Source organism: Nostoc sp. C057, assembly GCF_013393925.1.
Lineage (GTDB): Bacteria > Cyanobacteriota > Cyanobacteriia > Cyanobacteriales > Nostocaceae > Nostoc > Nostoc muscorum_A.
Map to the genome: position 1 here is coordinate 173,014 of NZ_CP040281.1, position 57,671 is coordinate 230,684.

Below are 57,671 nucleotides of genomic sequence, written 5' to 3' on the forward strand. Positions count from 1 at the left end.
CTGGTTTTTTTGCTTGAGGAAATTCTTCGACTTTAATGACTTTGCCAACATGAATCTCGATTTTTTCAAAATCACTATAGCTAATAAACATTTGCTCAAAAACTCAGCATTAAAATCTTTTTACCTATTTTCTATGTTATTTGCCTGTAAGCTTCACCAGCCCAACACCACCGAAATAAAGCCCTAAAACGGCTCCTGCTAAAAGACTTTGAGTTAGAGGATCAGTCGAAGGTGTAAGCACGGCTCCTAAAACTACTGCTCCCATAATCACGTAACGCCAACCAGAAACCATCCGTTCAGACGAGACAATATTCAAATTACCGAGCAACAATTGGATGATGGGAATTTGAAATGCTAAACCAGTGCTGAATAACAGTAGCAGCACAAATTCAAAATATTTATCTATCGACCAAAGTTGTTCAACTACATCTGCTCCGTAGCTGATGAAAAATTTCAAAGCTGCGGGGATAAGGAGTAAATAAGCAAATGCTAAACCCGCACCAAACAGTACACTCGAACCCAAAACCACAGGCCCCAGTAAACGGCGTTCGCGGCGAGTCAATCCTGGAAGCACAAATTGGATAATTTGGTAAAGAATGAAAGGGCTAGAAAGTACTAAACCAGTGTAGGCTGCAACTTTGAAGGAGACAAAGAAATATTCTCCGGGTGCAAGTTGGAGAAATTTTACTCCTTGCGCTGGAACCTCAAGCAGCTGGACAATCGGCTTAACGGCAAAGAAACAGCCAATAATACCTATCGCTACGGCAATCAGCGAATAGAAAATGCGCTGTCGTAACTCTTCTAGGTGGTCGAAAAGGGACATTTCGACTTCATCGGGCAACTCATTAAGAGGATCTGTGTCTGAATTGCCATATCCTTCTGGATCGATGTTGGGAACGTTTACAGTATCTACGTCTTGTAAAGGCGGCATGAGTCAGCTAGTAGGCAACATTTATAACTGAGTGCTAAGTAATAAGCAAGATTTTTCACTTAGGACTTGGAACTCAGCACTCTTCATTATTTTATCCGGGGAATGCAGCCACCATGATATGTTTTTGAATGCTGTGGGTTTTTTGTCCTGTTTTTTAGGGTTGCATCTGCATAAGTTAGTAGGAAGCCATCTTGTAGGCAATGCCTAACCTAAAAAAGGGTGGAACTGATAATTTAGAAATCACGTCTCTGCGGCTAGTAGTCTGTCCCATTAATTTTGCTAGGTTTGTAGTAAGCACTTTAGTGCTTGAATATTTGGGGACTAAAGTCCTCACTACAAGCGTATTTACCCCTCAAATTTAATGAGACAGACCACTAGTAGCGCTGGGTAAATTCACACAACATCAACATATAATACTCAGTTTTAAAAATCCGGTTCATCAAGGTGGCATCTATACATACATAGCGCAATCGGAAATTTTTAGCTGAGGTTGAGTATGAAACGGACAATTTGCATTGTCATGATGGCATTGCCTGTTTATTTATACAATGTTGGACTAAGTAATAGTCTTAGTAGTGATGTGACAATTGTCAAAAACCAGCCTCCGATAATAGCTGCTCTAATTGCTTACAGTACAAATGCTCCGTCACGCATATTACCTTGGCAAATATCAGCTAGAGATGACCAAACTGAAGATTGTCTTCGGTTTGGTACTTGCAAAGATTGATATTAATTGGGAATTGCCAATTGGGAATGGGAAATTGGGAATTGGGAACTTGTACTGAGCGCAGTCCTTGGCGCAGCCTCTTGTAGAGAAGTATTGGGAATTGGTGATTCGTAGTCCAAATTATAAAAAAAGAAAATTAATGGTTGTAGAACATCAACGTACAGTGGTGGTTACGGGAGCATCAACAGGAATTGGCCAAGCGTGTGCTTTGCTTTTAGATCAGTTGGGCTTCTCTGTTTTTGCTGGCGTGCGTCAAGATATTGATGCTCAAACACTTAAGCAGAAAGGATCACCAAGACTCATTCCAATTTTTTTAGATGTTACTGATGCTGAATCGATCGCATCTGCGGTTGATAAGGTAACAAATGAAGTCGGTGGTACTGGAATTTTAGGTTTAGTAAATAATGCCGGAATTGCTATCCCTGGGCCTTTAGAATTATTAGCGATCGCAGAATTTCAACACCAGATGCAGGTTAATGTCACCGGACAATTAGCGGTGACACAAGCATTTCTTGGTCTTTTACGCCAAAGTCGGGGCCGAATTATCAATATGGGTTCCATTGCTGGTAGGAGTCCTACGCCGTTCTTAGGAGCTTACAATGCTTCTAAGTTTGCCTTGGAAGCACTCACTGATGTCATGCGGATGGAATTACGTCCTTGGGGAATCTCGGTTTCAATTATTGAACCTGGTTCCATTGCTACCCCAATTTGGGAAAAGTCCCTAAGTCAATCTGAGGTAGCACAGCATGACTTACCACAATCGGCACAAAATCTCTACGGTCAAGCAATGAATATTGTCCGCAAGAAAATGCAGATTCTCGCATCTAAGGGAATTTCTGCGGATATTGTCGCTCAGACTGTTGTTCATGCGCTTACTGCAAAGCAACCCAAGACGCGCTATCTGGTTGGCTCAGATGCCAAACTCGGAGCGGTGCTAAAGCATATTTTGCCTGATAAGCTACATGACCAGATAATTTTATACTCAATGGGATTGTAGATTAGCGATCGTCAATACTTCAGGGGTAGGGCGTGTTTTCAAACTACTCGTTTAGCCTCCTAATTTTTTAGATCCCCCTAAATCCCCCTTAAAAAGGGGGACTTGAAGAGATTTTTGGCCCCACTGACTTTTATAAGGTGGGTTGGGGGGATCTAAGACTTTGAAAACATGCCCTAGTCACTCTGAATTTAAAAGCTGTCATGAATAAAAGCATGGTTTTCATCAATAAAATTATGCTTTTATTCAATAAAATCGTTCTTGTCATCAACAAAATCGTTCTCGTCATCAATAAAATCGTTCTTGTCATCAACAAAATTCTTCTCGTCATCAATAAAATCGTTATTTTTGTAACTAGAGGCAGAATCTAGTCAAAAATTAACTCTAAATTGAAGTTGTAATTAACCAATGTTTTTGCTAAAAGTCTTATGTTGCAAGGATTGTAGATTATTCTCTCGCAAAAATGATAAAAGTTCTTTAATAATTCAAGCTGATGACCAGTTCAAGAGAGCTACAAGATTGTACTTCACAGTACCTTTTTTTATGTTGGATATTTTTAATATTGATAAGATGAGCTTATTGAATATTAGATAATTTTGCTATTTGTACTTATAGTAGTATTTTTGCTTACTTTAACTAAAATCTCAGCATTACTATGTGCTACATCTAACTTATGTACAAACAATTAACCGAAATTCTGCTAGTTTAGTTAGTAGTTTGATTAAAATAAAGCATAAATTTCCTAAAATCAATATATTTATTCAGTAAATTTTGTCATCCCCATTCTTGAGTGAACTTGATTAGTTATGCTCCTAGATTTAGAAAGATTTTATCAGGCTTGCAATCCGAGCAGACCTCTAATCATAGGAAACGCCAGCGATCGCAGGTACTATATCGATTTTGCTGCGGTGCGGGGTGGCAAAATCATCGAAGCTTTGCAGCGCACGATCGCTAAAATATCGCCCGATGAACCAACTTGTCAGCTATTTACCGGACATCTCGGCTGTGGAAAATCAACGGAGTTGTTGCGCCTCAAAGCTGAATTAGAAGCGCAGCAATTTCATGTAGTTTACTTTGAGTCTACCCATGTCTTAGAAATGGCAGATGTGGATGTGACTGATATTTTGTTGGCGATCGCAGGCCAAGTAAGTGAAAGCCTAGAAGCCATGAAAATTAGGCTCAAACCTGCTTATTTTACCAAGTTGTTTGGTGAAATTGTAGATTTTCTGCAAACACCAATTGACCTGGGGGTAGAAGCAGAGTTGTCTGTGGGAATTGCCAAAATTACAGCCAAAACTAAAGAAAGTCCGCAATTGCGGCGGCGGTTAAGAGATTATTTAGAACCGCGAACAGCAAATATTTTACAGTCAATTAATCAAGAATTGCTAGAACGTGCCATCAGGGAACTAAAAACCAGAGGTAAAAAAGGACTGGTGGTTATTGTTGATAACCTGGATAGAGTTGCAATTCGACCTTTACCATCGGGGCGATCGCTGCCAGAATACTTATTTATTCAGCGTGGTGAACAGTTACGCAAACTAAATTGCCATGTAGTCTACACTATTCCTTTAGCTCTGACTTTCTCCAACGATAGCGCCGAACTTCAACATCGTTTGGGGGGAGGAGTTGCACCAAAAATGTTACCGATGATACCTGTACGTCTGCGCTCTGGAGAGATTTTTCCTCAAGGGCTAGCACTGTTGCGGCAAATGGTACTAGCTAGAGCTTTCCCAGACATTTTACCTAGCAATCGGTTAGGCTTAATTACAGAGGTGTTTGATAGTTTGGAAACCTTAGATCGGTTGTGCTTGATTAGTGGTGGTCATGTCCGCGACTTGCTAGGGTTACTGTTTGACTGTCTGCGAGAACAAGATCCACCTTTTGAGCGGGAGTGTGTTGATTTGGTGATTCAAAGACAGCGAGATTACCGAGCTAACGCTATCGATCCTCATGAGTGGGAATTAATCTTTCAGGTGGTGCAACAGCAGAGAGTTAGAGGTGATATAGAATACCACACTTTATTGCGAAGTTTATTTGTATTTGAATACCGAGATCATCAGGGAGCTTGGTTTGCCGTCAACCCAGTTTTAGCAGAGACGGAAAAATTTAAATCATGGTTGAACGACACCCACAAGCAGATATAAGAGCGGCTAATGAGCGAGCTTTACGCAGTTTGGGGAGAGCAATTGCCCTTTCTAGCGGTCAGTTTTCCCTAGTTTTGGTGTGCTGCAATTATCGAGTTTTGCAAGAACTTATGCTGCAACGACTCGAAGAACTCTCTTCAGGAGTACACCATATTCAAAAAGTAATTCTGCCGCATAATGCTAGAAGTCTTTACACAAGTATTCATTTACAACTGGTAACTGAAGATAATCCGCCATCAGCGTTGATGATTTTGGGTTTGGAGTCAGTAGATGGAATTGACGATTTACTGAGGTCTATCAATCATATTCGTGATGAATTTCGCAAACGCCACCCATTCCCGATGATTATGTGGGTGAATGAAGAAGTGTTGCAAAAGGTAGTCCGTTTAGCACCAGATTTTGCGAGTTGGGCGGCTACACCGATTCGGTTTGAGATGACAACTCAATCATTACGGCAATTTTTGCAACAGGAAACGGACGCTTTATTTGCCACGGTGTTACCAAGCGATGCTGGACAACACCAACCTCCTCAAGTTGCCAAGCATTATTTCACTGTGGAGCAAGTCTGGAAAAATAGCTATGAACTCCACTTTGCTATTGAAGAGTTGCACAATCGTGGGATTACCTTAGAGCCAGAATTACACGCTAGTTTAGAGTTTGTTTTTGGTCTAGATAATTATATTAGCGATCGCATCAGTACAGCTTTAAGCCATTTTCAGCAAAGCTTACAAGTTTGGCAAAAGTTGGAGGAAATAGGGGAGGCAGGGGAGCAGGGGAGCAGGGGAGCAGGGAGGCAGAGGGGCAGGGGGGCAGGGGGAGATGAGAGGGTATTTTCTTCGTCTGCGCCTCCTAGTCGGCCATCGCCGCTACCTCTGCGACAGGGAATCTTGCTGTTTTATATTGGGCTATGTTATTGCCGTTTCGCAGAGCAAAATCAAACAGAAAATCGTCGTCATTGGTACACAGCTAAATCTTATTTTCAGCAATGTTTGAATGTTTTACAGGTGGCTGGACGTTTAGATATAGTTGCTGGGTTTATTAGTCAACTCGCTGAAGTTTTGCAATATCTGCAAGAGTGGGAAGAATTGCAGACTGTTGCTCAAAAGTCTCTGGAGTTGCATCAAACTTATGGTAGTCAAATTCAATTAGCTTGTGACTACGGTTTTCTCGCACAAGTGGCTGTGCAGCAGTCGCGGTGGGTACAGGCGAGTATATTAGCCCATGTATCGCTGCTGAAATTAGGTGAAGCCCAAAAGCATAACGACCCTTATAACTGCTTATTTCCCTTACTGTTAGCGCAAATTTACTATTTAGTGTTAGCGAAAGCACAGAGAAATTTGGTTGAGCTAGTAATCGCTCATGAATACTTAGAAAAAGCAACAAAAGAATTGCCAGCAGCTTTAGAAAGCAGTGCCCATCAATACGATGCCCATCGTTATATTCGCTTATTGCGGACACTGCGATCGCTATACTTTGAAGAAGGGCGCTATCTGGAAGCCTATTACATTCGGCAAAAACGGCGTTCTGTTGAGCAACAGTATGGTTTTCGGGCTTTTATTGGTGCAGGACGCTTGCAACCCCAAAGACAGGCGACAAACCCAGCATTGATGTCACATTCTGGGAGTAGCAGTGTTGCTTTAGAAATTGCGGCTTCTGGTCGGGAGCGTGATATTAATAACTTAATTGGGAGAATTAGCCGCGCCGATCAAAAGCTGACGGTGATTCACGGTCAATCAGGGGTAGGTAAGAGTTCTATTGTCACTGCTGGTTTAGTTCCAGCACTGCAAAATCGAGCTATTGGCGATCAAATAGCCGTGCCTGTAGTATTGCAAGTTTATACCGATTGGGCGCGGGAATTAGAGAAATCTTTAAGTGAAGCGATGTTTAGTGACGCATCCCTTGCCGTCTACGCTGATATTAATCTAGAAGCAACCATTGAAGCGGCGGAGATTTTGCCCTACTCTCCTACACCCATCACCATCGTCAGAATTTTACAACAACTCAAACAAAATGCTGATAACCACCTGATCACAGTTTTAATTTTTGACCAGTTTGAAGAATTTTTCTTTGGTTATAGCGATCGCAAGCAGAAGCAAGAATTTGATAAGTTTATTAGTGATTGTCTGAATATCCCCTTTGTCAAAGTTATCCTTTCCTTGCGAGAAGATTACTTACATCGTTTGTTAGATTTTAAACATCTTTCGGCACTGGAAGCGATTAATAATAATATTCTCGACAAGCATATTCGCTACCAGTTGAATAATTTTTCGCCAGAATATGCTAAAGCAATTATTCAAAAATTGACCGAGCGATCGCAGTTTAATTTAGAACCTGCCTTAATCGATGCCTTAATCGAAGATTTATCCACAGAATTTGGAGAAGTCCGCCCCATTGAATTGCAAGTTGTGGGAGCGCAAATTCAAGATGAACGCATTACTACTCTAGAAGAATATCAGCCATATAGGCCCAACAAACTCATCGAGCGATATCTTAAGGAACTGATTAAAGACTGCGGCCCAGAAAATGAACGAGCCGCGTTACTCGTTTTATATTTATTAACAGATGAAAGTAACAACCGACCATTTAAAACTCGTGCTGAATTAGCGGCGCAGCTAGCAGAATTAGAAGATGCCAGCAAATTAGAGTTAGTATTAGACATTTTAGTAAGCTCCGGTTTGGTAGTACTATTCCCTGATGTACCAGAACGCTATCAACTTATTCACGATTATTTAGTAGACTTGATTCGCTACTTACAACAACAAGAATCGAGTTTACAGGTACAACTAAATCAGTTGCGTCACAAAGTAGAACAAAGTAAAGCTGAAATTGACCGACTTAAGAGCGAACTTAGCCAAAAAACGCAGCGTTCCACATTAATAGATTCTTATCCTCAACAAGGATTAGATTTATTAACAGAATTGCGAGAATTACACAAGCGAGAAGAATTAAGTCAGTTACAAATTGAGCAATTACGAGCTGAACTAAAAGAAAAAGAATTAACAGCAAAACTTGCAGAAAGTCAAAAGAAACAAAGGCTCAGTGAAGCTCAATTAAATCGTTCGTTGAAAATTGCCCTAACTGCTTCCATTCTTGCCATATTAGGATTAAGCGTTTCCATAGTAACAGCAGTAGATAGTGAAATTAAAACCCTTAGTGCATCCAGTGAAGCCCTCTTTGCCTCACAAAAAGGTATTGATTCTTTAAAAGAAGCTTTAAGGGCGGGAAGAAAATTACAACAAATAGTTTGGGTAGATTCCTACACAAGAGAGCAAGTACAGACGGCGCTTTATCAAGCCGTTTCTGGGTTAAGAGAATATAACCGCTTAGAAGGGCATCTATCTGGAGTAAATAATGCTACATTCAGCCCTGACCGTTCTTTAATTGCCTCAGCCAGCGCGGATACTACAATTAAACTTTGGCTTCCCGATGGTAGCTTGTTCAAAACCTTATCTGGGCATGAAGATGTAGTTAATAGCGTCAGTTTCAGCCCCGATGGTCAAATTGTTGCTTCCGCTAGTCAAGACAAAACGGTAAAACTTTGGAGTCGAGAGGGTGTACTACTTGTGACTCTATTAGGGCATCAAGGTGTAGTGAATAGTGCTAGTTTTAGCCCAGATGGACAGATTATTGCTTCTGCAAGTACAGACAAGACAGTAAAACTGTGGAGTCGGGATGGAAAACTGCTCAAAACCTTGCTAGGACATGATGGTGCAGTTTTGAGCGTTGCTTGGTCAACCGATGGACAGACTATTGCTTCTGGGAGTGCTGACAAGACAGTGAAATTGTGGAGTCGGGATGGTAAGCTGCTCAAAACCTTGCAGGGACATGAGGATGCAGTTAAAAGTGTAGCTTGGTCAACCGATGGGAAAGCGATCGCTTCAGCTAGTTTAGACCAGACAATCAAACTGTGGAATCTAGAGGGTAAATTACTGCGAACCCTATCAGGTCATAGTGCTGGAGTTACCAGCGTCAGTTTTAGCCGTGATGGTAATACCATAGCTTCCGCAAGTACCGACGAAACAATCAAACTTTGGAGTTTTGAAGGTGTGCTGCTAGGAACCCTGAAAGGACATAATAATTGGGTTAACAGCGTCAGTTTCAGCCCAGACGGTCGCACCCTAGCTTCTGCAAGTCGGGACAAAACTATTAAACTCTGGCATTGGGATGATGTGTTATTGCGAAAACCCAAAGCCGATAATGATGACTGGATAACTAGCATCAGTTTCAGCCCAGGCGATCGCACCTTAGCAGCAGGGAGCCGAGACAAAACTGTAAAACTATTCAGCCGCGAAGGTAAACTAATCCGCATATTTACAGGGCATCAGGGTCAAGTTTGGGGGGTTAGTTTCAGTCCAGATGGTCAAGCGATCGCTTCGGCTAGTAAAGATCAAACAGTGAAGCTTTGGAGTGTTGACGGTAAACTGCTCAACACCTTGCAAGGTCATAATAGTACCGTCTTGAGTGTAGCTTGGTCGCCTAATAGTCAAGTAATTGCCTCGGCGAGTAAAGATAAAACAGTAAAGCTTTGGAGTCGAGACGGTAAGCTTCTCAACACCTTGGAAGGACATAAAGACGCAGTAAATTGGGTAAGTTTTAGCCCAGATGGTAAATTGCTAGCCTCAGCCAGTGATGATAAAACCGTAAAAATATGGAGTTTAGATGGTAAATTGCTATACACCTTAATTGGTCATAGCCGCCGGGTAAATGGGGTTGCTTGGTCGCCTGATAGTCAAGAAATTGCTTCAGTTAGTATTGATAGCACCGTGAAGATTTGGAACAGAGACGGTCATCTGCTAAATACTCTTGCAGGCGATGGCGATAGTTTTATTAGTGTAAGTTTTAGCCCCGATGGTAAAACTTTGGCAGCTAGCAGTGATGACAAAGTGAGAATTTGGAACCGCGAAGGGACATTACTGATTGCTTTGAAAGGTGATAAGCAAGAGTTAACCAGCGTCAGTTTTAGTAATGACGGTAAGACTTTGGCTGCGGGTAGTGGTAATGGTACAGTGATTTTCCAAGATTTGGCAGATATCCAACTGGAAAAACTACTAACACGGGGTTGCGATTTGCTGCATGATTATTTGCAGACTAATCAGAAGGTGATGAAGAGCGATGGTTTTACCAACACCAGGGGCGATCGCGCCTTGTGTTCTGGTAGGTGATAAAAAAGAATGACGAAAGGCGTTATATATATTAATTATCTATCCAAAAAATCCTAACTCATGCAAAAGATCGTATCCGATCCAAAAATAATGATGGGCAAACCTGTCATTTCAGGAACTCGTATTACAGTTGAATTAATTCTCGAAAAGCTTGCTGCGGGTGAAACATCTGAGCAAATACTAGAAGCGCATCCGCGACTTAGCGATGAAGGAATTAAAGCAGCTTTGGCATTTGCGGCTCAAGCTTTGCGGTATGATGTGGTTTATCCAACGATTGAGAAAGCTTCTTGAAGTTTTTAGGGGACGAAAATTTAGATTGGCAAATCGTTGAACGTCTGCGGTTGGATGGTCACGAAGTTTTGTATGTTGTGGAAATGGAACCAGGAATTCCTGACGATGAAGTTTTGAACTTAGCTAATAATGAAGATGCAATTTTATTGACATCAGATAAAGATTTTAGTGAGTTAGTTTTCCGTTTGCGTAGAATTGCAGCAGGCGTGGTGTTAATTCGGTTATTCGGTTTATCTCCGAATGATAAGTCAGAAATTATTACCAATGCCATTAATAAACACGCAGATGAATTATTAGGAGCTTTTACTGTTATTTCATCTAAAACTATTCGCATTCGTAAAATAACGTGAATTTTACATGCGATCGCAGATGCAATGAAGAGTGCAAGCTATTAAAAGGCTTTAAGGTAAATCCCAAGGGCGATCGCGCCTTGTGTTCTAGTAGGTGATGGAGATTTTTAATGCAGTAGATAATTGGCGCAAGCGATCGCTAACTTCTAAGTTAGACTCTTGCGATCGTAATTCTGGTGGGATCTCTGCCAATAAAAGTGGATTTTCTTGCAACCATTCGTTAAGTGCAACCCCCATCCATGTGCCTTGCTTTTCTCTAAAACTATCAATCAAGCCCTTGAGTTCTTGAATACAGTACGATTCAAAACCTGATGCTTAAAAAATTGCAGCACGCAAATACTCTTCAAAAGCATTAATATCATTTTCGACTTCAAATATTACATCATCTTGGGGAGATTGAAATTCGCTGGAAACATCTATAGTAATTTTTGTGGCAACATTAATAATAGGTGCTACGATTCCTTTTATTCCTAGAATATGTTGTCTTGTCTCAGGATTATAGAGTAATTTATAACCATATTTTGCATATCTTTTGAGGACTTGAAAAGCGGCTTCTTCTCCCGTGTAATAGTTATCGACTATTTCAATATCTACACCAAGGCTCTTAGCAATTTTATCGCGGGCATCGCTATTAAGCGGAGCGCGAATTAATACTTCTGCAACTGGACGAGCAAAACGTAAAAATAGTACGCTTAAGCTATTTTCTAGCTTATACCAATTTAATATGAAGCTGCATATAATAGAGGAAACAAACTCGATAAATTAAAAGAACCATGAGCCGCCCTTTTAAGATTGAAATCGCAGAGAGCGAAGAAGAACTTAAAAAACGTTTACAAACAGCGAATTTAGGAACCCAGAAAGAAAAGCTTATTATGCTGTGGTGGATAAAAAGCGGGCAGGTTAAAGAGCAGCAAGATATTGGAAAACGCTTGGCAAGAGATACTTCAACGGTCACGAGATGGTTGCAGAAGTACAAAACTGATGGGATATCAGGCTTATTAGAAATCAAAAAAGCACCAGGAGCAAAACGGAAAATCGATGATGCTGCGATCGCAGCACTTGAGGAGGAGTTAAAAACAGGAAAAGGCTTTAGTAGCTATGGTGCAATAGTTGAGTGGTTAAAAGAAGAACATGGACAAGATATAGAGTATGCAACGGTTTATGCGTGGGTTCGATATCGATTGGGGGCAAAACTAAAAGTGCCTCGCCCTCAAAGCCATAAGCAGGACGAAAAGTTGGTATCTGAGTTTAAAAAAAACTCGGTATCATACTCAATTGTCTAGAAGAACATTTAGCACCCGGCAAGTGTGTTCGCTACCTGTGCCAGGATGAAACTAGGGTTGGACTCAAAACTCTTACAGGAAAAGTGATTACAGCTTTTGGAGTCAAGCCCACTGTTAAGGTGATATGGCCGAGGGAAAACTTTTGGATTTATGGTGCAATTGAACCATTAACTGGAGACCACTTTCTTTATGAATATCCAAAACTAGATGGCGAGTGTTTTCAACAGTTTTTGGACTGGCTATCTGTGCAATTAGGCTCGGATTATGCAATTTTACAGATTGACCAAGCACCGGCTCATACAAGTTCAAAACTCCGTTGGCCAGAAAATATTATTCCTTTGTTTCAACCACCTTCAGCCCCTGAACTCAATCCCATTGAAAGACTTTGGCAACTCCTCAAAAAACCACTCAAAAATCAACTTTTTTCTTCTTTACAAGCTTTACGCGAGCGCATCCAAGAAATATTCGACCAACTTACTTTTGAGCAGGTAATTTCTGTCTCTTCTTACAACTTTATCCTGGAAGCTTTATTCTATGCAGCTTCATATTAAATTGGTATTAGATAAAAAGTATTCTTCTGATTTATCAATTAATCTTTCTTTTACTTGCTTACTACCCCACAATAATGTTGTCATGTATTCGACTAAATTTAATGCCTCATCTTTCAATTCCATAGCAAGTTGTCGGGCTATGGAAGATAAAAGCTTGCTAATGTCGCCATATAAATCTTCACGCCAAGCGAAGTTAGCTTTCATCCGGTCAAACTGTGGGAATGAATTGGCAGCAAAGATAATAGCTTTTTTTCTAAATGCTTCTTCTTTCAGTTTTTGGATTTCACTGGCAACAATTTGTAGATATCTCTCTTTGAATTTGGCGAGGCTAGTTGCAGAATTTTCGGTTAAATTATCGAGAGAGTTATTTGCAACAGAAGAGTCATAAAACTGTTGGAGATCAGCTTTCTTCTTTTCCCATCTATAATTCCACCATTCGCTAAACAAAACTCGTCTACGGTCTTCTTCAAATCGTTTTGCTTCTTCAGGATTTTCAGGATAGCGTTTGCTAACTAATTTATAAATTTCTTCCGAGGTAATGAAGATTGTATTTATGGAAGCCTCGCATCTCTTTTTTAAGATGAATACACGTTCAGTATTAATATAATTAAATATTTTCTCTTTTATTTCTGGAATTCCAGTACCTTTCTTATTTAAAGTTTCCTCATCAATAATTCCAGTTAATCTTTTTAACTGGGCTTGAATATTGTTTGCGTCACCAATCTCTAGCTTTGTCTGCTCTCCAGCTAATCCATTCAAAACTAAATATGCTCCAGCAGAACCATATATAATACGTTCCTGTGGAAGTTTGGCACGTTTAAGCCAATCTTGAGATGCTTCTTCAATATGAGTTTTAAGTGCTTCTGGAGTAGCTAATGAGTCAATACGACTTAAAAATACAAAAAGTTTATCAGCAACGGTAATATTTTTGTCACCAAGTTCTGTGAATTTGATGATTTCTAGTTCTTTCTCTCTCAGGCTAGTAAAGCGCTGTACTAATATTACTGCATCGCAATCTGACAGCATTTCCTTGGCTTCGTCAACGTGCTTTGCTAAACCTGAATCTAAACCAGGAACATCATAAAATACAATACCTTCAGCTTGGGCAAGTTTGTTAGTATAAAGTCTCGCTTCTAAAACAGCATGAGCATACTTTTCATCTGCTACATACTTTTTGAGCGATTCTCTAATATCGTCTAAACGAGTAAATGGAAAAGTACGATTACCTTCTCTTCTTACTTGCTGCAAAGTAATTTCATTCTCTCGGATAGTTTTGATATCTTCTTGGGCTTTTGCTGTTTCAAGCTCGTTTAATAAATTGATAAATTGTTCTTCTGTTTTCGCTTGTACTTCAAGCTTTTGCTCGGTGTCATTTTCAACTGAATAAATTTGCGTTGTTGTAAATGTACACCTTCCTCCTTTGGCTGGAAGTAAATCGCATTCTAACCAGGCATTAATAAAAGTACTTTTTCCCGCTTTTTCTAAACCGACAACTGCAATGCGAAACTCTCGCTTTTTCAGCCTTTCAAGTTGACGATGCGCTGGTTCTGCTTCTTGTAAGAGTATTGCTTTTAGTTGAGAGGGAACTTCGGCTTGAGGTAAATTAGCTAAATTAACCGCGTATCGCTGTACGTTTAAGGCTTCACTTAAACGAGCCTCATAATAAGAAGATGCTGTTTTCCAATCCATTTGAAGGCTCCTTAAATACGGTTAAATTTTTCTAAGCCCGATAAATCTTCGAGACAAGCTATTTTTCTTACAACACCTTGTCCATGAGAGGGTAGATTTCGCTTTAAAATATATGGAACTTTTTTATCAAGCATTTCTTGCCCATCAGGAATATTAATTCTGATGTAAATTTCACTTCGTTCATGAATAGTTGAAATATTCTCGTCTGTGAATTTCAAAAAGTCCTCTATTAAGTCTGGAACAGCAGATTTGGTACATAAGAAATATCGTGCATTATCTATTAGTTTCTCTATATCAGAAGCTGTAATTAAATGATTTTCTTTTGTATTATTAACTACAAAGACTGGTACAACGAGATGTAAAGCTACAGTCAATTTCTGTAGAGAATTATCTACAGGTTGTGAAATTCTTGCCCTGTCTACTGGCTTTTGTTGCGTTTTTTGTTCTTTTGGGGAGACAACATTATCAATAAGACGGCCTATATTGTCAAGCTGACGACCTATATTTTCAAAAATTCCTGGCATTTATTTTTCCTCTTAATAAGACTAGGTAAAAAACATAAAATTATTAGCATAACTAATAATTTTAAAATAAAGTGAAAGGAGTATCTTAGATAGATTGCAGTGAATTCAGACATTTAGTTAATAAATTTAATATCTAAATTTGTTATTCATAATTCAGAAAATCTTCCAACTTAAAAAATTCTTGTGCAAGGCTTTGAGATTTTTGTTGCATAGGTTGCCAGATATTTTTTTGCATCTCATAATCTATGCTAATCTCTCTGTTTGCAGTATCAAGCCTTTCTTGATATCGATTAATAACTTCTTCCTGAACCTCATCTACATTTTTTTTTAAACAATCAATTTGTTCTAGTAGCCATCGTGAAACTTCTGTTACTATTTGTTTATCTTCTTGCTTAAGCTGAATTTGCCAATTATTAAGTAACTTTTCTGTACTAGGGATTTCTGCATTATTACTAGAACGAGTTTTATATTCAATTTCGTAATATGTTTTTTTAGCAATCCACAATGTATACCAAGTTCTTTTTGTTTTTAAAACTTGTATTTGTTCTTCCCAAGTTCCTGGTGTAATTGCAAATCCAGCTTTAAAGCTTAAATTAAATTTTGGTTTTCTATCAATTTTTATAAGTTTGGAATCAGGAAATTTGATAGCAACATTAGGTGCAATATTATTTGTACCTTTTTCAAGATGAGATAAATGGCATTTGAAAAGCTCAACTACTGCCTGGTACATCCTATCTAATTCTTGATTAACTATTTGCTTCAGTACATCGTCCATAACTATATTTAAGTGAATTGCAAGTTCGTTTAACTCTTCATTTAATTGTTTAAGCCTTTTTTTCTCATCTTCAGTTCTAGCTTCCATTATTTTGCCTGCCTTAGCAATAGAACCTGTGTATCCTAAATTAACTAGTCTCCTTAAACAATTTGCCAACAAATTTACATTTAAAACATTTGCTTTTTTTAAATTGGGAGAATCTAGACTGATTTTTCCAGTATCTAAAGACTTTGCGACTGGTTCTAATATTTGGTTTATTCCTCGGCCTATATCATTTCGCCATCCAAAAAGTGGATATAGTTTTTCTTTTAATTCATTGTATTCCTCAATATCATTAAGGCTTCTTATACTCTTTTCTAAATATAGTACTAGATCATCTTCTGACTCATCTGCTAGAACTTCTTTAATTTTCTTATCTATTTTTTCAAAAGGCTCTCTTAACTTAGTATTGCTGAGTTGTAGAAAACGGTCTAGTTGTAACCGAGTCGATGATATCCTTTCACATTCCTCTTGATATTTTTCTTCTGAACTATTCAAAATCGCACTTGTTGTCTGTAAAGCCCACTCCGTAATAGCATTACCAGCAGCAATATTAAAACGTTCTATAGCTTGGGGAATTACTAACCGTGGAAAATGTTGACTAATATGCTCTCTTAAACATTGCTCAAATTCTTCTGCATAAGACTTTTGCCATAATGCATCAGCAACCCTATTTCGGTCATTTCTAGACCATCTTTCTGTTTTAAATGGAAGGTCTTCTAATATATTCTCATCAATTAATTCTAAAAAATTGTTTCGTGCTTTCTTAGATGCTTCTGCACTATATATTTCATCATTATTTTTTATTTGTAGTGCCAGTAAAGCAGCCCATGTACTCAGTTTTATAACCTGTAATGTGTCGATCTCTTCTGTATACTCTTTTAGCTGTTCGGAGAGTTCGTACTTAATTTTACTTATTGCATCTTCAACAAAACGATTCTCTGTTTCTGGCCAGTTTCTATCTGTTCTAAAAATGTCAATACGATTGAGAATAAACAGCATACGTGCAGGAGAACCACCTAAATCTTTTACCTACTCAACTACTTCTTGCAGCAAGCTTCTAACTTTTTCTTTGTCGGTTTCTGCACTGTTATATGTTACTAAGCACAATGCCTCACGACACTGTTTAATCACATTTGTATTACCTTCATCGCCCACATACGCTAAACCAGGCAAATCCAAAATTCGTACCTTTACACCTCTGGGTAATTCCAGTTTCGATTCTTTGATGAGTCTGAAAGGGTAAGATATGGTCGATTGAGGGCAAGCTAAATTAGCTTGTTTTTCTCTATTATCGATGTAACTTATCATGACATCGTATAAGCGTTCATAAATTCGCTCATCACTAATACCTGTCCATTCTCCACACTCCCATAATGCTCCTGGAGTTTCATGGATTATTAAAGATTTTGTTTCGTTGTATTCTATGGTTACTGCTCCGGCGCTCATTTCGCTGACAGCGACAGGAACAATTTCTGCTCCACATAATAGATTTACTAAAGTGCTTTTACCACTACTGGTAGTTCCCATCAGTGAGAGGTTAGAGTGATTGCACTTTTGTCAAGAGGGTGCGGGAAAAGGCGATAAATCCAGCTTGGAGACTGGTTTTCGCAGGGCTTTAACTACTCCTAAATCTTGATTTTCTTTGGCAGCGAAGTACTGAATTGGGTCATCCGCCTTACCTTTGTCATAGGCGACGCTAAAATGATATAAACCACGAAAAATCATCTCTAAAGAAATGCGGTCAAATGGCAGAGATAATTCGTCTGCAACCGCATCTCCCAAGTCAACCAATACTGCATAAAAGAGCCAAGTTGCCCACACTTGTAACTTCACACCATTAATAGAACCAGTCCATAAATACGAAAGTCCCAATAAACGTTTGACCACATAGAAAGCTTCTTCAATCCTCCATCTTTTCCGATATAAGTCAGCAACAACGTAGGGAGGTAATATTTGCGGGTCTAGGACAGAAGTAATGTAAGAATAGCTAGTTTTACCGACTTTTATTTCAATTAGACGTAAAGTCAGTACTGGTGCGCCACGACGAATAGTACCAAGTTGAATTAATCGGTCTTTAAGCGAATGGTCATAGCTAAAAATCTTTAAGTATTTAATAGATGCTTTAACTTTTAAACGTGTAACAAAATGAACTTCTTGGTTAATAAGTTGTTGCAAAAATTGAAAATGATAAAAACCTCTGTCAAGTAAAATCAGAGTTTTAGCAGGCAGTAAATTTAGTAATGCCGCTTCAAAATTAGTGTCTGATGCTGCGGGATTAGTGTGAAACCAAACTTCGACAGGTAAGCGAGTTACCAAATCAATAATTGTACAAATCTTACCTGCTAGTTGCCCTGCTTTCAAGTCTTCCAGGCTTTTTAACTTCCGAAATAAAGCTTCTAGAGTTGACCCATCAGCAATCCAAATTCGTTCAAAATTACGCAGTGTAAACTTAACACTATCTGGTAGTGGCCGCCTGAGCCGTTGCTGCCAATTAAATTGCAATTGAGGGAGCAGATCTTTAAATACTCGCTCAAATAATTCAGATGGAAATACTAAAAATCTTTCAGAAAGAGATTGTTGGGCAACTTTAGTAACAGGACACCATAATAAACCTTCTCGTGCTAACAGACGATTCAACTCTTGAATGCCAGGAACTTGTCGCCACAACAGTGTTAATACTGCTGCCACCATTAAGGATAAATTCAGAATTCTATCTCGTAATTCTAATTGCTTGTAATATTTTTGTTGAGCAAAAACTGCTGGTGTTAATAAAGCTTCTAAGTGTTGAGAAATCGCCTCATTATCTATAGTAGGAGTATTATGTTTGTGCGCGTGGTCAGAGTTTTGTTTTTGTCGCTTGGGCATAATGGTAGACCAAACTTTTCATTACCTCATTTGATAATTGAATTTACCTAACAATGCTGCCCACTTTTTACGTCGTTACAATACTTTTTCATCTCCTATAAAAGCAGTTAAACATTTTAAAGATAATGATAATCAAATATAGGTGGGGGAGGAGGTGAGCGTCGCTCACCTCCTCCCCCTACCCTCAACACGATTATCATTCTTGTTTAAGATTTTTTGAGTATTTTAACTGATTGACAAAAAACACTTTGTTCTAACCTCTCACGGATGGGTAGTTCCTGTTGTCGCAAGGGTAAGAGTAGGATTTTGAAGTTCATCTACTAAATTATCAATAGCTATCTCTAATTTGTTAGAAAGTTCTTCTAATTCGGCGTGATATGTCTCTGGCAAATGCTCAGATATTTCGGTAGAAAAATTATGCCAATATTTAGAGAGAAGCTGGGCATTTTGTTCTACTTCTTCAAATACTTTGTATAACTTATTGCTCATTTTAAAACCTATTGCTAATTTTTTATAACTACAGAAATTTTACTTTCTGTACACTTCCAATAAATTTCAGTTTTATTTAGTTAATGTGTAGCTAGATTTGAGTATTTTCGCTATTTATTTATAATCGGAAACAAGCTGAATAGCTTACGTAATTTTGCGTAATTAGCTATCAAATTGGTTAAAAATTTTATGGTTGTACGTATATTGATCGCAACACCATTTATTGCTTGCCACTAGTTTAATGCGCGATCGCTCTTATCATTGGAGGTAGCGATCGCTGGCTTAACTCAATAGACTTTTATCCTCACGAATGGATAATCAGTATCTACGAGCTTTTTAATTTTTCCATCAGTTTAACTTCTGGCGGCTCCACATTTTCTATTATTGGAATTTCTGGAGAATTTTCTGACATCACTCAAATTCACACAACACCTTGAGCAGATGGCTTAGTTAATGGTACTTCGTCAATCTCGGCACTAAAAGCTGCTGCTAACTCAGGACTAGCGATCGCAATAGCACTCTCATGCCATTCATGGATAATCGCATCAATCATAACCCATGCCTGACTAGAGAAATCAATCAACCGAAAAGCTTCACTCAGATCCTTGATAATGTTATGCAGTAATCTTTTCCAGCTACTACGGTAAAAATAAAATCCCTATTACCTGCTATTCGTCAAGGTCTTAGGGATTTCTTTGGTTACGGGACTGGTGCGGCTCGAACGCACGACCTGACGCTTAGGAGGCGTCCGCTCTATCCAACTGAGCTACAACCCCAACTATGAAGCATATATAATTATAGCAGTACTTTTACCGAGACTGCCAAACATTATCCCAAGAGCCGCCGCCTACTTCTAAACCACAAAGAAAACTTTCTGCTTTTAGGATTATTTTAGATTTTTTCCCATTTAATTCTCGTAACTCTAAATTTAACTTTCCTTGCATGGTGTCTCGGCAACAGTATCTTAAACCATCCTCTGTGGGCGCACGCAGAGGCGTACCAGCTAAATCTGTGGTTCCTGTCAATTCAATTTCATAATTAGAATTCGTAGCTTTCATTTGCCATCTACCCCAAGGCTGAATTTCCCAGTCTACTTGTGAATTCCAGGGAACGAATTCATAAAACTTGCCTTGATAGTGCAACCCAATCATCGCTACAGATTCCATCCACCACAGCACACCCCGCCGTCCACCGCCAGCTGTTAATGCTAAGTCGGGTTCGCCTTCAAAGCAATTACAATTTAGCCAAAACCATTTTTGCGGAAAAGCACCACCCCAATTTTTCTCTCCATAAGCTGGGGCGTTGGTGAATTCATAGATTTTGCCATTCCAGTCAATCTTCCCACTGGCTAAACCATGAGCCATCAAAATTTGCCATCCGGGTTCAAAAATCTGCGAGAATGAGAGCCAGCCTGCGGTTGATTGCTGAATGCTATTTTTATTACCCCAACCGTATACTGGTTGAATTTCATACTCCCAACGGCAATAATTATTGGTTGCAGGTTCGCGAATTATTCCCTGATTTAAGGTAGCTGTGGCTTGATATCCCTCTTGAACATGATGCTCAAACTCTGCTGGTAAAAGGTATAGAGGAGCAATTTGCAAATCTGTTTTACCCCAATGACCTAAACCCAAAACATCCCGACTCCCCCAAAATTTCTTGACATCAGGAAAAGTACGACATAAATACTCATCATCAGGGCCGAGAACTTGGGCTGCACCGCCACTGTGGGGTTTCCCGCCGATGGGGTCTTCGATGGAGTACATAAAGGCGAATGTTTGCCCAATTTCTGGTAAAGTGACGCGGTAATACCAACCTTCAAAAAAGCGGCGACTACCGCCATCCCAGTGATAACCAGAATGGGGCGTTTGGGTTGATTGGAGGAAATTGAGGGGAATAGTTAACATAGTATATAGTTGCCGATTTTTTCAGTATGCGCGATGTCTAACGACAAGCCGAAACGTCTACGCTTCGATATCAATGATGCTTATGAAATTCTTGGGCTAGAACCCGGTGCGTCTCAAGCACAGGTGAAGCGAACTTACCGTAAACTGGTAAAAATTTGGCATCCCGATCGCTTTTTTGATCCAAAGCAAAAACAGGAAGCTGAGGAAAAAATCAAATTAATTAACGTAGCTTACAACAAGCTCAAATCAGAAAGTCCATCCGAGCCTCCCATTTCAGAAAATCCCTCTTCATCTTCGCCTAAAACTCCCACAAAAATATCTGTCAATCGTTGGGATGCGGAAGCTTTCTATACTTTAGGGGTAGAGAATGCCACGGAAGGAAGATATGAGGATGCGATCGCAGATTTTACCCATGCAATTCGTCTCAATCCTCACTATGTTGACGCATATAAATATCGTGGGCTAGTTTGCTCTCAACTGGGATACGAATATAGAGCCGCTTCAGATTTAAATAAAGCTGCACAAATAGAACAAGGGTTAAAAAATCCCGGTGCTACAAGGAGAGTGCGATCGCCTAGATATGTATCAAAGCCTAGACCTCTGCTAGAAAGATTTTGTCAGGGAATTAAAAAGATATTGCGGCTAAATCGGCGTTGGAGATGAGAAGCGAATATAGTTTAAGACGCTTCAGACGGCGACACCGTATCTTGAGTTAGATATTACTTATACCAGGGAATACTAAGTAGAGTTGGATTTGCTGCTGATTTTCTAGTATGAGCGATCGCTTTGATATAAATCATGTTTACAATATTCTTGGGTTGAAACCAGGTGCATCTGTTGATGAGGTCAAGCAAGCTTACCGTCAGATGGCTAAAACTTGGCATCCAGATTGTTTTTTTGAACCGCAGCAAAAGTTAGAAGCGGAAGAGAAAATTAAAGAAATCAATCAAGCCTATGCAAGGTTAAAGTCTTATCAGCCGGATGAGACAAATCAATCTGCTTCCACTTCTATCAAAATTGATTTCACTCCATCTAATGCTGAAAGTTTCTACAAACTGGGGATGGAGAAAGCTCAAAAAGGAAAATATACTGAAGCAATTGAAGACTTTACCCAAGCGATTCGTCTCAACCCCAACTACTTTGAAGCTTACAAATACCGAGGGCTTGCTTGCTTGAAACTAGGATATGAAAATAGAGCCGAGTCAGATTTTAGAAATTCTATACAACTGGAACTGAAACAGAAAAAAGCAGCACCCAAACCTACATCACCACCACCAAAGCCAGTAACGCCGCCACCACCTAAATCAGAGTCTCAACCTTCACCCTGGAAATGTGTACACACTCTGACTCATCTCAACTGGGTTTCTACAACTGCAATCAGTCCAGATGGGCAAACTTTGGCTAGTGGAAGTAGTGATAATACTATCAAGATTTGGCATCTCGATACAGGGAAATTATTACATACTCTCACTAGTCATACAAAATGTTTGAGATGCCTAGCCTTTAGCCCAGATAGTCAAACTCTGGTTAGTGGCAGTGATGATAGCAGCATAATGATTTGGCAAGTGTTTACAGGTAAATTACTCAAGACGCTCAAAGTACATTCAACCCCAGTTTTTTCAGTAATCATTAGTCCAGATGGTCAAACTATCCTGAGTGGCGGTACAGACAGTACTATCAAGATTTCCCATATAGAGATGGGACAATTACTGCAAGTCCTCAAAGGTCATTCTGGCTTAGTTTACTCCCTTGCTATTTGCCCAAAACAACAAATTTTTGTCAGTGGCAGTGCGGATAATACCATTAAGTTGTGGAATTTGAAGAGTAACAAACTGCTGCAAACTCTCAACGGGCATTCAGGCTGGGTGATGTGTGTCGCCATTAGCCCTGATGGAAAAATTTTAGCTAGTAGCAGTTCTGACCAGACTATCAAGCTATGGAATATCAATACAGGTAAGGTAATTAACACTCTTGCCGGACATCGCAGCTATGTTTGTGCGATCGCTTTTAGTCCCGATGGTCAGTATCTTGCTAGTGGTAGTGCAGATCACAGTGTAAAGCTATGGGATGTTAACACGGGACAAGAACTTTACACTTTGAATAACCATTCGGATTGGGTTAACTCCGTCGCTTTCAGTCCCGATAGCAAAACCCTAGCTAGTGGTAGTCGAGATATGACAATTAAGCTTTGGCGATGCGATATCTAAATACAAATTAAAAATTTAGATGATTTCAGTAATTTACTAGATTTTTATCAATCCATCACCTGACAGTTTAATAACATCCATCTTTGGGATGCTCTTTCTCTAGATTAAGTATTAACTTCCTATAGATAGAGCCACTTGTCCGATCTCAGAGGTTATTCTGGCATTAACCAACAGTTGGGTAATAAATAAAACTCAATATTTATCAGCAACATAGATTTTTAAACTCATTAAAACCTCTTTCTCTTACAACGTTTTAGTTTGTCAATATCATATCGAGGAGTGAAATCAATAGTTATGTCTATTCCCAATGAACGCGAAAGCAAAAACAGTGAAATTAAGCAAGAATCTTACACTGATACTAATGGTAATATTCACACTGACTTGACGCGAACTACAGAAACAGTCAAGAACAGTACACCTAATCCCAACTCTTACACTAACGGTTACGTACAAGGTCGAAATACCGAGCGTAGCTACCAGCAAACCGATTTAGCCGAGCGTGACAATGAAAATGCTAGCCGTGGTTTGCTGTTGGGTATTATTGTTACTTCTGTAGTCAGTTTGATTATAGGTGGGGTATGGTACTTCAACCAACGTAATAACGCTGCGGTTGACACTACTGTGCCGGTCGTGGTTCCTGTACCGAGTAATAGTAGTCCAACTCCTCAACCACAAACGAAGATAATCGAAAGAATTAGAGAAGTACCTGTTCCTGTCCCTGTTCCACAACAGCAGGTTACACCTCAATCTGCACCTCGCCAACCGGATATTAACATTACTATTCCACCCCAACAGTCTGCGGCAGAAAAATCACCTTCTGTAACTCAGCCAGCCCCGAAAGCAACACAAAGTCCGGCGACGAGTCCAACTACTAATACTCCTACTTCGCAGAATGAGGGTGGTACTTCTACTAATACCGCTACTCCAGGTACAAAAGTTGATACCCCTAAAACCACTTCACCTCAAGGAGTAGACCAGTCAAACAGTACATCTAATAATGGTTCTTCTACCACAAATGATGCTACAACAGGCGGTTCTGCTCAATAACGGCTTCTGAACTTATAGCCCACTTGATAATGCTGACATTAACGCCAACATCTAATCAAGTGGGAATATTTTTAAGAAAGATTTCGGAATTGTTGCGATAAATTAATGGTGTTCAAGTTTGGTAAACGTATCTTGTAGCTAAACAAACACGATGCTAGATTAAGAGCAGGGTACAAACAGGTTAAAAGTTAAGAAAAACTTTCAAGTTAGAGCCTGTACCTCCTGCTCTAATGTTCTTGTGATCGCTCTGAAGTTGTGACATCCATTGAATGTGTTTTGGTTTAAGTTCAATGAGTTCTTTTGGAGGTTTGAAAACGCACTGCCAGAAAATGCCTGCCTAGTTAGAATGTTAGGATGTGCAATTCTGAGTATAGCGATCACAAATGCTGTCCACCTTAGTTGAGTTACTTACTTCTGAATTCTCTAATCTTCAAGAAACCGCCCCAAGCTGCTGATATTTATCCATCGTAGCTTCCGGCGGTTTCTGCTTTGAGTGTTATGCATTTTTGTCCTTTGTCATTTGTCCTTTGTTATTTATCTCTTTTTTTAGGAGAGGGTTATTTAGACCAATGACCAATGACCAATGACTAATGACTAACTAACGTAATTACAGTCACTTCTGGCGGACAAAATAAACGTCCTGGTTTATAAGTTCCTAAACCCCGGTTGACATATAGTTGATTTTCTTGCACCTTGTGAAACCCTTGCGCCCACTCCCAATATCGCACGACTTTAGAACAGTCTCCTAGTAAAAATGTTACCCAACACCTTAATTTTTTGGGAATTTTTTTGAGTAGCTTTTTATAATGGAATACTAAAGGCCCAATCCCAGGGATTACGATGTGACCGCCGTGGGTATGACCCGATAGTTGCAAATCTACACGCCATTGTTGCAGTATCTTGGCTGTATCTGGATTATGGGATAAAACGATGCGGGGTGTAACAGAGTCTAGTTGATTCATCACAGGTGCAGGGTAGAATTCCCGTGACCAATAATCAGCTAGTCCTACAAATGGTAATTCTTTTCCTAGTGGATAGGCGATTTCATTCCAAAGCACATGCACCCCAATGCTAGTTAACGCCTGTGTAACTTCTGCTTTTGAATGACTGTAATAGATATCATGATTACCCAGTACAGCGTAGATACCACAGCGACTTTGCAAATGTTTGAGTCTATGCACCAATTGGTGAATTGGTGTCGGATCATCAGTTACATAGTCACCAGTTAATAGAATCAAATCCGGTTCAGCTTCGTTAGTAAGTGCGATCGCTTTTTCTAACATATCTTCCGACAAGCGCAAACCATCGTAGTGAAAATCTGACAACTGCACTAGCGTTGTACCTTGTAAAGATGCTGGAAGTTCCGCAATCTTAACCGTGATTTTATCTACTCTTAAATGTCCCGTAAACAACCAATGCATAAGGCAACCGATACTCCTCATACCAGCGCTTACAGCTTACCAAATATCAAAATGTAACTTGAGAAACTGCAATAATTTATGTCACATACTCAAGATAAAATTAACGAATTGATTTAAATCCTGAGACTAAACTAAGCAGGACTCACTCGAATTTACAGGTACTGATTAGCCAGAATACCTGCTGTGATTTCGTTGTGGAATTTAGAAATTTGGATTACTTACTCACCCTGTAGCGTGATTATAGTAACTTCTGGGCGGCAAAATAAGCGTCCTGGGAGGTAAGTTCCCAAACCACGATTGACATATAGCTGATTTTTTCCCAGCTGATGGAAACCCTGTGCCCATTCCCAATGTCTGACTACAGAAACATTTTCTTGCAACAATGGAAATCGACGCTGCACTTTTTTAGGTATTTTTTTTGCAAGTTTTTCGTAAAAAAACATTGCAGGGCCAATTCCGGGAATCACGATTTGACCACCGTGAGTATGACCAGATAATTGTAAGTCAACTCGCCATGCTTGCAGCATTTCCGCAGTATCTGGGTTGTGGGATAAAACGATGCGTGGAGTGTCGGGATTTAGTTGATTCATCACAGGTGCAGGGTAGAATTCCCGTGACCAATAATCAGCTAGTCCTACCAATGGTAATTCTTTTCCTAGTGGATAGGCTATTTCATTCCAAAGGACGTGGATTCCAATGCTAGTAAAGGCATCGGTAACTTCTGTTTTTGCGTTTTTGTAATGTATATCGTGATTGCCAAGAATAGCATAGATACCACTGTGACTTTGCAGATGTTTGAGTCTAAGTATCAGTTGGTGAATCGGTGCTGGATCGTCAGTTATGTAGTCACCAGTCAATAAAATTAAATCTGGTTTAGCTTCATTAGTAACTGCGATCGCTTTTTCTAGCATCTCTTCCGACAGCCGCAAACCATCGTAGTGAAAATCTGACAACTGCACCAGCTTCTTACCTTGTAATGATGCAGGCAACCCTACAATCTTAACCGTCAATTCTTCTCTACTCAACGGCCCAGATAATAACCAGTGCATAAGACGTTCAATAAACTCTAATCATAGCGCTTACAGCTTAACGAAACATCATCGTTTTGTGTGTAGTGACCAGTGCAACTTATTGAAAATTTCATGAAATCTGTAGATTTGAACGTATTTATACTTATTTAAATCAAAAATCAATTTACTAACCAATTTTTGTCAAAAATACTACTTTTTTTAGATTGTAAGTGCGTAGATTTAGCTCATCGTACCTCTATGGGTAGCTACGCATCTACACACCTAGCCAACCTACTACTGTAAACGCCAAACTTCTTTTAGCTGATGAATTAGCTGTTGCTGCCGCTTGTTGATAACTTCAGGTGTCCATTCTTTTTCCATTAACACTTGTGTCGTTAGCGCAAAATTACAAATGCCTGATTTTGTTGTAAAATACTTCTGCTTTTTCAGGTCAAAGTCATAGTTTTGCGCTTGAGCGTTTTTCGAGGAAGAGAGTAAAACTAAATTTCCCATACGATGGACATATTTATCACGTTCTTCCTGGCTAGGAAATGATTGTACCCACATACTATCAAAAGTTGGATTTTGAGGTAGTACATGCTCAACACTAATATTACAGAAGTTATATGAAGCTTTTCCTTCTGAGAGTGCAGCATCTAAACGTAGTAAAACATAAAGTCGAATTTTTCTAATTAAATAAAGGTCATCATTTAGGATTTTGATAATACGTGCCTGTTCTCATCAGTGAGAGGTTAGAGTGATTGCACTTTTGTCAAGAGGGTGCGGGAAAAGGCGATAAATCCAGCTTGGAGACTGGTTTTCGCAGGGCTTTAACTACTCCTAAATCTTGATTTTCTTTGGCAGCGAAGTACTGAATTGGGTCATCCGCCTTACCTTTGTCATAGGCGACGCTAAAATGATATAAACCACGAAAAATCATCTCTAAAGAAATGCGGTCAAATGGCAGAGATAATTCGTCTGCAACCGCATCTCCCAAGTCAACCAATACTGCATAAAAGAGCCAAGTTGCCCACACTTGTAACTTCACACCATTAATAGAACCAGTCCATAAATACGAAAGTCCCAATAAACGTTTGACCACATAGAAAGCTTCTTCAATCCTCCATCTTTTCCGATATAAGTCAGCAACAACGTAGGGAGGTAATATTTGCGGGTCTAGGACAGAAGTAATGTAAGAATAGCTAGTTTTACCGACTTTTATTTCAATTAGACGTAAAGTCAGTACTGGTGCGCCACGACGAATAGTACCAAGTTGAATTAATCGGTCTTTAAGCGAATGGTCATAGCTAAAAATCTTTAAGTATTTAATAGATGCTTTAACTTTTAAACGTGTAACAAAATGAACTTCTTGGTTAATAAGTTGTTGCAAAAATTGAAAATGATAAAAACCTCTGTCAAGTAAAATCAGAGTTTTAGCAGGCAGTAAATTTAGTAATGCCGCTTCAAAATTAGTGTCTGATGCTGCGGGATTAGTGTGAAACCAAACTTCGACAGGTAAGCGAGTTACCAAATCAATAATTGTACAAATCTTACCTGCTAGTTGCCCTGCTTTCAAGTCTTCCAGGCTTTTTAACTTCCGAAATAAAGCTTCTAGAGTTGACCCATCAGCAATCCAAATTCGTTCAAAATTACGCAGTGTAAACTTAACACTATCTGGTAGTGCCGCCTGAGCCGTTGCTGCCAATTAAATTGCAATTGAGGGAGCAGATCTTTAAATACTCGCTCAAATAATTCAGATGGAAATACTAAAAATCTTTCAGAAAGAGATTGTTGGGCAACTTTAGTAACAGGACACCATAATAAACCTTCTCGTGCTAACAGACGATTCAACTCTTGAATGCCAGGAACTTGTCGCCACAACAGTGTTAATACTGCTGCCACCATTAAGGATAAATTCAGAATTCTATCTCGTAATCCTAATTGCTTGTAATATTTTTGTTGAGCAAAAACTGCTGGTGTTAATAAAGCTTCTAAGTGTTGAGAAATCGCCTCATTATCTATAGTAGGAGTATTATGTTTGTGCGCGTGGTCAGAGTTTTGTTTTTGTCGCTTGGGCATAATGGTAGACCAAACTTTTCATTACCTCATTTGATAATTGAATTTACCTAACAATGCTGCCCACTTTTTACGTCGTTACAATACTTTTTCATCTCCTATAAAAGCAGTTAAACATTTTAAAGATAATGATAATCAAATATAGGTGGGGGAGGAGGTGAGCGTCGCTCACCTCCTCCCCCTACCCTCAACACGATTATCATTCTTGTTTAAGATTTTTTGAGTATTTTAACTGATTGACAAAAAACACTTTGTTCTAACCTCTCACGGATGGCCTGTTCTTCAGGTTTCAGTTGCAGAGGTGAATCAGGTACGTACAAATCTTCTCCAATCTCGATAGCATATAGTAATTTGCCGTAACGTTCTATGCGCTCATTAATATTATTACGTTGAATCATTAGACCTGAAGCTAGGCGATCTAAATCTGTGAAAAACCGTAATAACAATTCAGGATTGCTGTAATTGCGAGAGAGATATAAAATAGCTGGAGGTATCCAGTCAGAATTATCAATCAAGTGTAACCATCTAAACTTTTGATTTACTTCTTCTCCTAAGATATCACTGTGATAGGCTAGATTATTAATTTCATAAAAAGCCTCAGCATAAGGAATTAGTATTTTATCAATTAACTGTTGAGGTGCATTAATTGGTTTAATGTCATTCAGGAATTCCTTAAGGATACTTTCACGTGGTTTGGATTTTACCTGAATCATCCTGATGTGAGAAAATAGGCTCTTAAATATATCTCTTCCCAGCTTTTCTTCTATTTCTTCCCACTTAGCACTGTATTTTTCCTGTTGTTCAAGGGAAATCTTGCCGATAATTTCTGCTTTCAAAATATCAGCATGAGACAAATCCATCCCTCGATTATTGATTACAGAAAATATTCTGTATGCAGAGTCAATATCTGGAGTGGAAACTACTACAAAGAAACATCTTTTAAGGATAAATTGAGTAAGCCGTAGAAGCTGAGTATTGGTAAAGTTTTGTAAGCGTTTTACAAACAATAATGTATTTTCTTTGAAATTTTTACGACTATCTGATAGTTTAGCAATATGTAAATTTTTCAGCTTATCAATACCACCTTCATCCTGAATATATTCCTTGAAAAACTGTGCATCTCGCTCACGCACAGTCAAACGATAAACGTTATCATTAGGATCAAAATCATCTTCTTGATAAAGATATTTTGTTAATATATGTATGTTTTCTTTGGAAACTGATGCCCGTAAAGCAGCCAGCAATACAGTAAGTGTAGTCAAACGCTGTTGACCATCCACAACTTGGGCATCTGGTTTATCTCCTTTGATGAGTACAATATTTCCTAAAAAATACGGGTTTATATCATCAATTTTATTGTCACTATCTCCCAACGCAGTGACCAAATCTTCAAGCAGTTCTCCTGCTTGCTCCGTTGTCCAGGCATAGGGGCGCTGATATAAAGGAATAGTGAAGATAAAATCGTTGCTAAATATTTTAGAGATAGGATAATCATTAGCCTGAAGTTTAACCGCGCTCATATATACCTGCTTTAGTAGTGTTAGTAGATTGCACTTTGACTAAACTTAGTTTTCCCACTAAAAACAGTAATATTTGAATGCATATAATTTTTTTATAGAACCTGGATATATCAAAAAAACAAACAAAATGATGTCAAAGCCTATCTGCATATAGATTTGAGGCTATTTTATAGGTGTTTGTTTTTTGTCTCAGTCCCACTAATCGGGTGACGGGGATTAGTGGCGTAAAAGCATTACGCTAATAGCAGTTTCTCATGGGCGAAACCTGCCTCTTGTGCGGATTGCTTCACCGTAATGCACTGGCTCGCCTGCAAAACAGCATATTTTTTGAATGGCAAGTCTCTAATATGCGATGCTAACAGCGATCGCACACCATTAAAATCCTACAAATTTTGATTGATCAAAAGTTAAAAAATAGCACCAGCCTGTGATTAGGCTAGCGCTATTTTTTTGATTTAATTCACGATAGTTAAATAAATTTGCTAAATTACCTTCAGTTATTGTCAGCAATTATGCTTTTATACCGCGCTGCGATTTGTTAATAAATTCCAGAGGAAAACTGCAACAATTGCACCAAGAACTGCTACTGCAATACCAGGAATGCTGAGAGTCGGTGCTGCTAAACTTAACGTCCCTGTACTGAAAAAGACTCCAAGACTACCACCAACAAAAGCGCCGATGATTCCTAATAAGATTGTTCCTAGAATACCGCCACCTTGATGACCGGGGTAGATAGCTTTAGCGATCGCACCAGCAATTAGACCTAAAACAATCCAAGCAAGAATATTCATTGTTATTAATTCGGTAAAGGTTTTTTTACTCAACGAATACATATTATCAATCTTGCTCTTTTGAATCCATCTACCATCAGAATCAATCATTAATATCCATAAGGAATAGTTTAATCGCAACTACGCTTTATTTCTATATACCGCCCCAACAGGTAGATAATCACTTAAAAAATATCAATTAAAAAAAGCTCCTAATAGGTCTTTAATTAGGAGCCGATCAAACTATTGCTTGGTTATTGCAGTATATGGCTTTTTAATTAGCTCTCTCCTCTACTAGAAGAATTAAGCTGAGTTTTCAAAGACTGTCTCTAAAGTAATGTAAAGGAGCAAAATCAGGCAATTTCTACTACAAGCGTAGTTTTAGCAACTTTATTACCAGCATTCCACACTGGGCATCACCAGGATACCCGTAATATCGCATCTTTTCGGGATGGGGGCTTTAAATATTGGTTAGGACTTACGGATGAGTTACGGAAGACCAAAAGCATAGCGTCGAACAAGTTGGACATTGCCTACCCAAAGGAAAGGGACTGCCTTTTCGTTGTCGCATCTGGCGCGACACAGAGGAATAAGAGTACAAAAATGTAACTAATATTATGAAGTTATATGGAAAAAGTTAGACTCTTTTTTGATACTATTTAAGACCGGACTCTTGAAATATTAATTTACGTATGAGCAAAGGTACCCTGTTTGATAAAGTTTGGGACTTACACACCGTTGGTACACTTCCCTCTGGGCTGACGCAACTATTTATCGGGCTTCACCTAATTCATGAAGTCACCAGTCCCCAGGCCTTTGCTATGTTACGCGAGAGGGGTCTAAAAGTACTGTTTCCAGAGCGGACTGTTGCCACAGTTGATCATATTGTGCCGACAGAAAATCAGGCGCGTCCTTTTGTTGATAGTTTGGCAGAAGAGATGATTCAGGCGCTCGAAAATAACTGCCAAGAAAATAACATAACTTTTTACAACATCGGTTCTGGTAGTCAGGGTATAGTTCATGTCATCGCTCCAGAACTGGGACTGACTCAACCAGGAATGACGATCGCTTGTGGAGATAGCCACACTTCCAGTCATGGGGCATTTGGTGCGATCGCATTTGGTATTGGTACTAGTCAAGTCCGGGATGTTCTCGCTTCCCAAGCCCTCGCCCTCTCAAAACTCAAAGTCCGCAAAATTGAAGTTAACGGCAACCTGAACCCAGGAGTTTACGCCAAAGATGTCATCCTGCATATCATCCGCACCCTTGGCGTTAAAGGTGGTGTGGGCTATGGCTACGAATTTGCAGGTACGACATTTGAACAAATGAATATGGAAGAGAGGATGACTGTCTGCAATATGGCGATCGAAGGCGGTGCTAGATGCGGCTATGTCAATCCCGATCAAGTCACCTACGATTACCTCAAAGGCAGAGATTTTGCACCCAAAGATGCAGATTGGGATAAAGCAGTGGCTTGGTGGGATTCCATCAAGAGCGATGCTGATGCTCAGTACGACGATGTAGTCGTATTCGACGCTGCGGAAATTTCTCCTACCGTCACCTGGGGGATTACTCCCGGTCAAGGTATCGGTGTCAACCAGTTAGTGCCTCAACCAGAAGAACTGCTCGAAGAAGACCGATTTATTGCCGAAGAAGCTTACCGCTATATGGATTTATATCCTGGTCAACCCATCAAGGGCACTAAAATAGATGTCTGCTTTATTGGTAGTTGCACCAACGGCAGAATTAGTGATTTACGGGAAGCGGCGAAAATCGCCAAAGGTCGCCATGTTGCAGAGGGAATCAAAGCCTTTGTTGTCCCCGGTTCTGAAAGGGTGAAACAAGAGGCGGAAACTGAAGGACTGGATAAAATCTTTCAGGAAGCTGGATTTGAATGGCGTGAACCGGGATGTTCTATGTGCCTAGCCATGAACCCCGATAAGCTACAAGGAAGACAAATCAGTGCCTCCTCATCTAATCGCAACTTTAAAGGAAGGCAGGGTTCATCCTCCGGTCGGACATTGTTAATGAGTCCGGCGATGGTTGCTACTGCTGCAATTAAAGGCGAAGTCTCTGATGTGCGCGAGTTGCTGTAATTTTTTGGTCATTTGTCATTAGTCATTGGTCATTTGTAGAAATTAATAGGCTGTCATTGAAATGATAGGTAAATAAAGTTTATGGTGAGTGAAGTTAAAACAGTTTCAGGGCGCGGTATACCTTTAGTGGGAAATGATATAGATACCGATCGCATTATTCCCGCGCGATATTTAAAAGCCGTTACCTTTGATGGGTTAGGCGAAGGTGCGTTTATCGATGACCGGACAGCACTTAAAGGTGAACATCCCTTTGACCAACCGCAATATCAAGGCGCGAATATTTTAATAGTCAACCGTAACTTTGGCTGTGGTTCATCACGGGAACACGCACCCCAAGCGATCGCAAAATGGGGAATCCAAGCTTTAATAGGTGAAAGCTTCGCAGAAATCTTTTTCGGTAACTGTGTGGCAATGGGTATACCTTGTCTGACAGCCGACGCTGCTACTGTTAAACAACTGCAAGAGTTAGTAGCTGCCAATCCTCAAGCCGCCGTGACAGTAAATCTGGAAACTTTGCAAGTGCAAATTGATGATTATACTGCCCCAGTTGCGATCGGTGAAGGTACAAGAAGCACATTTATTTCTGGGACTTGGGATGCTTGCGGTCAGTTGGTGGCGAATGCTAGCCAAGTTCGGACAACAGCTGCAAGATTACCCTACATAGGTTGGGGCAATATAGCCGCAAGTTAGTTTTTTCTCATTCCCTGCTTGTCAGGCAGGGAATGAGAAAATGGCAAAAATTTTATAACCACTCGTTGAAAAAGAATTCAGAAGTCAGAATGGGCTAAACGCCCCGCTACCGCTAACAGGAGTCAGAATCAAGACGCTCGTTCCTCTCTACGAGACGCTACGCGAACGCTACCGCTACTCTATCAGTCGGGGATTCAGACCCGCGACTTTCTTGTTGACCACCAAATTTTCAATTTGGTGGGGTTGCAAAAACGTCGATTATTCAGACACTCGCAGACTCGCTCTAAGTAAAGCCATGCCGTTGGGCGCAGCCTCTCGTTCGCGTTAGCGTCTCTGAAAGAGAAGAGAAGGCTTTACGCTGCGCTATCCGCTTTTTCGTTCAGAATTCATTCTGAATTCTGACTCCTGACTCCTGAATTCTGTTCGATAAAACATCAATATTGGGTGGACATCGCCCACCCAATATTGTTATCCCATTAATTCAGCAGTCTTCTTCTTATCCAACTTGAGAATCAACACACCCAAAGGTGGCAAACACAAATCTAGCGAATAGGGACGACTGTGCAAAGACCAATCATCCGTCCACTTACCGCCTAAGTTGCCCATATTGCTGCCGCCATATTGGCGTGCATCACTATTGAATAACTCAGTATAAAATCCCTTTTGCGGTACACCGATGCGGTAGTGAGAATGGGGTTGCGGTGTAAAATTGCAAACCACGATCGCAAAATCATCAGAATCCTTGTCACGACGGATGAAGGAAACTACACTATGGCGATTATCACTACAGTCAATCCATTCAAACCCAGGTTCAGCAAAATCCTGGGTGTACAAAACAGGCTCAGAACGGTAGAGATGGTTCAATTCCTGGAAAAACGTTTTTAACTGTTGGTGGGCTTCATGCTGCAATAAATGCCACTCCAAATCTGCCCAAGCATTCCACTCACTCCACTGCCCAAACTCCATGCTCATAAACATGGTTTTCTTGCCTGGGTGAGCAAACATATAGCTAAATAAACAACGGATATTAGCTAACTTCTGCCATGTATCCCCCGGCATTTTACCGATGATATTGCTCTTGCCATGCACCACTTCATCGTGGGATAGAGCCAGCATGAAGTTCTCACTGTGGTTGTACCACATACTAAAGGTGATATTGTTTTGGTGGAACTGGCGGAACCAAGGGTCCATGCTGAAGTAATCCAGCATATCGTGCATCCAGCCCATATTCCATTTCAAGTTAAAACCCAGTCCGCCTGTGTATGTGGGCCAAGATACCATTGGCCAGGAAGTAGATTCTTCAGCAATTGAGAGAATACCGGGGAAATAACTAAAGATAATGTGATTGACCTGACGCAGAAAATCTGCTGCTTCTAGATTTTCTCTGCCGCCGTACTGGTTGGGCAACCATTCTCCTGGTTCGCGGCAATAATCGTTATAGAGCATTGAGGCAACAGCATCAACACGAATCCCATCAATGTGATACTTGTCGAACCAGAAGAGGGCATTTGCTGCTAAGAAATTACTGACTTCATGGCGACCGTAGTTGAACACCAAAGTACCCCATCCTTTGTGTTCGCCCTTGCGGGGGTCAGCATGTTCGTACAGGTGGCTACCATCAAAGAAAGCTAAACCATGTCCATCTTTGGGGAAGTGACCGGGAACCCAATCCACAATTACCCCTATATCATTTTGGTGACATTTGTCAACAAAATACATGAAATCTTCGGGGGTGCCAAAACGAGAAGTAGGGGCATAGTACCCAGTTACTTGATAACCCCAAGAACCATCAAAGGGATGCTCCGCAATGGGCAGCATTTCTATATGGGTGTATCCTAATTCTTTGACATAAGGAATCAGTCGGTCAGCTAGTTCGCGGTAGGTAAGGAAACGTGCGCCCGGCTTAAGTTCCGAAACGATAACTACCGGTTCAGTTTCACCATTTGGTAGTTTAGCAGGTTCGGCACTCGAAGCGTGTAACCAAGACCCTAAATGCACTTCATAAACTGAGACGGGCTGGGTAAGGGGGTCAGTGTGCCGCCGCTTTTCCATCCAGCTTTCGTCATCCCAACTGTAAGCATCTAAATCAGTGACAATAGATGCCGTTTTCGGGCGGGGTTCTTGCTGGAAACCGTAGGGATCGGATTTTTCGTAAATGTGTCCTTCAAAATTTTTGATTTCATATTTGTAATGCTCTCCCACACCGATTTCAGGAATAAACAATTCCCAAACCCCGGTTGGCCCTTTACGCATTTGGTGTTTGCGCCCATCCCAGAGGTTAAAATCTCCCAACAATGAAACGTTGCGAGCATTGGGTGCCCAAACTGCAAAATAAACGCCCTTAACGCCGCCTATTTCCGTGGTGTGCGCTCCCAGTTTTTCGTATATTCGGTGATGGTTGCCTTCACTAAACAAATGCAAATCAAAATCTGTCAAGTTGGGAGAACGGAAGGCGTAAGGATCATAAGTAACACGCTCATGTTCCCCTTCTTTAATCCGTAACTGGTAGTTTGCCAGTTCTGCGGTTTCAATAGTGCATTCAAAAAAGTGAGGATGATGCACTGTTTGCATTGGGTATTCTTTCCGTTGTTCAGGAAGAACAACCCATACTGCACTTGCATTTGGTAAGTAGGCCCGCACAGCCCAGACAGTTTTGCCGTCTTGTTCTATGGGATGAGAACCTAGTATTTCAAAGGGATCGTTATGCTGATTCCAAACGATGCTGTTAACCTGTTCAGGGGCGATCGTGGTCATGGACATGAAGCTACCTAAGTGAAATAACGTGATTGACTAAATCTACTTTTTTAATATCTATATATATTCTTTACATTTATTTGCAATTTTGTCGCCACCGTTATCGTACATCAGAATGGGGAATGGGGAATGGGGAATGGGGAATGGGGAATTTATCAAAAATTTAAAAATGGGAAAAACTGAAGTAAGGTTTTACGTAGTCGAAGCAAGAAAATCTGTTCCCGAATTTTGGGATCTAGTTTTGGTGGTGGGGCTTCTTGAAGCTGTGCTTGTAATTGAATGTATTCGGCAGCTGTTAGGAAGCTTCCATCAATTGGCGATCGCGCTTCTATGATAATCTTTGTCCGTAATATTTCTTCTGGTGTATCCTCTGGTGGCGGTAATGCTATGACTACTGATGATGTCCAATAGCTACTTACTACAACAAAAGTTGCACTAATCACAAACAAGCTCAGAAATTTTACTGCCTTTCTCGCTTTAACTCTCCCCATCTCTTGAACTGCATTCACAACGCAGCATGAAAATCTATTTCCCAGTACCAAATTCCCAAAGTTATAAATTTTCCCAATAAAAATCTGGCAATATCAAGAAACATCACTAGGTCTGTCCTAATACAGAATAGACTACAGGGAATGCTCTTGAGCAATTGCCAGCGATCGCAATGAATTCTTTTGTCCTCTCAAAACTCAGGAGTTTAAGCTATTCCAAACACTAAATTGTGGAAGTATTTTGCCCACAAGATGGCTTAGATTTACAGAACTAAACTCTCTTTTACTTGGAATAAGGTTCGGTCAGGCGAGAATTTTCAGGCGGACACTTGGTTGACGAGGTAATCCTCATCACCAGTGTCCTTTTATTGCTGCCCTACTTAGCTGATATTTGAGCAAACTCTAGGCTCTGATACACCAAAAGAAAGATCAAGGTTTCTAGATAAACCTATTAATTCAAGCTATGTGGTGACGAGCGTTGTTACTAAGCTGTTTTGGGCATGATTTCAACTAAAGCTAAAAGCTTAAGATGCCTTATTTAGGAGTAGCAGCAGGTGTAGTCGCAGGTGTAGCAGCAGGTGTAGCAGCAGGTGTGATTTTAGTAGCGGGAGGCGCATCAGTTGGTTCACCTGTAGCAGCAGGAGTACTAGTAGTAGTACCACCATCACCACCGCCTTCACCACAGGCTCCCAGAATTGTAGCTAGACTTAAGATTACAGCCAAACCAAAGATTTTTGTTTTCATAACTCCTCTTTCACCAATTGTGGCTAGAAAAATTTTTCGCCTGTTGAATACGATACCGTATTTATTGCTTTTTTTTTAATGCTGTGAGATTACATACTTAAAAAAAATAATCCCTTGGGATATTCTTTTTGGCAGTATGTCTCATACAGCTATCTGATTAGTTTCTCTTAACTCAGAAGCAAAAAGGAAATTACCAAATTTTTTAGCAAACCGAGCTATCATAACAAAAAATTTTATTTTTTTCACAGAGTATTGCACCTTGCTGCCCGGCGTTGCCATACTTTAGGTGCTATCTCTAAAGGGTAAGCTGTCTGGTTGCTAATCGCTGATTGCAAACATTGCAATATCTAGAGGATGCAAACATTGGTACAGCTATCTATCAGAACAGTTAAAAGGGTGTAGTCTGTTATGTGTGCTTGTTGCACAGAAGTAAGTCTTAACCCTATCAAAAACAGACAATCACGAAAATCAATCTAAAGTACAGTATTTTCAATCTAAAAAATTTATGGTAGTTGCTCGTAAATCTGCTATTTCTGGAAAGGGTAATTGGTTCTGGCGAGATTCTATGTTTTCTTTAGGAAGGCGACGTTCTGCGCGTATAGAGTCGATAGCACAGAGCGCTGCTACACCAGCGACCAAAGCCACACCCTTATCCTCTCGAAGACAACAGCGTTCCTCAAAAAATTTAGCGGTTTCTGCCACAAATAAGGCAGCTATGCCCAAATCGGTGAAAGAGTTGGGTAGACAAAAGTTACCAAATCTCAATGAGCAGTCCAGTGCGACTCAGAAAAGTTCAGGGGTAGATTTTCTTGGACTTCCGACAATGCCTAATTCTGGAGCCGTACCTTTATGGTTGTTGCGCTTGTACACATTTCATCGTTATTCGACAGTTTTGGCGTTTTTGGTAGTAGCATCGACACTTGCTGTTTATGGCTGGACAGTATATTCCCAAGAGCTTTGGAGTAAGTCATATCGCAGACTGCAAAACCTCCAACGTCATGAGCGGTTACTAACGACAACCAACGCCACACTGACAAATAGAATGGCTAAGGAAGCGGAACAACCAACAGCAGGGCTAGTATCACCAACCCCTCAAGGAATGATTTTCTTGTCTCCAGCACCTCATACTCCTAAGCCAGCATCATCTAATAAAATAACGCCTAACATAACGCCAAGTTCGGAAACGCAACGGCAAACGCTATCACCACTTGGATATTAAGAGTTAGGAGAGACGCGATTAATCGCGTCTGTACAGGAGTTATGGAGTAACTAACTTTAAGTTTGGACTTTTGACTCCGAAAAGTAATTTGGTACTGAGTAGGCAATGCAAAAATTACCAAGCAGAACAAGATTAAGAAAGTCTCGGAATCCAGCATTCAAAAAGCAGCAGAAGGGTTCTAAACGAGGGTTGTTGGGGACACTTGCCTCTAATATCCAAAATCAAACATCCAATACCAATTCCCGGCTGTTCGTTGTCTGGGGCGTATTGATGGCAGCAGGATTGGGGTTAGGTATCAAGTTGTATAACTTGCAAATTGTTAAGGGGGCAAAATTAACAGAGCAGGCGCGGAACCAGCAAATGGTAGATTTGCGACCTTTTATGCCCCGTCGCCCGGTGGTAGATCGCAATAGTGAACTGTTGGCGATTGATCGTCCTGTGTATACTTTATATGCTCATCCCAAGCTGTTTGATAAGTCTAATGAAGAGATGGCAGAGCGACTTGCCCCAATATTGGCCAAAGATCCTGCTGAATTGGTGAAAACTTTTCAAAGCAAAAGAAGCGGAATTATACTTGCCCCAGCTCTACCGGAAGAAATTATCGATCGCGTGACTTCTTTGCGTTTAAATGGCTTGGAGTTAATTCAAAAATACTCCCGATATTATCCGCCAGACGATTTGGTTGCTGATGTGGTGGGTTATGTGAATGTTGACCGTCGTGGTCAAGCAGGTGTGGAATATTCTCAAGAGAAGTTGTTAGAACGTCCTGTGCAAACGGTGCGGCTCAGTCGCTCTGGTAATGGAGCCGTGATGCCAGATCATGCACCGGAAGGTTTTCTGCATTTTGATGATTTGCGGCTGCAACTCACAATCGATAGCCGTCTGCAACGGATTGCTAGCCTAGCACTCAAACAACAAATGGAGAAGTTTGATGCTAAACGTGGGGCGGTAATTGTAATGGATGCGTTGGATGGTTCCTTACTCGCCCTCGTTTCTCAGCCTACCTATAACCCTAATGAATACGCTAAAGCTAATATCTCGCTGTTCAAAAACTGGACGGTGGCGGATCTTTATGAACCGGGATCGACTTTTAAGCCTTTGAATGTGGCGATCGCTCTGGAAAATAATGTCATCAAACCAGATGATATGTTTAATGACTCCGGCTCTATTCGAGTAGCTAATTACAACATCAAAAATGCGATGAATAATGGTAATGGGCGAATCAGTATCGCTCAGATTTTGCAATATTCCAGCAACATTGGCATGGTGCAAATTATCCAACGCTTAAAGCCTTCAATCTACTACAACTGGCTAGAACGCTTGGGATTAGGACAAAAAGTTGATACAGATTTACCTTTTGAAGTTGGCGGTCGGCTCAAAAGTCAAGAAGAATTTATCGCTTCGCCAATTGAACCAGCTACTACTTCCTTTGGGCAAGGTTTTTCGATGACACCGATACAGCTAGTGCAAATGCACGGTGCTTTAGCCAATGGCGGTAAATTGGTTACACCCCATGTAGTTCGAGGGTTGATTGATACCAAAGGGCAGATGCATGATTCACCTACTCGGACTATATCACGCCAAATTTTCTCAGCCGCAACAGCCCAAAAGGTCGTAGAAATGATGGAAACTGTTGTTAATGAAGGCAGTGGTAAGGCGGCACAAATTCCCGGATATCGCATTGCTGGTAAAACTGGTACAGCCCAAAAAGCTAGTCCTAATGGTGGTTACATCAAGGGTGCTAGAATGACAAGCTTCGTGGCTATTTTACCAGTAGAATCTCCTCGCTATGTAGTGTTTGCACTGGTGGATGAGCCAAAAGGAGAAAGTGCTTATGGTTCTACTGTTGCCGCACCAATTGTTAAGTCAGTAATCGAAGCACTCATTCCTCTGGAGGAGATTCCGCCAAGTAAGCCGATTGAGCAACAGCCGAAAGCGCCGTAGTCGGGGGAAGGGGGCAGGGGAGTAGGGGAGGCAAGGGGGACAAGGGGACAAGGGGACAAGGGGACAAGGGGACAAAGAGAATAATTAATGCCCAATGCCCAATGCCCAATCCCCTTCTTTTGAAACTTAATCTTTGTTTATAACCAGGGAAAGAGGTACAGAAAGCTACTGGTGTGGAAACCTAGGTATTAGAGGTGAAACTAATTTCTCACTTTTCCATAGCTAGCGAAGATTCCATGCAAAGCAATTTAGTTATATTTCCTAATGCTGGGACTGCGAAAAAAAGCACCCAAACAGAAGAAAGAACAATTACCAAGTACGACCGTGCTGAGGAGCTATTTATAGAACTGCTAGCAATGGAGGATTTGGATCATAAGTTGGATATCAAACCTGCAATAGCTAGTGAGTTTGAACAGGCGCTCTCAACAGCAATTCGCGCCGCTTATAAAAACGATCGCTCTGATGAACAGGCTCACCGTTTTTTGCAACGGATACTTTATCGAATTAATCGGCTTAAGCTGTTTTGGTACGACGATTTGCAGCACTATACCAATGAGCGATCGCTTTATTTATCCTCATGTCGCGATCAAATTGAGGCTGCTTGGCAAAACTGGGAACTGGCACAGATCGATTTACCAGCGCTGCAACAATTGGATGTCAAACACGCTTTAATTGAGCGTGCATCCGCCGATTTAAATCCGTCTTTGTCGGATAGTAGCCGCTATATTCGTGAGGATATGACTGAAGCTGGCTATCGTCACCTGCTAGCGATCGGTTCTTTTGATGGCTTGGTTGAAGGTAGTCGTCTTTGCTATGTATTGGGTGGTGCTGCTAATGAAGTGCAGTGTACGCTGGTGCGAGTCCTACTAGAAGAATACGGCAATGGTCGTTTATCCCGCAAGCACTCGACATTTTTTGCCCAAATGCTGGCTGAATTTGGGATGAACACTGAACCAGAAGGATACTTTGATTTAGTGCCTTGGGAAGTTCTAGCTTGTGCTAATCATAATTTTTTGACCACCGATCGCAAACGCTATTTCCTACGTTATTGTGGTGCGTTGACATATTTTGAAGTGGCTGGCCCTGCGGCTTATAAAAACTATCTGGCGGCGGCGCAACGATTGGGACTGTCAGAGGCAGCGATGGGTTATTGGGAACTGCACATCAGGGAAGATGAACGCCACGGTCGTTGGATGTTAGATGATGTTGCTTTGTCTTTAGCAGAACAGTATCCCAAGAATGCGTGGGAACTCCTACTTGGGTATGACCAGGAGAAACTAATGGGCGATCGCGCCGCTAGTGCTGTTGTGCGATCGATACGCGAAGCAAAACAATTCGTCTGACTCCTATGTGAAGATAAATCCCAAAAATTAAAAATAGCAGGTTTTCGCATTTTAATTTGACATTTTTAAGTCATTTTATATCTAATTCACCTGCAAAAACATTTTTTTAGCAACACGTTGCTAAAGGAACAGTTTCTTATTGCCTTAATACAAGGTAATAAATAATTTCTTTCTTGCTTATTATACATTACCAATTGATTGCAGTCAAATGAAAGATATCTTTTTTTGTCCTGAAGAATCCAATTTCTACTCAAACTGTTTAGAAAGCTTTGTGATCAGAAATTGTAAAAATTCTGAATCTATTGTGGAGTTTGGTTCAGGAGATGGCAGTCCTGTAATTAATTCCTTATTGAGAAATAACTTTAATGGCGTAATCCAGGGATTTGAATTAAATACTTCTGCATTGAAGGTTGCCAATTCAACCATCGATGAATACAATCTCACAAATAAATATATAATCCATAATTCATCTTTGTTTAATTCGTCTCAACCAGATGCCGAGTATCTTGTAGCCAATCCACCCTATCTACCCGCACCAGATGACGATATTTATATACCGCTCTTATTTGGGGGCGTAGATGGAGCAACAGTTACCAATGATCTTTTGTCGTTAGATTATGAAAATGTCTTGGTTTTAATATCTAGCTTTTCTAATCCCATAAATACGTTGAATCTAGCAAAACAAAATGGTTATTATGTTCAAAATTTCATGGTGTTACCTTTGCAGTTCGGCTACTATAGCTCGGAACCTAAAGTAAAAAAACACATAGAAGAACTCCGAAAAAACAAAATGGCGTTTTATTCTGGTGATTATTATTTTTTAGCTGGCGTTTTATTTACAAAATCACAGAATCCTGGAATTGATTTATCTAATCAATTAGCTCAGGTGATGACGAGTTTGTGAAAATCAGGAGTTCAGATTCCCGACTTGTTTAATAAGTTGGGAATCTAATGTTTCATGACTAAAACTTTTACAAAGAACAAGGTTTAAATCGAAGATTTTCCTTCACAGTAGAAGCCGTATCCGGGTAATCGCTAAATACGCCATCAACACCTAAGCTGAAAAATAGTTCATATTCCCCTTGGGGATTTCCTTGAAAATCCAGTGGCAAAAAGTAGTCTTCATTGCGGAAAGTCCAGACATGAACCAGCAAACCAGCCGTATGAGCGTCAGTTACTAAAGATGTAGGCGATAGCAATTTACCACTACTATCTCTAGGAACCAGTAAATTTTTATGAATCCCAACCGCCTGTGCATATTTAGCAATCTCTTCTAAACCTGATGCAGTGACTAAATCTGCATAAGTGCGTTCATCGCCACTAACGACAAAATCATTAGGCTTACCACTGTTATTCAGCAATTGCACCAGAGGTAAATCAGTCTTTGTAGATAAATCTTGTAAATTACTCACTTCAAAAGACTGAATGAAAACAGGTGCATTAGCGCCCTCATAACCGTTGGCTGTCAAAGTTGCAAGTAGGGGTGGTTCTAGGGCTAACCCAATAGATTTAAAGTAATTTGGGTGCTTAGTTTCTGGATAAATGCCGATCGCACGATTAACTTCGGCACTTTTACGCTTCACTAAATCAATGATTTCTTGCAGCGTAGGAATTTCAAAGAGTCCATCATAAGCGGTATTTTGCGATCGCAGTTGCCCAATTCGCTCTTTGGCTCGTAGTGTTTTCACTTCTGCCAAGGTAAAATCTTCAGTAAACCAGCCAGTTTTTGATTCGCCATCAATTATTTTGGTGGTTTGACGGTGAGCAAATTCTACATGGCTAACAACGTCGGTGGTTTCAGAAATCTCATTTTCGTGACGAGCAATTAAAACACCGTCTTTGGTGGAAACTAAATCAGGTTCAATATAATCAGCACCCAATGCAATCGCTAATTCATAAGCAGCTAAAGTATGTTCTGGACGATAGCCGCTAGCGCCTCGGTGTGCAATGATAATTGGAGATGTTGTACTAATAGCCACTTACATCAACTAATCGATATCCTTCACCAACCAGTTTGTCAAAAGTAGCTTGATACTGGGCCGAAGTCAATCCATGTCGCGCCTGCCAAGCTGAACCACCAGACTTTTCCCAAATAGCGGCGTATCGGTTTTGTCCGTTGACATCATAACCACTTACGTCAACTAATCGATATCCTTCACCAACTAGTTTGTCAAAAGTCGCTTGATACTGGGCTGAAGTCAATCCATGTCGCGCTTCCCAAGCAGGTCCGCCAGATTTGACCCAAATAGCAGCGTATCGGTCTTGTCCGTTGACACCATAACCACTAACATCAACTAACCGATATCCCTCACCAACTAGTTTGTCAAAAGTAGCTTGATACTGTGCCGAAGTCAATCCATGTCGCGCTTGCCAAGCTGGGCCGTCAGACTTCTCCCAAATAGCGGCATATCGGTCTTGTCCGTTCACAGCATAACCACTAACGTGAACTAATCGATATCCTTCACCAACTAGTTTGTCAAAAGTCGCTTGATACTGGGCTGAGGTTAATCCATGTCGCGCTTGCCAAGCTGGGCCGCCAGACTTGACCCAAATAGCAGCGTATCGGCCTTGTCCGTTGACCTCATAACCACTGACATCAACTAACCGATATCCTTCGCCAACCAGTTTGTCAAACGTCGCTTGATACTGCGCTGAGGTCAATCCATGCCGCGCTTCCCAAGCCCCACTACCAGACTTCACCCAAATAGCGGCGTATCGGTCTTGTCCGTTAGCGATCGCTTGTCTTCTGACATCGGGTATTCTCTGTAATTGGGCAACATTTTGAGCAATTACCTTTGTGTTTGTCTCACTATTGCTGACACTATTAGCAAAGTTAATGGGAGCGGCAAAAGCGGAACTGACTAAAGTTGCAAGTAACGCTGCACTAGAGGCAGTAAATGTTAAAGAACGTATGAACATATTAGTAAAATAAAAATGTAAATTTGTGGGCTGCACTGACTAAATAGGTTTGCATTTATTTTTTATGCAATACCCAGGTAGCGATGCTGATAATTGTGGATACCCAAGATTTACAGATGATTCCTGAATTCAGAATACCGAACTTTTATTTGTATATCTTTGGCATAACTTTACTATGTAGTTTTAGCTTATTTTCTGCCGATGATAGCTAATTAAAGGCGCGATACTCTCTATTTTGTGCTTTGCACTTTCTTACACTTTAAAGAAAAAGTATTTTAACTCGCCCAGAAGAATAGGAACTCAAATAAGCTTAGTACAAAATACATTTATCTTGACTTTAAAACATCTTGTTCCCCAGCCAATAAGAATGGATTCTATGGTTATCGATCCATATTTTTGAGATGGGAACGATCAAGATCGCATCACTCTCAATACGGTTCGAATAAGGTTTTTTGATGAAAGTTATAGATTGCAAAGACGCGATAAATCGCCGTCTCTTCCCTTAACCGAACCGTATTGGCATCACTAGTAATGAAAGTTGCCGAAAGATATCCGGTACTTCCTTGCCCTAGTTGTAGCGATCGCCTACCAAAACATCCAATTTGGGTAGAATATAATATGAAAGATTTATTCATGAAAGCCTTGATTTCACGGGTTAGTCGCGGCTATCCAAACAATAGGCTTCATTATCTTTAATTTTATTCCTAGATATTTTGTAATTATTCTAATGACACAGATTAAGCCGGAAGTAAAGCGCACAGAAGAATTGCGCCAGTTATTGCAACAAGCCAGCTATGCTTATTACGTCCTAGATACTCCAATTATGGAGGATGCAGTCTATGACCAGCTATATCGAGAATTACAACAACTAGAAATTCAATATCCAGAATTGACAGCACCCGATAGCCCGACTCAGCGCGTGGGTGAGAGACCAGCAACGCAGTTTACTTCGGTGCGGCATAATATCCCCCTGTACAGTCTGGAAAATGCGTTTAATATTGATGAGTTGCAAGGCTGGGATCAGCGCTGGCGGCGACAAGTACCGAAAATAGATTCGGTGGAATATGTCACTGAACTGAAAATTGATGGTTCTGCTTTGGCTCTTACCTACCAAGATGGCATTCTAGTTAGGGGGACAACTAGGGGTGATGGCGTGACAGGTGAAGATATCACCCAAAATGTGCGGACAATTCGCTCAATTCCCTTGCGTTTAAATTTTGAAGGGTTAGAGATTCTAGAAAGGGTGGAAGTGCGAGGCGAGGCGTTTTTGCCTTTGGAAGTATTTAAACAAATCAACGAAGAAAGGCAAAAAGCAGGGGAGCAATTATTCGCCAATCCCCGGAATGCCGCAGCAGGTACACTCAGGCAATTAGACTCGCGCATTGTCGCTAAACGGCGGTTAGCTTTCTTTGGCTATACTCTGCACATTCCTGGTAGAGATGACACCAGTATTGCCAATACCCAATGGGAAGCGTTGGAGTTGTTAGAAAAGATGGGTTTTCAAGTGAACCCAAACCATAAATTATGTGCCTCGATCGCAGAAGTCGCAAAATATTATGAATATTGGGATACGGAACGCCTGAATTTACCCTATATGACTGATGGGGTGGTAGTAAAGCTAAATTCTTTTAAACTTCAGGAACAGCTAGGGTTTACCCAGAAATTCCCTCGCTGGGCGATCGCGTTAAAGTACCCCGCCGAAGAAGCACCCACCCGTGTGGAAAATATTGCTGTAAATGTCGGACGAACCGGGGCGTTAACACCGTTAGCAGAAATGCGCCCTGTACAACTGGCGGGGACAACAGTTTCCCGCGCGACTTTACACAATAGCGATCGCATTACTCAATTAGATATTCGCATTGGGGATACTGTTATTGTCCGCAAAGCTGGAGAAATCATTCCAGAAGTCGTGAGGGTACTCAAAGAACTCCGTCCTGCTGACACTGAACCCTTTGTTATGCCCACCCATTGCCCTGTCTGCGATCAAGCAGTGGTGCGAGAATCAGGTGAGGCGGTGACTCGATGCGTTAATGCTTCTTGTGCAGCGATTCTCAAAGGTTCTATTGAACATTGGGTAAGTCGTGATGCCTTGGATATTAAAGGTTTAGGCGAAAAGCTGGTGCATCAACTCGTTGATAAAGTTTTAGTGCATTCCGTTGCTGATTTATATGAGTTGACAGCAGAAAAGTTATGTGCATTAGAAAGGATGGGGCAAAAGTCAGCAGAGAAATTAGTAGATGCGATCGCTCAATCAAAAAATCAACCTTGGTCAAGGGTATTGTATGGCTTAGGTATTCGTCACGTTGGCAGTGTGAATGCCCAATTGTTGACTCAAAAATATTTCACCGTAGAACAGTTAGCAACAGCAAAGCAATCGGATATTGAAGGAATTTACGGTATCGGTGCTGAAATTGCCCAATCTGTGTACCAGTGGTTTCGGATTGATGCCAACCAAAGATTGATAGAACGCTTGCAAGCAGAAGGATTGCAATTAACTGCCCCAGAAGAAACAAAAACACTTGGTGATGGTAATCAAAAGTTTGCAGGTAAAACTTTTGTAGTGACAGGCACATTGCCAACCTTAAAGCGAGATGAGGCAAAGGCTTTGATTCAAAAAGCTGGTGGAAAAGTGACTGATTCGGTGAGTAAAAAAACAGATTATTTGGTACTAGGAGAAGATGCAGGTTCTAAATTAGAAAAAGCGCTTTCTTTGGGAATTACACAGTTAAGCGAAGCGCAGTTGTTGGAAATGCTTAACGATTGACATCCTCACCGCCGTGAACGCACTCTTAAGAAGGAGTAATGAGTAATAAGTAATAAGTAATGAGTAAATACCCATTTTTCATCCACTCATTACTCATTACTCCTTACTCATTACTTTAAAGCCGTGCTGGAAACACGGGGTTTTAAACCCATTTTTCTGATAATTCGTAATTAAAAAAACGGGATAGAGTATAAAGACTTCTACAGCTTAAACTTTCTTAAGCTGTAGAAGTCTTTTAATTTGCCTCCCCCAAAAAATAAATCTCTTGTGGGGTGGACATCTTGTCCGCCCTAATTGTGCCAATTAAATGAGCGACATAATTACGTTTATATCAAGACTTGATCCTCCCTAAGCTTCCTTAAAAAAGAGGGGAATTAGAGCAGCCTAAGTTGCCCAAAGTCATCTGTAGCAAGCCCACAGGGTGCAAATGATTAGGCAGTTTAAAATTCGATACTTTTATACTACTGCAAATCGATAGATTTAACGTATAATATTTTTCAAATGCGATCGCTTCCTTTGGGATGTAGGCATAAAGTGCAAACAACATACCAAAGGAAACGGACGAGTGTGAACACCGCCCTATGAATCAAACTATGGAGAATTCAGATGACTAACAAACACATTGAAGTCAAACAGGTAGCTGGTTTCATTGGTGCTGAAATCAGTGGCGTAGACCTTTCACGTCCTTTGCACGATGATGCAGTTAAAGAAATTCGTCAAGCGCTATTGAAGTGGAAAGTCGTGTTCTTTCGCGGTCAGAACATCGATCATGCTGCACAGGTGGCATTCACGGCTCGTTTCGGCGAAGTGACCTACGCACATCCCCACGAAGATGAGCCGGTAGAAGGTTTCTCAGAAATCTTACCAATTGACCGCAGCCGTTACGAACGGCGCAATGGTCTACGGCGTTCCAGCTACGAAAGTCGCTGGCATACCGATGTGACAGCAGTTGTCAACCCACCTGCGGCATCGATTTTGCGTGCAGTTAACGTTCCTAGTTTTGGTGGTGACACACAGTGGACTAACTTAGTTGCAGCCTACGAGGGTTTATCAGCACCCCTGCGGGCGCTTGCAGACGGATTGAAAGCCGAACATCGCTTCAATGCGCGTTTGAATCTGCCCAGCAATAGCAAGATTGCCCAGCGCATTGCTGCCAATCCACTGGTTTCAATTCACCCAGTAGTACGCGTTCATCCTGAGACAGGCGAACGAGCATTGTACGTGAATCCTGGTTTCACCTCACACATTCTTGACGTGTCACGACAAGAAAGCGACTTGCTGCTTGAGTTGTTCTTCAACCAAATCACCAAGCCTGCCTACACCACTCGCTTCCGATGGAACAACGATGACATTGCCTTCTGGGACAACCGCGCCACCTCGCATTTAGCCCCACAGGATCTAGATCATCTGGAAGTTGAGCGCGTCCTCTATCGCACAACCATCACGGGTGACGTTCCAGTTGGGCCCGATGGTTTCCGATCGCAAGTGGTTGAAGGTGAAGCGTTCAGTAGCGAATTACCAACCATCTTGAAGAACAGAGCCGATAAGTTAGAAGCAGCAGTGCTTTCGTAAGTAGTTAAAAGCTTATATACAAGGCTTTACCCACCTACGCGGGTTAATAACAAGGGGCAAAATCCCCTTGTTAATTTTTTCTGAGTCTACAGAGGTGGACAATAACCAAAATTGATCTGGATTGTACTGTTATATTTCTAAAGAATATTACCAAAACCTTGATAATATTGATAGCGATTGCGTTCAACTCTGGAACCCTAGTAGATCGTTTACCCTAAAAAATGGTCAAAGGTAAATTTGGAGTTTTATTAAATAAAACAAATGCCCGAAGAAAAGCCTATAAGTCCTTGGAACTACAAACCTTGGTGGTGTCAGCCCTGGTCTATAGTTCTCACAGGTGTAACACTGATTAGTGGTAGCTGGTTACTATTTAAAACTATCTGGCTAACCATTCTTGTCTCTATCCCTATAGTGATGTGGATGGGATTTTTTGTGTTGTTTTGGCCACAACTAATGATTCGCAGTGGGATTTTAGAGTCGTATAAAGACTAATTCTAGAGAGAATTCTAGGTTTCATAATTCTTGCTTTTGTGTAACAATCCACATCAAATCTAACCACAATTGAGGATAAGCCTTCTTAATCTGCGATTTGGGGTCATGCAACAGATTTGTTGCATTCAAGCAAACAACTTCAACTAGACCCAGAGATTCTGCCACTTCTATCAGTAAATTTTTTTCTGCGACTACAGCAGCAATCAGTCTGTCAGGACAGTAAATCCTAATATGTTTGGCATGAGCAGTATACGCTCCTTTTAAGCTAGAATTTAGCACTTTTATATAGCAGTGGCGTAGTAATTCCCATGCTGTCGGGTGAGATTGCTCCATAATAAGGATAAATTGTTGAGCTAAGTCTTCTTCGGTAATCATTACTTTCTCCATTATTATTGTGCTAAAAACTGTAACTTCATCTCTGCATAGTAAAGATGACGCAGCATTGCTAATGTTGTGTGCATTTTTATCTGAGTAAAATTAGCAATTTTAGTTTGGGTAAAATTTATCCATCTGGCAGAATTTGTTGATAAGTTTTCTACGGCTTATGTTACTTTCCTATCAAGGATCAAAGCTGAAACCGATTACTAAAACCGTATCAATCGCTGCTTTATACCAAACTAATTGCTATAAAGGCAAGTAACTGAAAACAGAATTAAGCAGGCAGAATAACTTTTGTGCAAGTGGTAGATGAGTCAGAGCAAAAATTTTGCCCACCCCAAGAAAGCTAGTGATATTTTGGTTTTAGTTAAATCGACTATGGCTTTTGAAAAATTAGAGATTAAAGCCAATCAATCAGGATAGCCATCTACGCAGAGATCATCGGGACTGGACTGTAAAATTAAGCGATCGCACATTTTTATTTTTGCCGTCAGTCTGCTTAATTGTCTGCCGCTCTCCTTCGCGCAGTTTTTGGCAAAGAACAGACCCGGAGGAGAGTTCCGAGGGCTGGAATCTAACCCTCAGAATTTCTCTGCATCCACACAAACTAGCAGTATCAAAAATATCCCGTTTTGACAGGAACTCTGCCAGTATGATAAGTTTTGATAATTTTTAGTTGACAATGATAATTTTCAACATGGCTTTGGGCACAAGACCTTGTAAGCATATAGATGCTCAGGGGATTTGCACAGTGAAAGTTAGGGTGATATGAACAACAGAGCAAACCAAAGGCATGAAGAACATCATGCAATACAATATTTCTGTATATTCAATCGAATGTTGATTTTCGTTGCAGAGATATTTATATCACGCAGCCTGGTTGCTGGAGAGTTAGCCCTGCGGTTGTTGCAAAAATTCCAGCGTATCAGACTTTCCTGGCTAAGGCTCGGACACTCATCTGTGAAAACACCAGTTGCTCCTCTATATAAAAATGAAGCAGAAAGGCTCAAAGCATTAACAGACTACAATATTCTGGATACTCTACCTGAACAAGCATTTGATGACCTAACAGCTATTGCTGCTTACGTTTGTAAGACTCCAATTGCTTTAATCAGCTTAGTGGATGCTGATCGCCAATGGTTTAAATCTAACATTGGACTAAAAGTTAGAGAAACACCCAGAGAGTCGGCTTTTTGCTCCCATGCTATTCTGCAACCAGAGAATATATTAGTAGTTCCCAACGCCATTAAGGACGCTCGCTTTGCAAACAATCCTCTAGTTAAAAGTAATTCTAAAATTCGTTTTTACGCTGGTGTGCCACTAGTTACGCCTAATGGTTTTCCAATAGGGACGTTGTGTGTGATGGACACCGTTCCTCGTCAGCTAAGTTACCAGCAGTTGGATGCACTACGCCGCTTAACTCGGCAAGCGATCGCTCAGATGGAACTCATTCAGGAAATTCGCAACCGTAAACAATCAGAGATAGAAGGAAGGCAGTTATCGCTGACCGACGATCTAACAGGTTTGCATAACCGACGTGGCTTCTTCGTGATGGCTGAACAAGAGTTGAAAATTGCTCACCGCATGAGATTGTTGTGCTGGGTGATTTTCATTGATTTAGATGGGCTAAAACAGATTAACGACACCCTTGGTCATGATATGGGGGATGCCTTGATTGTTGATGCTGGTCAATTACTCAAGCAAAGTTTTCGGAACTCGGATATTGTTGCTCGCTTGGGTGGAGATGAGTTCATTGTTTTCATCTCCAGCTACTTCAAAGATGCTGATAGCATCCAAGCGTATCTGCAAGTAAATATTGCCAACTTTAATCAAGAGCAAAACCGGAGCTATGAACTTTCGATGAGTATGGGAATAGAGCGTTACTCACCAGGAAGTAATATGTCACTAGAACAACTAATTGCCAGGTCTGACGAATTAATGTACGCTCATAAGCGTCTCAAGCGGCAATCTATTCATCGACAAGAATAGGGGTGTTCTTTTATAACTTTTCTTTCATTAGAGAAAAATACGCTGATTTCAAAGTTTATATATCAAAGTGCGATCGCATAAATTGAACGGAACTTTCCTGTTATACCTGCCCCTTCAGTAGTTGATTAGTATTTTTTCGCTCCTCGTGAATCCATCTCAGAACTCCGTTAACGAGTCTTTTATACTCGTGAATCCATTTGTCAAGGCTTGAATACCAATAATTCCCACTGCATAGATATCGCTGCTCAATTGTAGAGTGCGATTAGCTTGTTCACTTGGCATATAACCATGAGTACCAATGGCTACGGTAAAAGTTGTTTGTCCTTGAGAATTAGGCATCTGAGTACTAATTTGTTTGACAGCCCCAAAGTCAATTAGTACTATCTTGTTATCTGATGCTCTCCGTGGAATATTAGCCGACTTGATATCCCGGTGAATCACATTGTGCTGATGGACAAGTAGGGGCGCAAGGTCTTTGACCCTGCATTAAATTCACCCTTTCTCCCGGATTGAATCACTCACTGATTTTGTTAATCTTGATTTTTGCACAAAATCTAAGTAGGGAATGGGTAATGGGTAATGGGGAAGATGAGGGGAAACAGGGGACAAGGTGATTTGAGTGAGAATCTTGCAACAAGCCTTTCCCATTGTTCCCTTCTCCTCTTGGCAATTCCCAATTCCCAATTCTCCATTCCCAATTCTCCATTCCCAATTCCCAATTCCCAATTCCCAATTCCCAATTTTTAACTTATGAGTTTGAGTCTGTGCATGATTGTGAAAAACGAAGCCGCAACACTGCCTAAATGCCTGAACAGTGTCAGAAAACTGGTGGATGAAATGGTAGTTTTGGATACAGGCTCAATCGATCGCACTCCCAATATTGCCCAACAACTCGGTGCAAAAGTTCATCATTTTAAATGGTGTAATGACTTCAGTGCTGCCCGTAATGCAGCTTTAAAATATGTTACTGGTGATTGGGTTTTGGTCTTAGATGCTGATGAAACTTTGACTCCAGCAATTGTACCGCAGTTGCGAGAGGCGATCGCCAGAGATGAATACCTGCTCATTAACCTTGTTCGCCAGGAAGTAGGCGCTGAACAATCTCCCTATTCTTTGGTTTCCAGGCTATTCCGCAATCATCCAGATATTCGTTTTGACCGTCCTTACCATGCCTTAGTGGATGATAGCGTGTCAGCAATTGTAACTAAAGAACCTCATTGGCAAATAGGTTATTTACCTGGGGTTGCACTTGTACACACAGGATATCAAAAAAGTGCGATCGCTCAAAATAACAAATATGCCAAAGCAGCTACGGCGATGGAAGGGTTTCTTGCTACTCATCCCGATGATCCTTATGTTTGCAGTAAATTAGGGGCATTGTATGTGGAAACGGGGAAAATTACCCAAGGTATGGAGTTGCTCAGACATGGAATCAGCGTTGCTGAAGAAAATTACGATATTTTATATGAACTCCACTATCATTTAGGCATTGCTTACAGTCGCTTGCAAAAATCCCCACAGGCGATTTCTCACTATAAAGCTGCTATCAAATTGCCAATTTATCCCATGCTCAAATTAGGAGCATACAACAACTTGGGTAACTTACTCAAAGCAGCAGGAGATTTCAATGGTGCGAAAACAGCTTACGCCACAACTTTGAAAATTGACCCTAATTTTGTTTTTGGACATTATAATTTGGCGATGACATTTAAGGCTTTGGGTTTATTTACAGATGCGATCGTATATTATCAACATGCAATCACCTTAAATCCCAACTATGCCGAAGCGTATCAAAATTTAGGGGTAGTGTTGCTCAAAGTTGGCAATCATCAAGAGAGTTTAACAGCTTTTAGAAAAGCGATCGCCCTTCATGAAAGATATAATCCCGAAGAGGCGAAGAGACTACGCCAGGGGTTGCAAGAGATGGGGTTGATGTAGAGGTGAGGGGGCAGGGAGTATGGGGAAAATCGCTGAGAAAAAGCTGTTCTAAAATTAGTGTCAACATTATTTGTAACAGATGACTTCACTTCACCTCTGTTATCAAATTTTATTGTCACTGTGGCATGATAACCTTAAGATTTGCCTCCCCTACTTCTCCCCGATTGTTATCTAATCTAGAAAATATCAACCTAAAATTTTCAATCTAAACTTTTAATTATACTAAACCTTTCAATATTTTATGAATGAAGATACAAAGTTCTTTCGTATATTTGGTTCAATATTCGGCGGTGTTGGTAGCATAATTGCCGTTACGGGCATTATGATTGCATTGAATACTCGTTCCTTTGTTACCTCAGCAATACCAGCACAAGGGACAATAATTGATTTGGTGCAACGTTCATCAACTGATAAAAAAGGTCGTTCTTCTTATGCCTACTATCCAGTAATAAAATTTACTGCTCGTTCTGGGGAAACAACGGTTTTTGAATCAAATTCAGGCAGCAATCCACCAGAATTTGCTAAAGGTCAGCAGGTAGAAATATTATACAGTCCTGAAAAGCCAAATTCTGCCATGATAAAATCTTGGCTAAGTTTATGGTTTTTACCTGTTATGTTAACTGGTTTAGGATCAATTTTTGCCTTGGTTGGAGGAGTTGTACTCATCAAGTCCTGTCCGCGTTTGATAAGTTCTAAGTAAAAGTATTTTGGGAACTAATTTGAGGCTTGAAAAGAAACTCCACCAGTTCTGATTTGAAAAGGTGGAGTAAGAAATTGAAGAGTTAATAAGTTCTCCTCACAAATGACAAATGACAACTAAATACGTGACTTGACAAATTTCTCTAACCTATCCATTCCCTTTTCAATGGTTGCCATATCTGTAGCGTATGAAAGGCGAATGTTGTCATCAGCGCCAAAAGCAATTCCAGGAATGACTGCAACTTGATGTTTTTCCAACAAAGCGTCACAAAATTCTAGGGATTTTAGACCGGTTTTGCTGATATCAGGGAACAGATAAAACGCGCCATCTGGTTTTGCGGTACTCAATCCGGGAATGGCGTTGAGTCTGTCTAGCATTACCTGTCGGCGTTTAGCGAAGGCTTGGCGCATTTCTTCGACGCAATCTTGAGAACTTTGTAGCGCTGCGATCGCACCATATTGAGCAAAGGTACACACGTTAGATGTACTATGCCCTTGGATGGTACTTGCTGCTTTAATAATTTCCACCGGCCCCGCTAAATAGCCGAGTCTCCAACCAGTCATAGAATAAGCTTTCGCAAACCCATTACTGATCAAAGTGCGGTCAAAAATTTCCTTCCCAAGAGAACCGATGCTGATATGTTCTGCACCGTCGTAGAGAATCTTTTCGTAAATCTCATCAGAGACGACAAAGATATCTGCATCAACTACTACCTGCGCCAGTGCTTTGATTTCGTCTGGCGTGTAAACCATCCCTGTGGGATTAGATGGAGAGTTGAGGATAAATAACTTTGTCTTGGGGGTGATTGCTTTACGGAGTTGTTCGGGAGTAATTTTATAACCCGTCGTGGCATCTGTGGGTACAATTACCGGAACTCCACCGACTAAAGTCACCATTTCGGGATAACTTAGCCAGTAGGGTGCAGGGATAATTACCTCATCACCTGGATCGATTAGCGCCACCATCAAGTTGTACAGAGAATGCTTACCGCCATTAGTGACGATGACATTCTCCGACTTGTAATCAAGACCGTTATCATTTTTGAGCTTATGGGCGATCGCTTCCCTTAACTTTGGTTCTCCGGCTGCTGCACCATACTTGGTTTTGCCTTCATCCAAAGCTTTAACTGCTGCGGCTTTAATATGCGCTGGGGTATCAAAATCTGGTTCTCCAGCGCTAAAACTACAAACATCTATTCCTTCTGCCTTCAGTGCCTTAGCCTTGGCTGCGATCGCTAAGGTCAATGAAGGTGTTACCTGACTTACTCTTGCTGCCAGCTTCATTCTTACTATTTTTTGGCAAATCTTTCACTTATCTAAGGATATCCCAGAATCATTACCGAGATTTGCTTTTTCTGAATTCGTTAGGCAATGGGGAATGGGAAATTAGGCTTTGGGCATTGGGAAAGAATTTCTAAACCTTGATTATTGACTCTTAAGAATGTATCGTATATAACTTTGTTTTTAGTGCAAACTAACTATTTTTATGCAGATTAAGAAACTTTTAATTGCATCTTCTCTGCTAATTACTGGTATTTTTATACCTAATGCTGCCATTGCTCAAAATCGCGGTACTCCAGGGAAATTTGATTTTTATGTACTGACACTCTCCTGGTCGCCGGATTATTGTGCAAAAAATGGTACCCGTGACCCGCAGCAGTGCGGTTCTGGAAGGAAACTTGGTTTTGTATTACATGGTTTGTGGCCACAGTACCAAACTGGTTATCCTGCTAATTGTTCCACGCAAAAACTACCGTCGGAAGTAAAGCAACGGTTTCCCAATTTGTATCCTAGTAATAAACTTTACGATCATGAATGGGAAAAACATGGTACTTGTTCGGGGAAAACTCCTGCGGAATACTTGGCATTGAGTAAAAACTTAAAAGATGCGATCGCTATTCCCACAGCTTATAATCGCCCTAATAAACCAGTGCGTACCACAATTACAAATTTTAAAAATTCATTTGTGAGTGCGAATAATCGAATTACTGCTGATGGTGTAGCACCTTTCTGTTCTGGTTCGGGGAGGTTTTTACAAGAAGTCTTCTTTTGTTATTCCAAAAACGGTGAACCTGGTATTTGTAGCGCCGAAATTTTGAAGCGATCGCGAAAAAGTTGTGGTCAACCAGATTTCTTAGTGAGAAATGTTAGATAGCAATGGGGGATTAGGTGACAGGTGACAGGTGACAGTGAATAATCTGTAACCTGTAACCTGTACCCTACTCCCTTTCCTAATCCCTAAGCGATCGTCACATCTGGCGATAAGTAAACATCTTGAATGGTATGAAATAACTTCACACCTTCCTCAAAGGGACGTTGGAAAGTCTTTCGCCCAGAAATTAATCCCGAACCACCAGCGCGTTTGTTGATTACGGCGGTGCGAATTGCTTCGGCGAAGTCATTTTTACCAGTCGCGCCACCAGAATTAATCAACCCCACACGCCCAGAGTAACAATTTAGTACTTGGTAACGAGTTAAATCAATTGGGTGATCGGTTGTCAATTCTGTGTAAACGCGCTCATCGGTTTTGCCGTAACTCTTACCGCTGGCTTTGGCAACTGCACCGTAACCATTGTTATTTTCGGGTAACTTTTGTTTGATGATATCAGCTTCAATCGTTACACCCAAATGATTCGCCTGTCCGGTGAGGTCAGCCGCAAGGTGATAATCCTTATCTTGTTTAAAGGCGTTATTCCGCAGATAGCACCAGAGAATAGTCGCCATTCCTAATTCATGGGCGCGTTTAAAAGCTTTGCTGATTTCCTGAATCTGTCTGGTAGACTGGTCTGAACCAAAGTAGATTGTCGCACCTACCGCCGCCGCCCCTAGATTCCAAGCTTGTTCCACATCAGCAAACAATACCTGAT

49 protein-coding genes, 1 tRNA gene and 2 pseudogenes (2 of these 52 only partly in view) are annotated in these 57,671 nt (G+C 40.7%); 24 read left to right on the forward strand and 28 right to left on the reverse strand.

The features are described 5' to 3' along the window. Together FD724_RS00625 and tatC are read right to left on the reverse strand one after the other, a co-directional pair. On the reverse strand, positions 1-91 hold the 5' portion of the coding sequence (locus FD724_RS00625; protein WP_179071238.1) for a tRNA-binding protein. 242 nt of this gene lie to the left of the window's left edge; the window shows 91 of its 333 coding nt (coding positions 1-91); it begins with the start codon at positions 89-91; its stop codon lies beyond the left edge, outside the window. Positions 92-136: 45 nt separating this feature from the next. Next, entirely contained in the window at positions 137-931 is a 795-nt protein-coding gene (gene tatC / locus FD724_RS00630) for a twin-arginine translocase subunit TatC (RefSeq protein ID WP_114080191.1), read from the reverse strand. Between the two features lie 496 nt (positions 932-1,427). On the opposite strand from tatC, the gene FD724_RS00635 reads away from it, so the two are divergent. The 6 genes from FD724_RS00635 (at position 1,428) to FD724_RS00660 (ending at position 10,599) form a co-directional block, all read left to right on the forward strand. Further along, complete coding sequence (locus tag FD724_RS00635; protein ID WP_179071239.1) at positions 1,428-1,658, forward strand: hypothetical protein; 231 nt, start codon at positions 1,428-1,430, stop codon at positions 1,656-1,658. Between the two features lie 67 nt (positions 1,659-1,725). Then, a complete protein-coding gene (locus tag FD724_RS00640; protein ID WP_256874412.1) occupies positions 1,726-2,655 on the forward strand; it encodes an SDR family oxidoreductase in 930 nt (309 codons plus the stop codon). Positions 2,656-3,458: 803 nt separating this feature from the next. Further along, positions 3,459-4,796 carry a P-loop NTPase fold protein gene (locus FD724_RS00645; protein ID WP_179071240.1) on the forward strand — a complete coding sequence of 446 codons (1,338 nt, stop codon included), beginning with the start codon at positions 3,459-3,461 and terminating at the stop codon, positions 4,794-4,796. Then, the gene (locus tag FD724_RS00650) at positions 4,766-9,958 is read left to right on the forward strand and encodes a hypothetical protein (protein WP_179071241.1); all 5,193 of its coding nucleotides are present in this window, start codon (positions 4,766-4,768) and stop codon (positions 9,956-9,958) included. The genes FD724_RS00645 and FD724_RS00650 overlap by 31 nt, the downstream gene beginning before the upstream one ends. A gap of 60 nt (positions 9,959-10,018) precedes the next feature. After that, on the forward strand, positions 10,019-10,249 hold the full coding sequence (locus tag FD724_RS00655) for a DUF433 domain-containing protein (RefSeq protein ID WP_179071242.1): 231 nt from the start codon (positions 10,019-10,021) through the stop codon (positions 10,247-10,249). Further along, complete coding sequence (locus FD724_RS00660; protein ID WP_179071243.1) at positions 10,246-10,599, forward strand: DUF5615 family PIN-like protein; 354 nt, start codon at positions 10,246-10,248, stop codon at positions 10,597-10,599. The genes FD724_RS00655 and FD724_RS00660 overlap by 4 nt, the downstream gene beginning before the upstream one ends. A gap of 87 nt (positions 10,600-10,686) precedes the next feature. On the opposite strand, the gene FD724_RS40500 is transcribed toward FD724_RS00660, so the two are convergent. Continuing rightward, positions 10,687-10,872, reverse strand: coding sequence for a hypothetical protein (locus FD724_RS40500; RefSeq protein WP_256874413.1), 186 nt, complete (start codon positions 10,870-10,872; stop codon positions 10,687-10,689). A 500-nt stretch (positions 10,873-11,372) separates the two neighbouring features. Here FD724_RS40500 and FD724_RS00670 point away from each other — a divergent pair, with 500 nt between their 5' ends. Next, positions 11,373-11,882 (forward strand): helix-turn-helix domain-containing protein, encoded by a 510-nt coding sequence (locus FD724_RS00670; RefSeq protein WP_179071244.1) that lies wholly within the window; start codon positions 11,373-11,375, stop codon positions 11,880-11,882. A gap of 35 nt (positions 11,883-11,917) precedes the next feature. Next, positions 11,918-12,433 (forward strand): IS630 family transposase, encoded by a 516-nt coding sequence (locus FD724_RS00675; RefSeq protein WP_256874584.1) that lies wholly within the window; start codon positions 11,918-11,920, stop codon positions 12,431-12,433. Here the strand turns inward: FD724_RS00675 and FD724_RS00680 are convergent. From FD724_RS00680 to FD724_RS00715, 9 genes and pseudogenes are all read right to left on the reverse strand, one after another. Then, positions 12,425-14,122 (reverse strand): dynamin family protein, encoded by a 1,698-nt coding sequence (locus FD724_RS00680; RefSeq protein ID WP_179071245.1) that lies wholly within the window; start codon positions 14,120-14,122, stop codon positions 12,425-12,427. The two genes, FD724_RS00675 and FD724_RS00680, sit on opposite strands and share 9 nt — an antisense overlap. Positions 14,123-14,133: 11 nt before the next feature. After that, a complete protein-coding gene (locus FD724_RS00685) occupies positions 14,134-14,646 on the reverse strand; it encodes a hypothetical protein (RefSeq protein WP_179071246.1) in 513 nt (170 codons plus the stop codon). Between the two features lie 142 nt (positions 14,647-14,788). Continuing rightward, the gene (locus tag FD724_RS00690) at positions 14,789-16,462 is read right to left on the reverse strand and encodes a GTPase (protein WP_218651490.1); all 1,674 of its coding nucleotides are present in this window, start codon (positions 16,460-16,462) and stop codon (positions 14,789-14,791) included. 30 nt (positions 16,463-16,492) lie between these two features. Then, positions 16,493-16,990, reverse strand: coding sequence for a dynamin family protein (locus FD724_RS40245; protein ID WP_218651491.1), 498 nt, complete (start codon positions 16,988-16,990; stop codon positions 16,493-16,495). 42 nt (positions 16,991-17,032) lie between these two features. Beyond that, positions 17,033-18,328 (reverse strand): annotated as a pseudogene (locus FD724_RS00695) (IS4 family transposase); the annotation flags it as partial. Positions 18,329-18,589: 261 nt separating this feature from the next. Further along, positions 18,590-18,817: a hypothetical protein gene (locus FD724_RS00700; protein WP_179071248.1), complete on the reverse strand. Its 228-nt coding sequence runs from the start codon at positions 18,815-18,817 to the stop codon at positions 18,590-18,592. A 421-nt stretch (positions 18,818-19,238) separates the two neighbouring features. Then, positions 19,239-19,370 (reverse strand): hypothetical protein, encoded by a 132-nt coding sequence (locus tag FD724_RS00705; protein WP_256874414.1) that lies wholly within the window; start codon positions 19,368-19,370, stop codon positions 19,239-19,241. A 149-nt stretch (positions 19,371-19,519) separates the two neighbouring features. Continuing rightward, positions 19,520-19,593, reverse strand: a tRNA-Arg gene (locus FD724_RS00710). Positions 19,594-19,626: 33 nt separating this feature from the next. Continuing rightward, positions 19,627-20,724, reverse strand: coding sequence for a tocopherol cyclase family protein (locus FD724_RS00715; protein ID WP_179071249.1), 1,098 nt, complete (start codon positions 20,722-20,724; stop codon positions 19,627-19,629). Between the two features lie 33 nt (positions 20,725-20,757). On the opposite strand from FD724_RS00715, the gene FD724_RS00720 reads away from it, so the two are divergent. The 3 genes from FD724_RS00720 to FD724_RS00730 all read left to right on the forward strand — a co-directional run bounded on the left by FD724_RS00720 (position 20,758) and on the right by FD724_RS00730 (position 23,978). Continuing rightward, positions 20,758-21,387: a DnaJ domain-containing protein gene (locus FD724_RS00720; protein ID WP_179071250.1), complete on the forward strand. Its 630-nt coding sequence runs from the start codon at positions 20,758-20,760 to the stop codon at positions 21,385-21,387. 110 nt (positions 21,388-21,497) lie between these two features. Continuing rightward, positions 21,498-22,931 (forward strand): DnaJ domain-containing protein, encoded by a 1,434-nt coding sequence (locus FD724_RS00725; protein ID WP_179071251.1) that lies wholly within the window; start codon positions 21,498-21,500, stop codon positions 22,929-22,931. A gap of 294 nt (positions 22,932-23,225) precedes the next feature. Further along, positions 23,226-23,978 (forward strand): hypothetical protein, encoded by a 753-nt coding sequence (locus FD724_RS00730; protein WP_114080180.1) that lies wholly within the window; start codon positions 23,226-23,228, stop codon positions 23,976-23,978. 587 nt (positions 23,979-24,565) lie between these two features. Here FD724_RS00730 and FD724_RS00735 read toward each other — a convergent pair. The 6 genes and pseudogenes from FD724_RS00735 to FD724_RS00760 form a co-directional block, all read right to left on the reverse strand. Then, positions 24,566-25,399 (reverse strand): metallophosphoesterase, encoded by an 834-nt coding sequence (locus FD724_RS00735; RefSeq protein ID WP_174709181.1) that lies wholly within the window; start codon positions 25,397-25,399, stop codon positions 24,566-24,568. A 218-nt stretch (positions 25,400-25,617) separates the two neighbouring features. Then, positions 25,618-26,448, reverse strand: a complete 831-nt coding sequence (locus FD724_RS00740; RefSeq protein WP_179071252.1) for a metallophosphoesterase — start codon at positions 26,446-26,448, stop codon at positions 25,618-25,620. 255 nt (positions 26,449-26,703) lie between these two features. Further along, positions 26,704-27,135, reverse strand: a complete 432-nt coding sequence (locus tag FD724_RS00745) for an HNH endonuclease family protein (RefSeq protein WP_306297103.1) — start codon at positions 27,133-27,135, stop codon at positions 26,704-26,706. A gap of 58 nt (positions 27,136-27,193) precedes the next feature. Further along, positions 27,194-28,488: pseudogene (locus tag FD724_RS00750) on the reverse strand (IS4 family transposase); the annotation flags it as partial. Positions 28,489-28,694: 206 nt separating this feature from the next. After that, positions 28,695-30,005, reverse strand: a complete 1,311-nt coding sequence (locus FD724_RS00755) for a DUF262 domain-containing protein (protein WP_256874415.1) — start codon at positions 30,003-30,005, stop codon at positions 28,695-28,697. Between the two features lie 518 nt (positions 30,006-30,523). Beyond that, complete coding sequence (locus FD724_RS00760) at positions 30,524-30,796, reverse strand: GlsB/YeaQ/YmgE family stress response membrane protein (protein WP_012406985.1); 273 nt, start codon at positions 30,794-30,796, stop codon at positions 30,524-30,526. A 671-nt stretch (positions 30,797-31,467) separates the two neighbouring features. Here FD724_RS00760 and leuC point away from each other — a divergent pair. Together leuC and leuD are read left to right on the forward strand one after the other, a co-directional pair. After that, a complete protein-coding gene (gene leuC, locus FD724_RS00765; RefSeq protein WP_179071253.1) occupies positions 31,468-32,871 on the forward strand; it encodes a 3-isopropylmalate dehydratase large subunit in 1,404 nt (467 codons plus the stop codon). Between the two features lie 81 nt (positions 32,872-32,952). Continuing rightward, complete coding sequence (leuD, locus tag FD724_RS00770) at positions 32,953-33,561, forward strand: 3-isopropylmalate dehydratase small subunit (protein ID WP_114080175.1); 609 nt, start codon at positions 32,953-32,955, stop codon at positions 33,559-33,561. Positions 33,562-34,029: 468 nt separating this feature from the next. On the opposite strand, the gene glgB is transcribed toward leuD, so the two are convergent. From glgB to FD724_RS00785, 3 genes are all read right to left on the reverse strand, one after another. Then, positions 34,030-36,321, reverse strand: a complete 2,292-nt coding sequence (gene glgB / locus FD724_RS00775) for a 1,4-alpha-glucan branching enzyme (protein ID WP_179071254.1) — start codon at positions 36,319-36,321, stop codon at positions 34,030-34,032. Positions 36,322-36,470: 149 nt separating this feature from the next. Then, the gene (locus FD724_RS00780) at positions 36,471-36,806 is read right to left on the reverse strand and encodes a hypothetical protein (protein ID WP_114080357.1); all 336 of its coding nucleotides are present in this window, start codon (positions 36,804-36,806) and stop codon (positions 36,471-36,473) included. A 531-nt stretch (positions 36,807-37,337) separates the two neighbouring features. Continuing rightward, positions 37,338-37,547, reverse strand: coding sequence for a hypothetical protein (locus FD724_RS00785; protein WP_179071255.1), 210 nt, complete (start codon positions 37,545-37,547; stop codon positions 37,338-37,340). Between the two features lie 505 nt (positions 37,548-38,052). Here FD724_RS00785 and FD724_RS00790 point away from each other — a divergent pair. From FD724_RS00790 to FD724_RS00805, 4 genes are all read left to right on the forward strand, one after another. Then, positions 38,053-38,766, forward strand: coding sequence for a hypothetical protein (locus FD724_RS00790; protein WP_179071256.1), 714 nt, complete (start codon positions 38,053-38,055; stop codon positions 38,764-38,766). A gap of 105 nt (positions 38,767-38,871) precedes the next feature. Next, the gene (locus FD724_RS00795; RefSeq protein WP_179071257.1) at positions 38,872-40,710 is read left to right on the forward strand and encodes a penicillin-binding protein 2; all 1,839 of its coding nucleotides are present in this window, start codon (positions 38,872-38,874) and stop codon (positions 40,708-40,710) included. Between the two features lie 236 nt (positions 40,711-40,946). After that, on the forward strand, positions 40,947-42,053 hold the full coding sequence (locus FD724_RS00800; protein WP_179071258.1) for an iron-containing redox enzyme family protein: 1,107 nt from the start codon (positions 40,947-40,949) through the stop codon (positions 42,051-42,053). 208 nt (positions 42,054-42,261) lie between these two features. Further along, positions 42,262-42,957 (forward strand): methyltransferase, encoded by a 696-nt coding sequence (locus FD724_RS00805; protein WP_114080170.1) that lies wholly within the window; start codon positions 42,262-42,264, stop codon positions 42,955-42,957. Positions 42,958-43,024: 67 nt separating this feature from the next. Here the strand turns inward: FD724_RS00805 and FD724_RS00810 are convergent, their stop codons facing one another. From FD724_RS00810 to FD724_RS00820, 3 genes are all read right to left on the reverse strand, one after another. Then, positions 43,025-44,032 carry a glycerophosphodiester phosphodiesterase gene (locus FD724_RS00810; protein WP_179071259.1) on the reverse strand — a complete coding sequence of 336 codons (1,008 nt, stop codon included), beginning with the start codon at positions 44,030-44,032 and terminating at the stop codon, positions 43,025-43,027. Beyond that, positions 44,022-44,972 (reverse strand): hypothetical protein, encoded by a 951-nt coding sequence (locus FD724_RS00815; protein WP_179071260.1) that lies wholly within the window; start codon positions 44,970-44,972, stop codon positions 44,022-44,024. The genes FD724_RS00810 and FD724_RS00815 overlap by 11 nt, the downstream gene beginning before the upstream one ends. Before the next feature lie 428 nt (positions 44,973-45,400). After that, on the reverse strand, positions 45,401-45,607 hold the full coding sequence (locus tag FD724_RS00820) for a hypothetical protein (protein ID WP_179071261.1): 207 nt from the start codon (positions 45,605-45,607) through the stop codon (positions 45,401-45,403). Positions 45,608-45,699: 92 nt separating this feature from the next. On the opposite strand from FD724_RS00820, the gene ligA reads away from it, so the two are divergent. From ligA to FD724_RS00835, 3 genes are all read left to right on the forward strand, one after another. Then, the gene (gene ligA, locus FD724_RS00825) at positions 45,700-47,736 is read left to right on the forward strand and encodes an NAD-dependent DNA ligase LigA (protein WP_179071262.1); all 2,037 of its coding nucleotides are present in this window, start codon (positions 45,700-45,702) and stop codon (positions 47,734-47,736) included. A 606-nt stretch (positions 47,737-48,342) separates the two neighbouring features. Beyond that, complete coding sequence (locus tag FD724_RS00830) at positions 48,343-49,308, forward strand: TauD/TfdA family dioxygenase (protein WP_179071263.1); 966 nt, start codon at positions 48,343-48,345, stop codon at positions 49,306-49,308. A 261-nt stretch (positions 49,309-49,569) separates the two neighbouring features. Then, entirely contained in the window at positions 49,570-49,800 is a 231-nt protein-coding gene (locus FD724_RS00835) for a DUF6737 family protein (RefSeq protein ID WP_179071264.1), read from the forward strand. Between the two features lie 21 nt (positions 49,801-49,821). Here FD724_RS00835 and FD724_RS00840 read toward each other — a convergent pair whose 3' ends face one another. Continuing rightward, positions 49,822-50,175, reverse strand: coding sequence for a hypothetical protein (locus tag FD724_RS00840; protein ID WP_179071265.1), 354 nt, complete (start codon positions 50,173-50,175; stop codon positions 49,822-49,824). A gap of 771 nt (positions 50,176-50,946) precedes the next feature. On the opposite strand from FD724_RS00840, the gene FD724_RS00845 reads away from it, so the two are divergent. Further along, complete coding sequence (locus FD724_RS00845) at positions 50,947-52,167, forward strand: sensor domain-containing diguanylate cyclase (RefSeq protein ID WP_179071266.1); 1,221 nt, start codon at positions 50,947-50,949, stop codon at positions 52,165-52,167. 156 nt (positions 52,168-52,323) lie between these two features. Here FD724_RS00845 and FD724_RS00850 read toward each other — a convergent pair whose 3' ends face one another. Then, a complete protein-coding gene (locus tag FD724_RS00850; protein ID WP_179071267.1) occupies positions 52,324-52,608 on the reverse strand; it encodes a hypothetical protein in 285 nt (94 codons plus the stop codon). A 327-nt stretch (positions 52,609-52,935) separates the two neighbouring features. On the opposite strand from FD724_RS00850, the gene FD724_RS00855 reads away from it, so the two are divergent. Then, the gene (locus FD724_RS00855) at positions 52,936-54,105 is read left to right on the forward strand and encodes a tetratricopeptide repeat protein (RefSeq protein ID WP_256874416.1); all 1,170 of its coding nucleotides are present in this window, start codon (positions 52,936-52,938) and stop codon (positions 54,103-54,105) included. Between the two features lie 241 nt (positions 54,106-54,346). Continuing rightward, on the forward strand, positions 54,347-54,805 hold the full coding sequence (locus FD724_RS00860; protein ID WP_179071269.1) for a DUF3592 domain-containing protein: 459 nt from the start codon (positions 54,347-54,349) through the stop codon (positions 54,803-54,805). Between the two features lie 116 nt (positions 54,806-54,921). Here the strand turns inward: FD724_RS00860 and FD724_RS00865 are convergent, their stop codons facing one another. Then, on the reverse strand, positions 54,922-56,088 hold the full coding sequence (locus FD724_RS00865) for a pyridoxal phosphate-dependent aminotransferase (RefSeq protein ID WP_114080160.1): 1,167 nt from the start codon (positions 56,086-56,088) through the stop codon (positions 54,922-54,924). A gap of 202 nt (positions 56,089-56,290) precedes the next feature. On the opposite strand from FD724_RS00865, the gene FD724_RS00870 reads away from it, so the two are divergent. After that, positions 56,291-56,959, forward strand: coding sequence for a ribonuclease (locus FD724_RS00870; RefSeq protein WP_179071270.1), 669 nt, complete (start codon positions 56,291-56,293; stop codon positions 56,957-56,959). Positions 56,960-57,042: 83 nt separating this feature from the next. Here FD724_RS00870 and FD724_RS00875 read toward each other — a convergent pair whose 3' ends face one another. Beyond that, positions 57,043-57,671 carry the 3' portion of a class I fructose-bisphosphate aldolase gene (locus FD724_RS00875; RefSeq protein ID WP_179071271.1) on the reverse strand. Its footprint extends 454 nt past the window's final position, so 629 of the gene's 1,083 nt are visible here — the last part of the coding sequence; its start codon lies off the right edge, out of view — the gene reads right to left on this strand; its stop codon occupies positions 57,043-57,045.

What these genes read in the sequence shown, in the direction of transcription:
- tatC (WP_114080191.1), bottom strand. Translation starts at nt 931, where the DNA reads ATGCCGCCTTTACAAGACGTAGATACTGTAAACGTTCCCAACATCGAT.
- FD724_RS00635 (WP_179071239.1), top strand. Translation starts at nt 1,428, where the DNA reads ATGAAACGGACAATTTGCATTGTCATGATGGCATTGCCTGTTTATTTA.
- FD724_RS00645 (WP_179071240.1), top strand. Translation starts at nt 3,459, where the DNA reads ATGCTCCTAGATTTAGAAAGATTTTATCAGGCTTGCAATCCGAGCAGA.
- FD724_RS00650 (WP_179071241.1), top strand. Translation starts at nt 4,766, where the DNA reads ATGGTTGAACGACACCCACAAGCAGATATAAGAGCGGCTAATGAGCGA.
- FD724_RS00655 (WP_179071242.1), top strand. Translation starts at nt 10,019, where the DNA reads ATGCAAAAGATCGTATCCGATCCAAAAATAATGATGGGCAAACCTGTC.
- FD724_RS00670 (WP_179071244.1), top strand. Translation starts at nt 11,373, where the DNA reads ATGAGCCGCCCTTTTAAGATTGAAATCGCAGAGAGCGAAGAAGAACTT.
- FD724_RS00680 (WP_179071245.1), bottom strand. Translation starts at nt 14,122, where the DNA reads ATGGATTGGAAAACAGCATCTTCTTATTATGAGGCTCGTTTAAGTGAA.
- FD724_RS00685 (WP_179071246.1), bottom strand. Translation starts at nt 14,646, where the DNA reads ATGCCAGGAATTTTTGAAAATATAGGTCGTCAGCTTGACAATATAGGC.
- FD724_RS00690 (WP_218651490.1), bottom strand. Translation starts at nt 16,462, where the DNA reads ATGCTGTTTATTCTCAATCGTATTGACATTTTTAGAACAGATAGAAAC.
- FD724_RS40245 (WP_218651491.1), bottom strand. Translation starts at nt 16,990, where the DNA reads ATGGGAACTACCAGTAGTGGTAAAAGCACTTTAGTAAATCTATTATGT.
- FD724_RS00700 (WP_179071248.1), bottom strand. Translation starts at nt 18,817, where the DNA reads ATGAGCAATAAGTTATACAAAGTATTTGAAGAAGTAGAACAAAATGCC.
- FD724_RS00705 (WP_256874414.1), bottom strand. Translation starts at nt 19,370, where the DNA reads ATGATTGATGCGATTATCCATGAATGGCATGAGAGTGCTATTGCGATC.
- FD724_RS00715 (WP_179071249.1), bottom strand. Translation starts at nt 20,724, where the DNA reads ATGTTAACTATTCCCCTCAATTTCCTCCAATCAACCCAAACGCCCCAT.
- FD724_RS00720 (WP_179071250.1), top strand. Translation starts at nt 20,758, where the DNA reads ATGTCTAACGACAAGCCGAAACGTCTACGCTTCGATATCAATGATGCT.
- FD724_RS00725 (WP_179071251.1), top strand. Translation starts at nt 21,498, where the DNA reads ATGAGCGATCGCTTTGATATAAATCATGTTTACAATATTCTTGGGTTG.
- FD724_RS00730 (WP_114080180.1), top strand. Translation starts at nt 23,226, where the DNA reads ATGTCTATTCCCAATGAACGCGAAAGCAAAAACAGTGAAATTAAGCAA.
- FD724_RS00735 (WP_174709181.1), bottom strand. Translation starts at nt 25,399, where the DNA reads ATGCATTGGTTGTTTACGGGACATTTAAGAGTAGATAAAATCACGGTT.
- FD724_RS00740 (WP_179071252.1), bottom strand. Translation starts at nt 26,448, where the DNA reads ATGCACTGGTTATTATCTGGGCCGTTGAGTAGAGAAGAATTGACGGTT.
- FD724_RS00755 (WP_256874415.1), bottom strand. Translation starts at nt 30,005, where the DNA reads ATGAGCGCGGTTAAACTTCAGGCTAATGATTATCCTATCTCTAAAATA.
- FD724_RS00760 (WP_012406985.1), bottom strand. Translation starts at nt 30,796, where the DNA reads ATGAATATTCTTGCTTGGATTGTTTTAGGTCTAATTGCTGGTGCGATC.
- leuC (WP_179071253.1), top strand. Translation starts at nt 31,468, where the DNA reads ATGAGCAAAGGTACCCTGTTTGATAAAGTTTGGGACTTACACACCGTT.
- leuD (WP_114080175.1), top strand. Translation starts at nt 32,953, where the DNA reads ATGGTGAGTGAAGTTAAAACAGTTTCAGGGCGCGGTATACCTTTAGTG.
- glgB (WP_179071254.1), bottom strand. Translation starts at nt 36,321, where the DNA reads ATGTCCATGACCACGATCGCCCCTGAACAGGTTAACAGCATCGTTTGG.
- FD724_RS00780 (WP_114080357.1), bottom strand. Translation starts at nt 36,806, where the DNA reads ATGGGGAGAGTTAAAGCGAGAAAGGCAGTAAAATTTCTGAGCTTGTTT.
- FD724_RS00785 (WP_179071255.1), bottom strand. Translation starts at nt 37,547, where the DNA reads ATGAAAACAAAAATCTTTGGTTTGGCTGTAATCTTAAGTCTAGCTACA.
- FD724_RS00790 (WP_179071256.1), top strand. Translation starts at nt 38,053, where the DNA reads ATGGTAGTTGCTCGTAAATCTGCTATTTCTGGAAAGGGTAATTGGTTC.
- FD724_RS00795 (WP_179071257.1), top strand. Translation starts at nt 38,872, where the DNA reads ATGCAAAAATTACCAAGCAGAACAAGATTAAGAAAGTCTCGGAATCCA.
- FD724_RS00800 (WP_179071258.1), top strand. Translation starts at nt 40,947, where the DNA reads ATGCAAAGCAATTTAGTTATATTTCCTAATGCTGGGACTGCGAAAAAA.
- FD724_RS00805 (WP_114080170.1), top strand. Translation starts at nt 42,262, where the DNA reads ATGAAAGATATCTTTTTTTGTCCTGAAGAATCCAATTTCTACTCAAAC.
- FD724_RS00815 (WP_179071260.1), bottom strand. Translation starts at nt 44,972, where the DNA reads ATGTTCATACGTTCTTTAACATTTACTGCCTCTAGTGCAGCGTTACTT.
- FD724_RS00820 (WP_179071261.1), bottom strand. Translation starts at nt 45,607, where the DNA reads ATGAATAAATCTTTCATATTATATTCTACCCAAATTGGATGTTTTGGT.
- ligA (WP_179071262.1), top strand. Translation starts at nt 45,700, where the DNA reads ATGACACAGATTAAGCCGGAAGTAAAGCGCACAGAAGAATTGCGCCAG.
- FD724_RS00830 (WP_179071263.1), top strand. Translation starts at nt 48,343, where the DNA reads ATGACTAACAAACACATTGAAGTCAAACAGGTAGCTGGTTTCATTGGT.
- FD724_RS00835 (WP_179071264.1), top strand. Translation starts at nt 49,570, where the DNA reads ATGCCCGAAGAAAAGCCTATAAGTCCTTGGAACTACAAACCTTGGTGG.
- FD724_RS00840 (WP_179071265.1), bottom strand. Translation starts at nt 50,175, where the DNA reads ATGATTACCGAAGAAGACTTAGCTCAACAATTTATCCTTATTATGGAG.
- FD724_RS00845 (WP_179071266.1), top strand. Translation starts at nt 50,947, where the DNA reads ATGAACAACAGAGCAAACCAAAGGCATGAAGAACATCATGCAATACAA.
- FD724_RS00855 (WP_256874416.1), top strand. Translation starts at nt 52,936, where the DNA reads ATGATTGTGAAAAACGAAGCCGCAACACTGCCTAAATGCCTGAACAGT.
- FD724_RS00860 (WP_179071269.1), top strand. Translation starts at nt 54,347, where the DNA reads ATGAATGAAGATACAAAGTTCTTTCGTATATTTGGTTCAATATTCGGC.
- FD724_RS00865 (WP_114080160.1), bottom strand. Translation starts at nt 56,088, where the DNA reads ATGAAGCTGGCAGCAAGAGTAAGTCAGGTAACACCTTCATTGACCTTA.
- FD724_RS00870 (WP_179071270.1), top strand. Translation starts at nt 56,291, where the DNA reads ATGCAGATTAAGAAACTTTTAATTGCATCTTCTCTGCTAATTACTGGT.